50 protein-coding genes, 1 tRNA gene, 2 other RNA genes, 1 pseudogene and 1 other annotated feature (1 of these 55 running past the window's edge) are annotated in these 52305 nt (G+C 50.3%); of the genes and pseudogenes, 27 read left to right on the forward strand and 27 right to left on the reverse strand.

Going from position 1 to position 52305, the window contains the following annotated elements:
- Both DW47_RS0106225 and DW47_RS0106230 read left to right on the forward strand, forming a co-directional pair.
- Positions 1–2007, forward strand: the 3' portion of a protein-coding gene (locus DW47_RS0106225; RefSeq protein ID WP_029685533.1) for an FdhF/YdeP family oxidoreductase. 303 nt of this gene lie to the left of the window's left edge; only the last 2007 of its 2310 coding nucleotides appear in the window; its start codon lies beyond the left edge, outside the window; the stop codon is at positions 2005–2007.
- A 127-nt stretch (positions 2008–2134) separates the two neighbouring features.
- Positions 2135–4069 carry an exoribonuclease II gene (locus tag DW47_RS0106230; RefSeq protein ID WP_029685535.1) on the forward strand — a complete coding sequence of 645 codons (1935 nt, stop codon included), beginning with the start codon at positions 2135–2137 and terminating at the stop codon, positions 4067–4069.
- Between the two features lie 91 nt (positions 4070–4160).
- Here DW47_RS0106230 and DW47_RS0106235 read toward each other — a convergent pair whose 3' ends face one another.
- Positions 4161–4883: an SDR family oxidoreductase gene (locus DW47_RS0106235; protein ID WP_029685536.1), complete on the reverse strand. Its 723-nt coding sequence runs from the start codon at positions 4881–4883 to the stop codon at positions 4161–4163.
- A 114-nt stretch (positions 4884–4997) separates the two neighbouring features.
- Between DW47_RS0106235 and DW47_RS0106240 the strand changes: the two genes are divergently transcribed.
- On the forward strand, positions 4998–6017 hold the full coding sequence (locus DW47_RS0106240; RefSeq protein ID WP_071846613.1) for a LysR family transcriptional regulator: 1020 nt from the start codon (positions 4998–5000) through the stop codon (positions 6015–6017).
- A 271-nt stretch (positions 6018–6288) separates the two neighbouring features.
- Positions 6289–6501 (forward strand): osmotically-inducible lipoprotein OsmB, encoded by a 213-nt coding sequence (osmB, locus tag DW47_RS0106245; RefSeq protein WP_029685538.1) that lies wholly within the window; start codon positions 6289–6291, stop codon positions 6499–6501.
- 44 nt (positions 6502–6545) lie between these two features.
- On the opposite strand, the gene yciH is transcribed toward osmB, so the two are convergent.
- The 5 genes from yciH to DW47_RS0106270 form a co-directional block, all read right to left on the reverse strand.
- Positions 6546–6866 carry a stress response translation initiation inhibitor YciH gene (yciH, locus tag DW47_RS0106250; RefSeq protein WP_029685540.1) on the reverse strand — a complete coding sequence of 107 codons (321 nt, stop codon included), beginning with the start codon at positions 6864–6866 and terminating at the stop codon, positions 6546–6548.
- The gene (gene pyrF / locus DW47_RS0106255) at positions 6866–7588 is read right to left on the reverse strand and encodes an orotidine-5'-phosphate decarboxylase (protein ID WP_029685542.1); all 723 of its coding nucleotides are present in this window, start codon (positions 7586–7588) and stop codon (positions 6866–6868) included. Before pyrF ends, yciH begins: the two co-directional genes overlap by 1 nt.
- A 175-nt stretch (positions 7589–7763) precedes the next feature.
- Entirely contained in the window at positions 7764–8933 is a 1170-nt protein-coding gene (gene lapB / locus DW47_RS0106260) for a lipopolysaccharide assembly protein LapB (RefSeq protein ID WP_029685543.1), read from the reverse strand.
- A 6-nt stretch (positions 8934–8939) separates the two neighbouring features.
- Positions 8940–9230, reverse strand: a complete 291-nt coding sequence (locus DW47_RS0106265) for a LapA family protein (RefSeq protein WP_029685544.1) — start codon at positions 9228–9230, stop codon at positions 8940–8942.
- A gap of 156 nt (positions 9231–9386) precedes the next feature.
- Positions 9387–10109: a phosphatase PAP2 family protein gene (locus DW47_RS0106270; RefSeq protein WP_051150840.1), complete on the reverse strand. Its 723-nt coding sequence runs from the start codon at positions 10107–10109 to the stop codon at positions 9387–9389.
- Positions 10110–10320: 211 nt separating this feature from the next.
- On the opposite strand from DW47_RS0106270, the gene ribA reads away from it, so the two are divergent.
- The gene (gene ribA / locus DW47_RS0106275; RefSeq protein WP_029685546.1) at positions 10321–10923 is read left to right on the forward strand and encodes a GTP cyclohydrolase II; all 603 of its coding nucleotides are present in this window, start codon (positions 10321–10323) and stop codon (positions 10921–10923) included.
- A gap of 30 nt (positions 10924–10953) precedes the next feature.
- Here ribA and DW47_RS17330 read toward each other — a convergent pair whose 3' ends face one another.
- The 3 genes from DW47_RS17330 to topA all read right to left on the reverse strand — a co-directional run bounded on the left by DW47_RS17330 (position 10954) and on the right by topA (position 14992).
- Positions 10954–11136 (reverse strand): hypothetical protein, encoded by a 183-nt coding sequence (locus tag DW47_RS17330; RefSeq protein WP_152473138.1) that lies wholly within the window; start codon positions 11134–11136, stop codon positions 10954–10956.
- A gap of 84 nt (positions 11137–11220) precedes the next feature.
- Positions 11221–12195 (reverse strand): HTH-type transcriptional regulator CysB, encoded by a 975-nt coding sequence (gene cysB, locus DW47_RS0106285; RefSeq protein WP_029685548.1) that lies wholly within the window; start codon positions 12193–12195, stop codon positions 11221–11223.
- Between the two features lie 199 nt (positions 12196–12394).
- Positions 12395–14992, reverse strand: coding sequence for a type I DNA topoisomerase (gene topA, locus DW47_RS0106290; protein ID WP_029685549.1), 2598 nt, complete (start codon positions 14990–14992; stop codon positions 12395–12397).
- Positions 14993–15354: 362 nt separating this feature from the next.
- Between topA and DW47_RS0106295 the strand changes: the two genes are divergently transcribed.
- Entirely contained in the window at positions 15355–15603 is a 249-nt protein-coding gene (locus tag DW47_RS0106295; protein WP_029685550.1) for a DUF2498 family protein, read from the forward strand.
- Between the two features lie 48 nt (positions 15604–15651).
- Here DW47_RS0106295 and sohB read toward each other — a convergent pair whose 3' ends face one another.
- Positions 15652–16698: a protease SohB gene (sohB, locus tag DW47_RS0106300; RefSeq protein ID WP_029685551.1), complete on the reverse strand. Its 1047-nt coding sequence runs from the start codon at positions 16696–16698 to the stop codon at positions 15652–15654.
- Between the two features lie 145 nt (positions 16699–16843).
- Here sohB and DW47_RS0106305 point away from each other — a divergent pair, with 145 nt between their 5' ends.
- Positions 16844–17605 carry a YciK family oxidoreductase gene (locus DW47_RS0106305; RefSeq protein WP_029685552.1) on the forward strand — a complete coding sequence of 254 codons (762 nt, stop codon included), beginning with the start codon at positions 16844–16846 and terminating at the stop codon, positions 17603–17605.
- A 51-nt stretch (positions 17606–17656) separates the two neighbouring features.
- On the opposite strand, the gene rluB is transcribed toward DW47_RS0106305, so the two are convergent.
- The 3 genes from rluB to rnm form a co-directional block, all read right to left on the reverse strand.
- Positions 17657–18577, reverse strand: coding sequence for a 23S rRNA pseudouridine(2605) synthase RluB (gene rluB, locus DW47_RS0106310; RefSeq protein WP_029685553.1), 921 nt, complete (start codon positions 18575–18577; stop codon positions 17657–17659).
- A gap of 172 nt (positions 18578–18749) precedes the next feature.
- A complete protein-coding gene (locus tag DW47_RS0106315; RefSeq protein WP_029685554.1) occupies positions 18750–19370 on the reverse strand; it encodes an L-threonylcarbamoyladenylate synthase in 621 nt (206 codons plus the stop codon).
- On the reverse strand, positions 19367–20269 hold the full coding sequence (gene rnm / locus DW47_RS0106320; RefSeq protein ID WP_029685555.1) for an RNase RNM: 903 nt from the start codon (positions 20267–20269) through the stop codon (positions 19367–19369). Before rnm ends, DW47_RS0106315 begins: the two co-directional genes overlap by 4 nt.
- A 146-nt stretch (positions 20270–20415) precedes the next feature.
- Positions 20416–20518, forward strand: a sequence feature (Trp leader region).
- A 23-nt stretch (positions 20519–20541) separates the two neighbouring features.
- Between rnm and DW47_RS0106330 the strand changes: the two genes are divergently transcribed.
- From DW47_RS0106330 to DW47_RS0106360, 6 genes and pseudogenes are all read left to right on the forward strand, one after another.
- Positions 20542–22104, forward strand: coding sequence for an anthranilate synthase component 1 (locus DW47_RS0106330; protein ID WP_029685556.1), 1563 nt, complete (start codon positions 20542–20544; stop codon positions 22102–22104).
- A pseudogene (trpD, locus tag DW47_RS17650) lies at positions 22104–23695 on the forward strand (bifunctional anthranilate synthase glutamate amidotransferase component TrpG/anthranilate phosphoribosyltransferase TrpD). The gene DW47_RS0106330 and the pseudogene trpD overlap by 1 nt, the downstream one beginning before the upstream one ends.
- A 2-nt stretch (positions 23696–23697) precedes the next feature.
- Complete coding sequence (trpCF, locus tag DW47_RS0106345) at positions 23698–25059, forward strand: bifunctional indole-3-glycerol-phosphate synthase TrpC/phosphoribosylanthranilate isomerase TrpF (RefSeq protein WP_029685560.1); 1362 nt, start codon at positions 23698–23700, stop codon at positions 25057–25059.
- A 39-nt stretch (positions 25060–25098) separates the two neighbouring features.
- Positions 25099–26289, forward strand: a complete 1191-nt coding sequence (gene trpB / locus DW47_RS0106350; protein ID WP_029685561.1) for a tryptophan synthase subunit beta — start codon at positions 25099–25101, stop codon at positions 26287–26289.
- Positions 26289–27095: a tryptophan synthase subunit alpha gene (gene trpA / locus DW47_RS0106355; protein WP_029685562.1), complete on the forward strand. Its 807-nt coding sequence runs from the start codon at positions 26289–26291 to the stop codon at positions 27093–27095. The genes trpB and trpA overlap by 1 nt, the downstream gene beginning before the upstream one ends.
- Positions 27096–27220: 125 nt before the next feature.
- A complete protein-coding gene (locus tag DW47_RS0106360) occupies positions 27221–27535 on the forward strand; it encodes a BON domain-containing protein (RefSeq protein ID WP_029685563.1) in 315 nt (104 codons plus the stop codon).
- A 110-nt stretch (positions 27536–27645) separates the two neighbouring features.
- Here DW47_RS0106360 and ompW read toward each other — a convergent pair whose 3' ends face one another.
- On the reverse strand, positions 27646–28278 hold the full coding sequence (ompW, locus tag DW47_RS0106365) for an outer membrane protein OmpW (protein ID WP_029685564.1): 633 nt from the start codon (positions 28276–28278) through the stop codon (positions 27646–27648).
- A gap of 333 nt (positions 28279–28611) precedes the next feature.
- On the opposite strand from ompW, the gene DW47_RS0106370 reads away from it, so the two are divergent.
- The 3 genes from DW47_RS0106370 to yciA are packed head-to-tail and all read left to right on the forward strand — an operon-like array spanning position 28612 to position 30367.
- On the forward strand, positions 28612–29346 hold the full coding sequence (locus DW47_RS0106370; RefSeq protein ID WP_029685565.1) for a YciC family protein: 735 nt from the start codon (positions 28612–28614) through the stop codon (positions 29344–29346).
- A gap of 40 nt (positions 29347–29386) precedes the next feature.
- Positions 29387–29923: a septation protein A gene (locus DW47_RS0106375; protein WP_029685566.1), complete on the forward strand. Its 537-nt coding sequence runs from the start codon at positions 29387–29389 to the stop codon at positions 29921–29923.
- Positions 29924–29947: 24 nt separating this feature from the next.
- Positions 29948–30367, forward strand: a complete 420-nt coding sequence (yciA, locus tag DW47_RS0106380; RefSeq protein WP_029685567.1) for an acyl-CoA thioester hydrolase YciA — start codon at positions 29948–29950, stop codon at positions 30365–30367.
- A gap of 57 nt (positions 30368–30424) precedes the next feature.
- Here the strand turns inward: yciA and DW47_RS0106385 are convergent, their stop codons facing one another.
- Positions 30425–31240 (reverse strand): energy transducer TonB, encoded by an 816-nt coding sequence (locus DW47_RS0106385; RefSeq protein ID WP_029685568.1) that lies wholly within the window; start codon positions 31238–31240, stop codon positions 30425–30427.
- A 154-nt stretch (positions 31241–31394) separates the two neighbouring features.
- Here DW47_RS0106385 and DW47_RS0106390 point away from each other — a divergent pair, with 154 nt between their 5' ends.
- Together DW47_RS0106390 and DW47_RS17475 are read left to right on the forward strand one after the other, a co-directional pair.
- On the forward strand, positions 31395–31691 hold the full coding sequence (locus tag DW47_RS0106390; protein WP_029685569.1) for a YciI family protein: 297 nt from the start codon (positions 31395–31397) through the stop codon (positions 31689–31691).
- 582 nt (positions 31692–32273) lie between these two features.
- Positions 32274–32420 carry a hypothetical protein gene (locus DW47_RS17475; protein ID WP_161606692.1) on the forward strand — a complete coding sequence of 49 codons (147 nt, stop codon included), beginning with the start codon at positions 32274–32276 and terminating at the stop codon, positions 32418–32420.
- A 45-nt stretch (positions 32421–32465) separates the two neighbouring features.
- On the opposite strand, the gene DW47_RS0106400 is transcribed toward DW47_RS17475, so the two are convergent.
- The 3 genes from DW47_RS0106400 to DW47_RS0106410 form a co-directional block, all read right to left on the reverse strand.
- Positions 32466–33368, reverse strand: a complete 903-nt coding sequence (locus DW47_RS0106400; RefSeq protein ID WP_029685570.1) for a pyridoxal-phosphate dependent enzyme — start codon at positions 33366–33368, stop codon at positions 32466–32468.
- A 65-nt stretch (positions 33369–33433) separates the two neighbouring features.
- The gene (locus DW47_RS0106405) at positions 33434–34345 is read right to left on the reverse strand and encodes a GGDEF domain-containing protein (RefSeq protein ID WP_029685571.1); all 912 of its coding nucleotides are present in this window, start codon (positions 34343–34345) and stop codon (positions 33434–33436) included.
- 93 nt (positions 34346–34438) lie between these two features.
- A complete protein-coding gene (locus DW47_RS0106410; protein ID WP_029685572.1) occupies positions 34439–34636 on the reverse strand; it encodes a YciY family protein in 198 nt (65 codons plus the stop codon).
- A 137-nt stretch (positions 34637–34773) separates the two neighbouring features.
- On the opposite strand from DW47_RS0106410, the gene cls reads away from it, so the two are divergent.
- Both cls and DW47_RS0106420 read left to right on the forward strand, forming a co-directional pair.
- A complete protein-coding gene (gene cls / locus DW47_RS0106415; RefSeq protein ID WP_029685573.1) occupies positions 34774–36234 on the forward strand; it encodes a cardiolipin synthase in 1461 nt (486 codons plus the stop codon).
- A 33-nt stretch (positions 36235–36267) separates the two neighbouring features.
- A complete protein-coding gene (locus DW47_RS0106420) occupies positions 36268–36597 on the forward strand; it encodes an HI1450 family dsDNA-mimic protein (RefSeq protein WP_206537843.1) in 330 nt (109 codons plus the stop codon).
- Between the two features lie 58 nt (positions 36598–36655).
- Here DW47_RS0106420 and oppF read toward each other — a convergent pair whose 3' ends face one another.
- The 6 genes from oppF to DW47_RS0106450 form a co-directional block, all read right to left on the reverse strand.
- Positions 36656–37663 carry a murein tripeptide/oligopeptide ABC transporter ATP binding protein OppF gene (gene oppF / locus DW47_RS0106425; protein WP_029685575.1) on the reverse strand — a complete coding sequence of 336 codons (1008 nt, stop codon included), beginning with the start codon at positions 37661–37663 and terminating at the stop codon, positions 36656–36658.
- Positions 37660–38652: an oligopeptide ABC transporter ATP-binding protein OppD gene (oppD, locus tag DW47_RS0106430; RefSeq protein WP_029685576.1), complete on the reverse strand. Its 993-nt coding sequence runs from the start codon at positions 38650–38652 to the stop codon at positions 37660–37662. Before oppD ends, oppF begins: the two co-directional genes overlap by 4 nt.
- Before the next feature lie 10 nt (positions 38653–38662).
- Entirely contained in the window at positions 38663–39571 is a 909-nt protein-coding gene (gene oppC, locus DW47_RS0106435) for an oligopeptide ABC transporter permease OppC (RefSeq protein WP_029685577.1), read from the reverse strand.
- A 15-nt stretch (positions 39572–39586) separates the two neighbouring features.
- Positions 39587–40507 carry an oligopeptide ABC transporter permease OppB gene (oppB, locus tag DW47_RS0106440; RefSeq protein WP_029685578.1) on the reverse strand — a complete coding sequence of 307 codons (921 nt, stop codon included), beginning with the start codon at positions 40505–40507 and terminating at the stop codon, positions 39587–39589.
- 75 nt (positions 40508–40582) lie between these two features.
- A complete protein-coding gene (locus DW47_RS0106445) occupies positions 40583–42223 on the reverse strand; it encodes an ABC transporter substrate-binding protein (protein ID WP_029685579.1) in 1641 nt (546 codons plus the stop codon).
- A gap of 457 nt (positions 42224–42680) precedes the next feature.
- Positions 42681–43334 carry a YchE family NAAT transporter gene (locus DW47_RS0106450; protein WP_241430694.1) on the reverse strand — a complete coding sequence of 218 codons (654 nt, stop codon included), beginning with the start codon at positions 43332–43334 and terminating at the stop codon, positions 42681–42683.
- Positions 43335–43699: 365 nt separating this feature from the next.
- Here DW47_RS0106450 and adhE point away from each other — a divergent pair, with 365 nt between their 5' ends.
- Complete coding sequence (gene adhE / locus DW47_RS0106455; RefSeq protein ID WP_029685581.1) at positions 43700–46378, forward strand: bifunctional acetaldehyde-CoA/alcohol dehydrogenase; 2679 nt, start codon at positions 43700–43702, stop codon at positions 46376–46378.
- Positions 46379–46450: 72 nt separating this feature from the next.
- Here adhE and DW47_RS0106460 read toward each other — a convergent pair whose 3' ends face one another.
- Complete coding sequence (locus DW47_RS0106460) at positions 46451–47062, reverse strand: thymidine kinase (RefSeq protein WP_029685582.1); 612 nt, start codon at positions 47060–47062, stop codon at positions 46451–46453.
- Between the two features lie 244 nt (positions 47063–47306).
- On the opposite strand from DW47_RS0106460, the gene hns reads away from it, so the two are divergent.
- Positions 47307–47714: a histone-like nucleoid-structuring protein H-NS gene (hns, locus tag DW47_RS0106465; protein ID WP_029685583.1), complete on the forward strand. Its 408-nt coding sequence runs from the start codon at positions 47307–47309 to the stop codon at positions 47712–47714.
- A 415-nt stretch (positions 47715–48129) separates the two neighbouring features.
- Here hns and galU read toward each other — a convergent pair whose 3' ends face one another.
- Together galU and rssB are read right to left on the reverse strand one after the other, a co-directional pair.
- A complete protein-coding gene (galU, locus tag DW47_RS0106475; protein WP_029685584.1) occupies positions 48130–49029 on the reverse strand; it encodes a UTP--glucose-1-phosphate uridylyltransferase GalU in 900 nt (299 codons plus the stop codon).
- A gap of 168 nt (positions 49030–49197) precedes the next feature.
- Positions 49198–50214 (reverse strand): two-component system response regulator RssB, encoded by a 1017-nt coding sequence (gene rssB / locus DW47_RS0106480; protein ID WP_029685585.1) that lies wholly within the window; start codon positions 50212–50214, stop codon positions 49198–49200.
- A 215-nt stretch (positions 50215–50429) separates the two neighbouring features.
- On the opposite strand from rssB, the gene DW47_RS0106490 reads away from it, so the two are divergent.
- The 5 genes from DW47_RS0106490 to DW47_RS16910 form a co-directional block, all read left to right on the forward strand.
- Positions 50430–50891, forward strand: coding sequence for a YchJ family protein (locus tag DW47_RS0106490; protein ID WP_029685586.1), 462 nt, complete (start codon positions 50430–50432; stop codon positions 50889–50891).
- 45 nt (positions 50892–50936) lie between these two features.
- Positions 50937–51785 carry a formyltetrahydrofolate deformylase gene (gene purU, locus DW47_RS0106495; protein ID WP_029685588.1) on the forward strand — a complete coding sequence of 283 codons (849 nt, stop codon included), beginning with the start codon at positions 50937–50939 and terminating at the stop codon, positions 51783–51785.
- A 144-nt stretch (positions 51786–51929) separates the two neighbouring features.
- Positions 51930–52014, forward strand: a tRNA-Tyr gene (locus DW47_RS0106500).
- 40 nt (positions 52015–52054) lie between these two features.
- Positions 52055–52179, forward strand: a non-coding RNA gene (locus tag DW47_RS16905) — RtT sRNA.
- Positions 52180–52219: 40 nt separating this feature from the next.
- A non-coding RNA gene (locus DW47_RS16910) (RtT sRNA) lies at positions 52220–52305 on the forward strand; the annotation flags it as partial.

The raw sequence follows: 52305 nt of genomic DNA on the forward strand, positions 1-52305 counted from the left end.
TACTTTTTAGAATATCAAGGGCGCCTGACCCACCCGCTCTCTTATAACGCCGAAACCGACCATTATGAGCCAATAAGCTGGGAAGATGCGTTCTCAATCATTGCCCGTCATATTGACGCCATGGACAATCAGAACCAGATCGAACTCTATACTTCCGGGCGCGCCAGTAACGAGGCCTCTTGGCTTTATCAGTTATTTGGCCGCATGCTCGGCACCAATAACTTCCCAGACTGTTCGAATATGTGTCACGAGGCCAGTGGAACCGGCTTAAAACGCAGTATCGGTGTCGGTAAAGGTACTATCCGTCTTGATGACTTCGACAGTGCCGACGCGATATTCGTGTTTGGACAGAACCCCGGCACCAATCACCCACGTATGCTGCACAGCCTACGACATGCCGCCGATCACGGTGCGAAGATTGTCACCTTCAATACGCTACGGGAACGTGGTCTGGAGCGTTTCGCCGATCCGCAAAAACCATTGGAAATTGTGACGCCGATGGCAGGCACCATTAGCTCTGCCTATTACCAGCCACACCTCGGTGGCGATATGGCCGCAATACGTGGGATGGTGAAAGCTCTGCTGGAAGCGCATCGCCGTGATATCGAGAACGGCGGCGTGGGTATTTTCGATCAACCCTTTATTGATCATTATACCCAGGGTGTTGAGGGCTATCTAGCGGCGGTAGATGCCACCGACTGGCAGACCATTGTTCAGCAGTCAGGGCTTACAGAAGAGCAGGTCCGTCAAGCCGCCGCGATTTATCAAAGTGCTGAACGGGTAATCTGTACCTGGGCCATGGGCGTAACTCAACATAAACATTCGGTGGATACCGTTCGCGAAATTGTTAACCTGCAATTGCTGTTCGGTCAGTTAGGTAAAAAAGGCGCTGGCCTCTGTCCGGTTCGCGGTCATAGTAACGTTCAGGGCAACCGCACCATGGGGATTGATGAAAAACCGAATGCCCCTTTCCTAGATGCCCTGGCAAGCCACTTTGATTTTGAACCGCCGCGCCGTGCCGGACACAACACCGTAGAAGCCATCGAAGCGATGCTACGGGATGAGATCAAAGTACTAATCACCCTAGGTGGCAACCTAGCCGCCGCGGCTCCAGATTCGCCGCGCACTGAAGAAGCGTTACAGCGTTGTGGCCTAACAGTCCATATCAGTACCAAACTGAACCGTACCCATTTAGTGCCCGGCTATGAAAATAGTCTGATCCTACCGACCCTCGGCCGTACCGAACGCGACGTTCAGCGCAGCGGTCCACAGTTCATTACCGTTGAAGACTCTTTCAGCATGGTGCATGCCTCAGAAGGAGTCGGTATCCCATTGGCGGATACTCAGCGCTCTGAGACCGCTATCGTCGCCGGGATTGCCAATGCGGTATTGGGTAGCGATAAAGCCGACTGGCTGGCAATGGCGGACGATTACGCGGTGATCCGTGAGCATATCGCCGCGACCATTCCCGGTTTCGCCGATTTCAATCAGAAATGCGAACAACCTGGGGGATTTTATTTAGGGAATGCAGCCGCCAGACTGGAATTTAACACCCCATCAGGGAAAGCAGAGTTCAATGCCGCTATGCTGCCGCGCTCACTCTTCCCACAGCTCAATGACCGTCATGTGCCTTTTGTGATGCAGACGTTACGCTCCCATGACCAATACAACACCACGATTTATGGCCTGGATGACCGCTATCGTGGGGTTTACGGTCAACGCAAGGTGGTGTTTATTCATCCCCAGGATATGGCGGAGCAAGGCTTGCAGGAAGGTCAACAGGTGGATATTGAAACCCTGTGGAATGACGGTATCACCCGCCAAGTCTATGGATTTGTACTGGTGCCCTATAATATTCCCCGTGGCAATTTGGCTGCCTATTATCCGGAAACTAATCCACTGGTGCCACTTTCCAGCTATGGTGATGGCAGCGGAACCCCAACCTCAAAATCAATTCCGGTGAAACTATCCTTAAGCCCACAATTGCCGTCAATGCGTATTGCCTAAGGCCCAAACTGCCAAAAAGCCGGCTGCCACGCCGGCTTTTTTTATCTTTCTCCGTTTGGCTATTGCCCGACAGGGGTGATTCGCGTAAAACTGTCAGCCGCTGTTAGGCCACGAAACTAAAAAAATTATGTTCCAGGATAATCCGCTGCTGTCGCAGCTTAAAGAAACGCTTCATGCACAGACCCCCCGCGCTGAGGGTGTGGTAAAAGGTACCGATAAAGGTTTTGGCTTTTTAGAAGTCGATGCCCAGAAAAGCTACTTTATTCCACCTCCGCAGATGAAAAAAGTGATGCACGGTGACCGTATTGTTGCGGTGATCCAGAGCAATAACGGTAAGGAGAGCGCTGAGCCTGAAACGCTGGTTGAACCTTTCCTGACACGTTTTGTTGGCCGTGTTCAGAAAAAAGATGATCGTTTATCGATTATCCCTGACCACCCACTGCTCAAAGATGCTATCGCCTGTCGCCCTGCACGTCAGCTGGAACATAATTTCCAAGCTGGTGACTGGGCGGTGGCTGAAATGCGCCGCCATCCTCTGAAGGGTGACCGTAATTTCTATGCAGAGCTGACCGAATATATTACCTACGCGGATGACCATTTAGCTCCGTGGTGGGTGACACTGTCACGCCACAATCTGGAGCGTGAAGCCCCGGATGTCGGCTTTGGCGATATGCTCGACGAAAAGCTTGAGCGTGAGGATCTTACCGCGCTGCCATTTATCACTATCGACAGTGCCAGCACCGAAGATATGGATGATGCGCTCTTCACCGAAGAGTTACCCGACGGCAAACTGCGCCTGACGGTGGCGATCGCCGATCCTACCGCCTATGTGCCGCAAGGCAGTGAGCTGGATAAGCTGGCCTCACTGCGTGCGTTCACCAACTATTTGCCCGGATTCAATATTCCGATGCTGCCCCGTGAGCTGTCTGATGATGTTTGCTCACTGCGTCCGGGTGAACGTCGTCCGGTACTGGCCTGTCATATCGTGATCGATAAAGACGGTACTCCGCAAGCTGACCCTCATTTCTTTGCTGCCTGGATTGAGTCAAAAGCTAAACTGGCCTATGACAATGTCTCTGACTGGCTGGAAAATATCGGAGACTGGAAGCCTGAAAGCGAAACGATTGCCCAGCAGATCACCCTGCTGCACCGTTTTTGCCTGGCACGACACGAATGGCGTAAAACCCATGCGCTGGTGTTTAAAGACCGTCCTGACTACCGCTTTGTTCTCGGCGAAAAAGGCGAAGTGCTGGAGATCGTCGCAGAGCCGCGTCGCATCGCCAATCGGATGATCGAAGAAGCCATGATCACTGCCAACATCTGTGCCGCTAAAGTGCTGGCAGATCGTTTAGGTTTTGGGGTCTACAACCTGCACCCTGGCTTTGATGAAACCAATGCCGAGTTAGTCGCCGCGGTACTGGCTAACCATGACCTGACCGTAGATCCGAAAGAGATCGCCACACTGGAAGGGTTCAAAGTGATGCGCCGTCATCTGGACAGCTTGCCTACTCAGTATCTGGATAGCCGTATTCGTCGTTTCCAGTCATTCGCGGAAATAGGCACTCAGCCAGGACCACATTTCGGTCTGGGTCTAGAGGCTTATGCCACTTGGACGTCACCTATCCGTAAATACGGCGATATGGTGAACCACCGTCTGTTGAAAGCGATTATCCTCGGTGAACAGGCGCAACAGCCAGATGCGGAACTGACTACCATCATGGGTGAGCGCCGCCGTCTAAACCGCATGGCCGAACGTGATGTCGGTGACTGGTTATATGCTCGTTATCTTGCCCCTTATGCTGGGACGGAACAGAAATTTGCCGCCGAAGTGATTGATGTCTCCCGTGGCGGGATGCGCGTACGTCTGACTGAACTGGGGGCCGTCGCCTTTATCCCTGCTCCGTTCATCCACAGTGTCCGTGATGAACTGGTATGCAGTCAGGAAAACGGCACCGTGCAGATCAAAGGGGAAGTCCGTTATCGCGTCACTGACCTTATCGACGTCACCATCGCAGAGGTCCGTATGGAAAACCGTAATGTGGTAGCCCGTCCGGTAGCATGACCTTTCACTGCGTGTCGTCACTGACGACACGCAGTGTTATTCCTGTCTTCGATTATCACTCTCTTTCCCATTACACCCAGAGTCTCTCCGGTTACCAATCCACCGATTTTCCAAACCGATCACAATATATCAGGCCCGGTTTATCCCGTCGGTTTTCAATGGTATTAACGATGTCAGGGACAGTCTCTTCCAGGGTAAAGGCAGCATTGTCACCGCCCAATACAGTCCGGATCCAACCCGGTGCTAGCAGTAACAACGAACGCTCAGGATGCAATGATGACTCACGGGCAGCATAGCTGCGCATAAACTGGTTTAGCGCGGCTTTACTACCGCGGTAGAGCTCCTTGCCCCCTTGGCGATTACGACTGATACTGCCTTGCCCGGAGGACATAACCCCGATTAATCCGTCTGGTTTAACCCGCGTTTGCAAGCCATCTATCACCCGCATCGGGGATAAGGCATTGGTGACCATGACTTCAACAAATTCTTGATTGCTGAGGGTGGCGATAGGGGCATCCTGATGTTGATTTGCCGTGCCCGCATTGATAAACAGCACATCAAAGCGTCTCTCTGATAAGCGCTGATACAGTGCAGTGATCTGAAGTGTATCGGTAATATCCAATAACTCAGTCATTAAGTGCTGTGGATAACGCTGAGACAGCGCCGTCAACTCGTCATTGGCGAGGTTGCGGACGGTGGCCGTCACTTCCCAGCCTCGGCGAAGAAATTCATCAACCATTGCCAACCCAATACCCCTTGATGCACCGATCAATAATATCCGTGGCGTTTGCTTGCTTATACTGGCTTCAGACATCGTTTTCTCGCTGTATAGGTGGAGTAAGTGGTCAGCATAACCGGCATCTAAAGATTGCACCAGACGCACCCTATGCAATAATAGATTGCATCTTATGCAAGTGTGGCCTCTAAAATGACGATTAACTCCGTTGATATGAATTTGCTCAAGGCGCTGGATGTCTTGCTCACAGAGTGCAGTGTAACCCGGGCGGCCGGAAGCTTGGGTCTCAGCGTGTCCGCAATGAGCCGCACGTTGAGTCGGTTACGCAAAGTTACTGGCGATCCATTACTGGTTCAGGCTGGACGCGAACTTGTGCCAACCCCCTATGCATTGAGCATCCGTGAACGTGTCCATGATGTCAGGTTAACTGCTGACGAATTGCTGCAACCTGCGCAAAAAGAGGTCGACCCGACTACCTTGGAACGTACCTTTACGATAAGAGCGAATGAAGGGTTTATCGACCTGACGGCCAGCCAACTCGCTGCCCAGTTACAGCAACACGCACCACGGGTGTGTCTACGTTTTGTGCTAAAAGAAGACAAAGATGCCTTGCCTCTACGGGAAGGAAGTATCGACCTGGAGATCGGTGTCGCTGACACCCAAGCCCCGGAGATAAAAACTCGATCCTTATTCCGTGACCAATTCGTCGCAGTTTGCCGGAGCGACCACCCGCTGTTACAACAACCCATTACTGCTGAGCGTTATGTCGGTTATCCTCATGTTGTAGCATCCCGTAGGGGGCACAAACACGGGCCCGTGGATCCCGCCCTTGCTAAACTGGGTTTACAGCGACACGTCGCCATGGTCGTGCCGAGTTTTAGCAATGTCATGCGTACGACACGGCAATCCGACCTTATTGGCTTGGTCCCTTCATCGCTTATCAGTAGTACCGAAGTAGGCAATGTAAATGCGCTCGGTCTGACATCTTTCCCGCTACCGGTCAACACCCCTGAGATTACCATCTCTGCACTCTGGCACCCGCGACTGCATAACTGTCCGCAACACCGCTGGTTACGAGAAACCATTAGGGCACTCTGTCAGCAGCTCTGGCAGGATCAATCCCAGTCAGGGGCGGATAACGGGACTGGAAGCAAAATAGCAACTGAGGTTACTGATAACAGGTACTGCCCACAAAGCCTCCCGCCAGAATGACATTCATCACGCAGCAGCAAAAAACGAGGTAAAGTGTAGCAGTCACGATCAGGGTAGATTGGGGGCCATTCATCTTCTATGCTTATCAAAGATTCGGAGTAATCAATCTGTCTTTTAGGATCAACATCCCTAAAATAAGCGCCACGCTGCGAGTACCGTTGGAATTCTCAGCTTGAAAGAACTCTGTTTCCCTTGAATTTCATGCGGGTCGATTATTCTATTTCAGTCATTTTATCCGCCGTTTACCGGCAGATAAACAAAGGAGAAGACTGTGATAACCTTAAAAAAATCATTCATTTCAGTACTGGCGATGACGGTTATCGTCTGCAGCCTGAGCGGTTGCGGCAATATGTCAAAGCGTGATCGTCATACTGCTCTGGGAGCAGGTATTGGCGCCATTGGCGGCAATATCTTGACCGGTGGTAGTACCCTCGGCACCCTGGGAGGGGCTGCTGTGGGTGGCGTGATCGGTCACCAACATTGATAAGATAAAAAGGGCCATTACGGCCCTTTTTTACACTAAGCGGCTCAACCGCCTGCTAATTTGACTTTATGGCCTTTGGCTTCCAGTAACGTTTTAAGTAAATCCCGTTTATCACCCTGGATTTCAATATCGCCCTCTTTGACTGCTCCACCACAACCGCATTTCTTTTTCAGTTCCGCAGCTAATTTCCCTAATTCCGCATCGGCGAGGTCGAGGCCGGTAATGATACAGACGCCCTTGCCTTTACGTCCGCTGGTTTGCCGCTGGATGCGAACGATCCCATCACCTTTTGGACGCGCAACTGCTGGTTCATCTGCTTTGATGCGGCCGGTTTCGGTAGAGTAGACCAAATTGTCCCGAGCCATTATGCCCCCTGCAATGAGTGAAGAATATCCTGTAACGCCGCCGCTGGATCTGCCGCTTGGGTGATGGGGCGACCAATGACCATATAGTCGACACCGGCTTGTAACGCCTGTGGAGGGGTCATAATCCGGCGCTGATCCTGCGCCGCACTACCTACCGGGCGAATGCCTGGCGTCACCAGCCGGAAACCCTCACCAAGCGCCTGCTTAAAGCTGACAGCTTCATGGGCAGAACAGACTACCCCATCCAGCCCGCAAGACTGGGTCAGTTTTGCCAGATGTAAAGCATGTTCCGCTGGGCTACGTTCGATACCAATATCTCGCAGGTCACTGGCTTCCATACTGGTTAATACCGTCACAGCAATCAGTAGCGGTGCCTGGTCACCAAAAGGCAGCAGGGCCTCACGGGCTGCATTCATCATCCGTGCGCCACCACTAGCATGTACATTGACCATCCATACCCCAAGATCAGCCGCAGCAGCCACCGCGTGGGCAACGGTATTTGGAATATCATGGAATTTTAGATCAAGGAAAACCTCAAAACCCCGCGAATGAAGGGTTTTTACCCATGCGGGGCCAAAACGCGTAAACATCTCTTTACCGACTTTCAGACGGCAGCTTTGCGGGTCGATAAGATCGACCAGGGCAGTCGCCCGATTGATATCGTCAAAATCCAGTGCAACCAGCACCGGAGAGGTAACAGAAGATGGCGATAATACAGTCATGCAGGGTTCCTTAAACAAGCAGGCGATCAGGCTATCGGTAAACGGCGCTTATTTTACCTGCCTGACCCATGATGTCACCCTTTTTACATTCGGCACCCTTCATTGCCATAATCGAATAGTATGTTGTAACTAAAGTGGCTACCAAAAAAACAGAGCCTGTGGCTCTGCCTTGTGGTTATTGACCATCTAGACCACGGATCGGTTTGACAGAGGCCCACGTGCGGCAGGACGGGCAATGCCAATAAATCGCATGGGCGGTGAAACCGCATTTCTGACAGCGATAACGGGGTTTAGTGCGAATTTGTTCTCCAACCATGTTCCGCAGTACCGCTAAACTCTGTTTAGCACGACCGTCCTCAGCATCTTGGAGATAATAGTTGATCAGACGATGAAAGCCACGGGTAGTAGGATGGTTTTCTAACTGCTTGGTCAGAAACACCTGCGCCGACTCTGAACCTTCGTTAATATCAAGAATGTCCGCCAAATAAAGTTCAGCAGCGTTACCGGTTTCATCCGCTACACAGCGCTGCAAAAATTCCAGCCAAGGCTGCGGGGTGTTCAAGCGCTGATAACAAGCTTCCATCAATGGAAGAACTTCACTGATAAAATCAGGATCCTGTTGCAGTACCCGCTGCATGCTTTGCACCGCTTTCTGGTCTTCCCCTTTTTCGATATAGATCCGTCCCATCATAATAGAAATCCGGGCACAGTTTTTATCCGCAGACTCCCCTTTTTTCAGCAGGCTAAGTCCTTTATCTAAATCGTCACTGCTCATCGCCTGTAACGCCAGTTCACAGTAAAGATGAGCAATCACCGTCTTCTGTTTGCTCTGGCCCAGTTTTACTAATCGTTCAGCGGTATCAATCGCCTGGCTCCAATCACTGGTCAGTTGATAGATTTGCAGTAACTGCTGCAAAGCACTTTCACGAAAATCGGTTTCATCAGTCAATTGGGCAAACATATCTTCAGCGCGGTCATAGAGGCCGGCAGCCAGATAATCGCGCCCTAACTGCTGAACCGCCAGTAAGCGCTGGTCATAATCCAGTGATGTGCTTTCCATCAGAGACTGGTGAATGCGGATCGCGCGATCCACTTCGCCACGAGAGCGAAACAGGTTGCCTAAGGTAAGATGCGCTTCTATCGCCCCACTGTCTTCTTTAAGCATATCGAGAAACAGATCAACGGCTTTATCCTGCTGGTTAGACAGCAAGAAGTTAACCCCGGTGACATAGTCCCGTGACAGACGGTTAGCCTCCTGCTGTTTATCCTGATGCGCACTTCGCCGCCCCATATACCAGCCATAGGCGGCAGCAACAGGCAGAAGCAGAAACAACAGCTCGAGCATAGAGGGTTATTCCTTCACCACAGCTTTGCCGGTGCCGGTTGAGGTCGAAGTTTCAAGACGTTTGATTTTACGCTGAGCGTGGGACAACGCCAGGCGGACTCGCAGCCAGAACAGACCACAGATTACCCAGCCGAGGATAAAACCGGCACCAAACAAGGTGGCCAGCAATGTCGACACGCGATAATCGCCCTGAGCAAGCAGATAATTAAAAGTCACAACTTGGTCATTTTTCGATCCAAGGGTAATGGAGATAATAAAAATGAACAGTACGACTAAAAAAATCACTAAATATTTCACAATGCATCCTGTTATCGTGTTTTCCGTGGGGGTCCCGTGACCGGCAACCTACTGTTGCACTGTCTGCACGAAACCGTCTGCCTGCACCCTCCTATTATGGGGATGCAAACGCCTTTTACAATCATACTTTGCATTAAGCTAGACGAATAACGCCCTTCAGGGCCGTCTTACCGGCATTTTTAACAGCCAGCACAGTAAGCAAACCCATACCGCGGCCACTGATATTGACATTATAACATCCCGTGGCCAGTGCATGCCCATTGCCATCCGACTCCACATCACCATGATTGCCCAGCCAAACACCACACCGACGACCCAGCGATGACGGGTTGGCTTTACCAGCGCTAAGATAAGCAGTGCCCAGCAAGCGGCAAACATACTGTGCCCTGAAGGGAAAGCATAGCCGGTTTCCTCTTCCCAGTGCTGTTTCAGAAACCCTGGTAGTTGAGGGTAGCCTGCAGTGACTTGAATCACCCACTGACGGCGTTCCGCGGTTGGCTGCTGATAAAAATCTGTGGTCGGGGTTCCAGTGACCTGCTGCATCCATACGGCGTAGGGACGGGGCTCCTTGACCTGGTGCTTAATCAGGGTGTTGATCCCCTGACCGCCCCATACCACTGCAACAATAAGCAGTGCCGCTTTCAATAGTTCAGTGCGGCCTGCCCCCTGCCTGCGTAGATAACTCAACAGCGCTACACCAAGTACCAGGGTGCTGACAACTCCCCACGGTCGAGTGACCGTTTGCGTCATGGCATAGAGAAATGGCAGTGCCGGCTGCGATGAGTGCGGTTGCCATTGCCAGCCGGAGCACCAGACGGCTACCGGCAATATCAAGAGGACCAGCATGCCGCTGCCGACCGTTGTTATCAGTTGTCGCATTATCAACACCTTGTTTGCGCTGTCTTTGTCAAAATAAGTATTACCTTTCCCTGCAGATTACCCTTATCCTGCTGGGTGTCGGATTGTGCTACTCGTGCCGGGCATGGCAGAGATTAATACCGACACAGTGACAATTATGGCACAATAAACGATTGAACTCTGGCATTCAGAGTGCTGATAACCCTACAGTTTTATAGTCGCGGAGTTTGACATGCAACTTAAGCGGGTGGCACAGGCCACACTGCCCACACCATGGGGTGACTTCCTGATGGTGGGTTTTGAAGAAATAAAGACCGGTAAAGATCACGTTGCGCTGGTGTATGGGGATATTTCCGGGAGTGCACCAGTGCTGGCCCGGGTCCACTCTGAATGTTTGACCGGTGATGCCCTGTTCAGTTTACGTTGTGACTGTGGCTTCCAGCTTGAGGCAGCCTTGAGCGCTATTGCTGCCGAAGGGCGTGGCGTGCTGCTCTATCACCGTCAGGAAGGACGTAATATCGGCCTACTGAATAAGATCCGTGCCTATGCATTGCAGGATCAAGGGCTGGATACCGTCGAAGCCAACTTGAAATTGGGCTTCAAAGCCGATGAACGTGATTTCACATTATGTGCAGAGATGTTCAACTTGTTGGATGTTCAAGCGGTTCGTTTGCTGACCAATAATCCACGCAAGGTCGCTGTCCTTTCCGAAGCAGGCATCAATATCAGTGAGCGAGTGCCACTAGAAGTCGGCCGCAACCCAAAAAATACCGGTTATTTAGATACCAAGGCATTGAAAATGGGTCATTTCCTACACCACGACGATAACGACTGATCCTGAATGACTGACTGCTGTGGCGAGCCTTCACCACAGCAGTATTCCCCCTATTGCCAGCAGTAGCCAGAACGCGATACAACAGACGAGCGCGGCTATCCAGATCCCCAACCGCTGCCCCCATTCTGGCGGGGCGTATTTCCGCGCGGCAACTTTTTGCCGAGAATAGCCAAACAGTCCCATGATGATCATCAGCAATCCTTGCCTACGCATGATTTTACCGGCACACCACCGGCAGTCCTCGGCCATTTTGACAATGACTCAATACCGGCGGCCTGATCCTAATCAACAGAATGCTTATTTCACTGGTAAGCGGATATCCTTAAACATGGCTTCGATATCGTCATTGGAACGCAACGCAATGGCAGCATCAACCACATCACGGGTCAGATGCGGCGCGAAACGCTGGATAAAATCGTACATATAGGTACGTAGGAAGCTACTGCTACGGAAACCGATTTTAGTGGTGCTGTAGGTGAAGATATCCGAGACATCGATTTTCACCAAATCAGTTTCGGTGACAGGGTCAATTGCCATACTGGCAATGACGCCAATCCCTAACCCTAGCCGAACATAGGTTTTAATGACATCAGCATCGGTGGCAGTAAAGACAATTTTTGGCGTCAGGCCGGCCTGATTAAACGCGGAATCCAGTTCTGAGCGTCCGGTAAAACCAAAAGTATAGGTCACCAACGGGTACTCGGCTAAATCCTGGATGGTAACACGCGTTTTGTCCGCCAGCGGATGACCATGAGGCACCACTATTGCGCGGTTCCAATGATAGCAAGGCAGCATCACTAAATCGTCATACAGGTGCAAGGCTTCGGTCGCAATCGCAAAATCTGCATTCCCTTTAGAGACTGCTTCGGCAATCTGCGTCGGCGACCCCTGATGCATGTGCAGAGATACCCGCGGGTAGCGCTGAATAAAGCCTTTAATCACCGGAGGCAGCGCATAACGTGCCTGAGTATGAGTGGTGGCCACATACAATGAGCCCTGATCCGGCCAGGTATGTTCACCGGCAACGGATTTAATGGCATCAACTTTCGATAATACTTCACGAGCGATTCGGATAATTTCATCACCGGCGGGAGTGACCTGAGTCAGGTGTTTACCACTGCGCGCAAAAATTTGCACACCCAGTTCATCTTCCAGCATCCGTACCTGTTTACTGATCCCCGGCTGAGAAGTGTAAAGCCCTTCCGCCGTCGAGGATACGTTCAAATTATGATTAACGACTTCGACGATATAACGTAATTGTTGTAATTTCATGGTCCACCTTTTCGGGACAAAAGGTCTTTAACGCCTGTATTCTTGTAAAGACAGGTCTTATAGATAACGGATTGATCAACAGAATACACACCCGGTGTGACTATAACCATTGTATCATCACAAGCATATTAACAGAACTAATGGATATAGCCTCAGGACGCAAAAAGGCCAGCATACGCTGGCCTTAAGTACTCGGCAGTTACTTCTTCGCTTCCTGCCATTTCCCGTCAATATAGAACATTGACCAACCGGTGGCTTTCCCGTCTTTTTCAGAAGAGATATATTGCTGCTTAGTTTTGCGACTAAAACGGACCAGGGTTTTATTACCTGCCGGGTCCGCAGCGGGGGCCTCGGTCAGATAAGCAAACTTCTGCGGCAGTCGGTCGTTAAAACGTTGGAGTTCTTCCACCAACGGTGCTCGCGTTTCCCGAGATTTCGGGAACGTGTTGGCCGCTAGGAAAATCCCCGCAGCCCCGTCACGCAGTACAAAATAAGCGTCTGATTTTTCACAAGGCAACTCAGGTAATGGAACCGGATCTTCTTTCGGCGGTGCCACATCACCATTACGCAGGATCTTACGGGTATTTTTACAGTCATCGTTAGTACAGGCCATGTACTTGCCGAAACGCCCCATTTTCAGGTGCATTTCGCTGCCACATTTTTCGCATTCGACTACCGGACCGTCATACCCTTTAATACGGAACTCACCCTGCTCGATTTCGTAACCGTCGCAACTCGGGTTGTTACCACAGACATGCAGTTTACGTTTTTCGTCGATCAGATAGCTGTCCATCGCGGTGCCACATTTACGACAACGCGGACGGGCACGCAGGGCATTGGTTTCTGCATCGTCCCCTTCCAGAATATTCAAAACTTCATTTTCCGGAATCAGGTTAATGGTCTGCTTACAGCGCTCTTTCGGTGGCAGCGCATAACCTGAACAGCCCAGGAATACTCCCGTGGTGGCCGTACGGATCCCCATTTCGCGCTCGCAAGTTGGGCACGCAATCGAGGTTAGCACCATCTGGTTCGGCTTCATGCCGCCCTGTTCCGGATCTTTATCGGCCTGCTCGAGCTGTTGGCTAAAATCAGTAAAAAAGTTATCTAATACCGCACGCCATTCGGCTTTTTCATTGGCCACTTGGTCAAGGTTATCTTCCATACGGGCGGTAAAATCGTAGTTCATCAGTTCGCGGAAGTTATCTTCCAAGCGATCGGTGACGATTTCCCCCATCTTCTCGGCATAGAAACGACGGCTTTCGACACGCACGTAACCCCGGTCTTGGATGGTGGAGATAATTGAGGCATAGGTTGAAGGACGACCGATACCTCGTTTTTCCAGCTCACGGACCAGCGATGCTTCACTGAAACGGGCCGGTGGCTTAGTGAAATGCTGTGCCGGGATCACTTCCGTCAGGGTTGGCTGTTCACCCACCTCTATCGGAGGCAGCGTCAAGTCATCATCATTCTTACGCAGTGCCGGCATTACCCGCGTCCAACCATCAAAACGCAGGGTACGGCCTTTGGCTTTCAGGCGGTAATCCCCCGCCACCACCGTCAGGGTGGTAGAGTCGTATTTAGCCGCGACCATCTGACAGGCCACAAACTGTCGCCAGATCAATTGATAGAGTTTCTGCGCATCCGCTTCCATATCCTTCAACTGTTCAGATACCACATTGACGTCTGAAGGACGGATAGCTTCATGGGCTTCTTGAGAATTATCTTTGTTGGCATACACCGTCGCTTCTTTCGGCAGATACTTATCTCCGAAATTTTCCGAAACGTAACCACGGGCCATAGCGATGGCATCCTGACTCAAGTTCGTCGAGTCGGTACGCATATAAGTGATATGACCAGCTTCATAAAGGCGCTGGGCCAGCATCATGGTTTTCTTAACACCGTAACCGAGACGCGTACTGGCTGCCTGCTGCAGTGTCGACGTAATAAACGGTGCACTGGGTTTACTGCTGGTCGGCTTATCTTCACGCTCGATCACCTGATAGCGGGCGTTCTCCAACGCGCTCACCGCAGACATCGTGGTCTCTTTGCTCACTGGACGGAAGGCTTTGTCGCCTTGGTGGGTCACACGCATCAACAACTCAGCACCCTGTGGGGTATTAAGACGCGCATCCACTTCCCAGTATTCTTCTGGTACAAAGGCTTTGATTTCCCGCTCACGCTCGACCACAAGGCGCACGGCCACTGACTGGACGCGGCCTGCGGATAAGCCACGGGCCACTTTTTTCCACAATAGCGGAGAGACCATATAGCCCACCACTCGATCCATAAAGCGACGGGCCTGCTGGGCATTAACACGGTCAATATTCAGCTCGCCCGGTTCTTCAAATGCCTGACGAATCGCATTTTTGGTTATTTCGTTAAACACGACACGACTAAAACGGGTATCATCGCCGCCAATCACTTCCCGCAGATGCCAAGCAATAGCTTCCCCTTCTCGGTCCAAATCCGTTGCCAGATAGATGTGATCCGCATCGGCCGCCAGAGCCTGCAACTCAGAAACAACTTTCTCTTTACCTGGTAAAATTTGGTAATTAGCTTTCCAGCCATGCCAAGGATCGACACCCATACGGTGAACCAGCGCACTTTTCTCGTCTTTTTTAACGCCTTTGGCGGCTTTTGCTTTACCGGTTTCCGCCGTCTTTTTAGCCAGTGAACCACTGGTTGGCAGATCACGAATATGCCCGACGCTGGACTTCACAACAAAGCCACTGCCAAGGTATTTATTAATAGTTTTTGCCTTTGCCGGTGACTCAACAATAACGAGTGCTTTACCCATAGATAACTTTACCTAATAAAAACGTCCTGAAGAACGGGAGAGGATAACTCCCCTGATTTGCAACAACTCTGATTGTCGCCGATTTCCGCAGTTCACAATAAAAAACCAGTGATTACTGATAATAGCCTAGGAATAACAGGTTGATTGAAATAATCTTTTATCCCGATCCGCCCGCTGGCTGTGATGCAGACTCCCTGATTCGCAAATCGTCCACACTGTACCTGATAAAATCCTTTACGCAACTTTATTAGCACGCTGCCATCTTGGCGGCTGACTCTGCGGGCAAAATTTTTTGCGCCAAGCACACCTCCAAGGATATCCTTATACTGACAAAGGATATCTCTTTAAGGAAGACCACTGCCATGACAATTGCACAACCTAAGGACGCACAAACACTGCTGGATCTGGCCTGTCAATATAGCTGCCATCACCCTCAGTATTTTTCGGATTTTCGCGTGACCGCAGTCAGCCAGCACGATGATCTACTGATATTCAATGGACCATTATTCACCGCGCCGGATGGTGCCCCGACGCCACAGACCCTAGCGATGTTCAATATCCTCAAATTCCTCACTGTGGAACTGTCGCCACATTACTGTCTGAAACAATAACCCCGGGACAAGCCCGGGGTCTACATACAGAAGGCGTTAACCTCACCCTCAGAGTAGCGGTTTTTCGCTACGCTGCCACCATTTCAGTAACAAACGGTCAACTGCCTGTGCGCTGCTGCCGGTGAAACGCTCCAGCAGGCTTTTCTTTTTACCGTAAGTGACCGAGAGGATGCGGAAGTTATCCATCTTGCGGATGATCACTTCATCACTGGTGGCAATCTCATCTACCAGCCCGTTTTCTAATGCCTGACGACCGTACCAATGTTCACCGGTGGCCACGGACTCAATGTCCAGTGACGGGCGCATCTGATGAACAAAGGATTTGAATAACTGATGAGTTTCGTTGAGGTCTTCACGGAATTTTTCACGGCCTTGTTCGGTATTCTCCCCGAGTAATGTCAAGGTACGTTTGTACTGCCCTGCGGTATGAAGTTCAATGTCCACATCGTTGCGCTTCAGTAAACGGTTAAAGTTAGGCACTTGGGCGACAACACCGATAGAACCAATAATAGCAAAAGGTGCTGACACGATATGTGATGCCACACAGGCCATCATATAGCCGCCACTGGCAGCCACTTTATCCACTACCGCAGTCAGGGGTAAACCATGATCTTTAATACGCTGTAACTGTGATGCTGCCAGCCCATATCCATGCACTACACCGCCGGGACTTTCCAAGCGTAACAGCACCTCGTCGCCGGGGGTTGCCACTGACAACACCGCAGAGATCTCTTTACGCAATGAGCTGACTTCACTGGCATCCATGCTGCCTTTAAAATCCAGCAGGAATAGCGTGTGTTTAGCCGACGTCTCGCTGCCCTGTTTCGCTCTCGATTTCTCCTGTTTAGCCTCAAGTTTCTGTTTTTTCTTTTCAGCTTTCAGATAGGCTTTTTGTTCAGCCTCCGGTAGTTTGGCCAGTGCTAAGGTTTTCTTTAGCGCCTGATAATCTTCCCCAGGATGCCCCAGACGCAACTGCCCCTGACCTTCCTTTTTCTTTGATGAAAGGCTAAAAATCACCGCCACCAGGGCGATCACTGCAATCACAAAAGTGACGATTTTCGCCAGAAACAAGCCATATTCTGCAATGAAACTCACTCAGTCCACCTTAGTTACTTCGGTTAAATTCCCGTTTAGCCGGGCCCGGCCAGATATCACAGACCGGAACACTAACTGCATATTGTCCTAGTGTACCATATGATAAATTGGCTGCTAACTGCATGAAATAAGATAAGGAACGGCTATGAATGCTACTGTCACGCCCAAATTATTGGAAAATCGTACCCTGCTTATCACTGGCGCCAGCGAAGGCATCGGCCGTGAAGCAGCCCTGACTTTTGCCCGACAAGGGGCGCGGCTGGTCTTACACGGGCGGAACCTGCAAAAACTTGAACGCGTTCGTTCGGAAATTAGCCAACTGGGGCTGCAACCCGCAGAGATAGTGTTGCTCGATTTTGCCACTGCCAGCGCTGCTGACTGTGACGCTTTTGCCAACCAGGTCGCCGCGCTGACTCCACAGTTGGATGCAGTGCTGCATAATGCCAGCATCCTCGGCAGTATCTGTGCAATGGCAGATATCCCCGCCGAGGAATGGTTACAGGTCATGCAAGTCAATGTGAATACCACCTTTTTCCTCGCACGTGCCCTACTGCCACTGCTGTTAAAAGCGCCTCAGGCTACGCTGCTGCTAACCACCTCAAGTGTCGGCCGTCAGGGACGTGCCGGCTGGGGGAGCTATGCGGTATCAAAATTTGCCACGGAAGGAATGATGCAAGTGCTGGCGGAGGAGTATCGCGATCAGGGCTTGAAGGTGTATGCCATCAATCCGGGAGGGACTCGCACGGGGATGCGTGCTGCCGCTTTCCCTGAAGAGAACCCGCAATTGTTAAAAACGCCTGCTGACCTGATGCCCGTCTATCTTGAGTTGATCAGTGGTAACAGTGCTCTACCTTCAGGAAGCAGCATCGATGCCCAGCCGGGTCGAAAAGCGGGACCGGCCAGTTAAAGAGATAAAAAACCCGCCGAGTGGCGGGTCTTGTAGAGAACAACGACGGTATTAGCGTTGTCCTTGGGTACGTTTCGATGCTGGACGAGCAGTGGCACTACGGCTGCTGCCATTGCGGCGGCCATTACCATTGCTGCTAATCTGACTGTGACGTTTTACCGCACGACGTATCTGATTGGCTTTGGTACGGCGACGATCTTTCTCAACGGCCAGTTTGGTTTCAGTCTCTTCCGGCATATCCACTAATTGACGCAGGTAGTTCACCGACGTCAGATCCATTTCGGTATAACCTCCCCGTGGTAGACCTTTCGGCAACGGAAGATCACCATAACGGACACGGATCAGACGGCTGACTTGCACGCCAACGGCCTCCCACAGGCGACGAACTTCACGGTTACGCCCTTCGGTAAGGGTGACGTTGTACCACTGATTGAGGCCTTCGCCGCCAGCAAATTTCAGGGTTTTGAACGCCGCAGGACCGTCTTCCAATTGTACGCCGACGCTCAGTTGACGGATTTTATCGTCATCAATCTGACCAAACACGCGCACCGCGTATTCACGCTCCACTTCACGGCTAGGGTGCATCAAGCGGTTTGCCAGTTCACCATCGGTGGTAAACAGTAGAAGACCACAGGTGTTGACATCTAAACGGCCAACGGCAATCCAGCGGGCACCGTTTAAACGGGGCAGACGATCGAACACCGTTGGCCGCCCTTCAGGATCATTACGGGTACAAAGCTCACCTTCCGGCTTATAGTAGGCCAGTACGCGGCAAATTTGAGTTTCCCCTTCCTGGACACGAACCAGATGACCGTCGATACGGATCTTCAGGGAAGCATTGACCTCAACACGATCACCCAGGGTGGCGATTTTTCCGTCCACACTGACGCGCCCGGCAGAAATGATGGTTTCAATTTCACGGCGAGAACCATGTCCAGCACGTGCTAACACTTTTTGTAACTTTTCGCTCATTGAGCAGCCTCACTGTCGCCTTCCCAGGCCTCAGGTTTAAGGTGTATTTAATTTAAAATCAAACACTTATATTTAATATCACTGCCATTATACAGGATGAAAACCCGCTTGTAACCTGATTTATCGGCCCATAGGCCGCCCGCATTAGGCGGTGGCCTATGGGCCAGAGGCGTTACCGGAACGGAGTCGGATCACCGGCGCCTTCACGGATAATTTCTGGCGCATCTCCGGTTAAGTCGACGACGGTGGTAGGTTGCTGGCCTAAGGTACCGCCGTTAAGGATCAAATCAACCTGCTTACCAATGCTGTCTTGGATCTCTTCTGGATCCGATTCGGCGAAATCATTGCCCGGCAGCATCAGGGTGGTGGACATCATTGGCTCATTAAGGGCTTCCAGTAGAGCCTGGGCCACCGGATGTGAGGTCACTCGCAGACCAATGGTTTTGCGTTTTTCATTCATCAAACGACGCGGGACTTCTTTGGTGGCTTTCAGCAGAAAAGTGTAACACCCGGGGGTATTGTTCTTGATCAGACGAAAAGCACTGTTATCCACCTGTGCATAGACAGAGAGTTCAGACAGGTCACGGCACATCAGAGTGAAATGATGGTTTCCGTCCAACTGACGTAAACGGCAAATACGTTCCAATGCCGATTTGTCCGCCAGTCGGCAGCCAAGGGCATAGCCGGAATCGGTCGGATAGACAATCACCCCGCCTTTGTTCAGGTAATCCACCGCCTGGCTTATCAGGCGGGGCTGGGGATTTTCTGGGTGAATATAGAAAAACTGGCTCATAGTTCGCTCCCTGCGCCGGCCATTGCCGGGGCATTACTGTGAATGTCAGGAAAACGCTGCCACAGGGCATCTACCCCTGCCGGTAACCACAGGTTGCGGCCCAGCTCGATCCATGCACAGGGCATGTGAAAGTCCGAGCCTTGTGAGGCGGCAAGTCCGTATTCCTGAGCGTACTTCGCTAATTGCTGACGTTCGTCAGGCGGCTGCTGGCATTGAGCGACTTCCATAGCATCGCCCCCTGCCTCAGCAAAAAATTGCAGTAACCGCTTTAACCATTTTGCGGATAACTGATAACGTCCCGGATGAGCAACTACTGCTCGCCCGCCAGACTGGTGGATAGCATCAATCGCCTGATTAATTGTACACCATTGGGCTGGCACATATCCGGTTTTCCCACGGGCCAGATAATTTTTGAACACCTGAGCGACGGTAGCAGCTTTACCACACTGCACAATATAGCGGGCAAAGTGACCACGGGTAATGGCACCGTTACCGGCCAGTGCCCGCGCGCCCTCCAGCGCCCCACTGATCTGTGCTTTTTCTAAGCGACTAGCAATCTCCTCGGCCCGCGACAAGCGTTTGTCTGCCTGCTGAGCCAGTAACTGACATAATGCCGAGTGGTGGATATCCATTCCCAACCCGACAATATGGATCTCATGGTTCTGCCACAGGGTGGAGATTTCGACGCCGCTGATAAGTTTCAATGGCAACTGATGTGCATGGACAGCCTTGATGGCCTGCGAGATCCCGGCGGTGGTGTCATGGTCGGTGATAGCCAGCCAGTTAACACCACGCTCATGGGCCCTGAGCACCAGTTCTTCTGGGCTAAGTAAGCCGTCTGAGGCGGTGGTATGGCTGTGCAGGTCGTATAAATTAAAGGCAGTTCTGTCTGTCAAAATGGCTCCGTGTTGCGTTCGCTCTGTGGTCTGCCACTGATTTTAGCAATAACGCTAAAAGATGTATTGACAATCTGTCGGTGAACTAGTTAACTAGTACGCAACTTCAGACAAGGATACTTCTCATGTGTGTTACAGCAATTGACTCTCTCCGTTGGTGGCATATGACTCTCCCTTAAGGGCGATGTTTTCGTGCACCCAAGTGTAACCACAGTGCAGATTTCAGGGCCCGCAAATTGCGGGCTTTTTTTTGGAAAAAATTCAGAGACACAATCATGGCAAGCGCAAAACCCGATTTAAAACTGATTACCGGTGATGCCCCGTACCGCGATGACCCGGCAGCCTTATTTAACCAACTCTGTGCAGCTCGCCCGTCTACCCTGCTGCTGGAATCAGCAGACGTCGACAGTAAAGACAACTTGCAAAGCCTGCTGATCACAGACAGTGCCCTACGGATCACCGCTTTGGGTCGCCAAGTGACGGTCCAGGCACTGTCAGAGAATGGTGCCAGCCTGCTGCCCCTGCTAGATGCTGCCCTGCCTGCTGAAGTGACCATATTACCTCGTCCCGATGGCCGCGAACTGACCTTCCCGGAAATTGATCCACTGCAAGATGAGGATTCTCGTCTAAAATCTGTGTCAGTACTGGATGCTCTACGCCTGATCCCCACCCTGATCAACAGCGACCCCACAGAGCGCGAAGCTGTGATGATCGGTGGCCTGTTTGCTTATGATTTAGTTGCCGGTTTTGAAACCCTGCCGGACCTGAAAAATGAGCAACGTTGTCCAGATTACTGCTTCTATCTAGCAGAAACCCTGCTGGTGATCGACCATCAGTCTCGCACTTCCCGTATTCAAGCCAGCTTATTTTCCCCGGCTGCTGGGGAATTTGAACGTCTGCAACAACGAGTTCATCAGTTGAATCAGCAGATGATGCAACCGGCTCCGGCACCCGTCGCTCAACAGGTGCCGCAAATGACATTAAGCTACAGCCAAAGCGATGAAGTCTATTGTGACGTTGTCACAAAAATGCAGCATGCTATTCGTGTCGGTGAGATTTTCCAAGTGGTGCCTTCCCGTCGTTTTTCCCTGCCTTGCCCATCGCCATTGGCAGCCTATGAGACCCTAAAGAACAGTAACCCAAGTCCCTATATGTTCTTTATGCAGGATCAGGATTTTACTCTGTTTGGCGCATCGCCGGAAAGCTCGTTGAAATATTCTGCACAGACCCGCCAGATTGAGATCTACCCGATTGCTGGTACCCGTCCACGTGGCCGCAACGCCGCCGGTGAATTGGACCGCGATCTGGATAGCCGTATCGAACTGGAAATGCGTACCGATCAAAAAGAACTGGCTGAGCATCTTATGCTGGTGGATTTGGCCCGTAACGATCTGGCTCGTATTTGTGAGCCAGGCAGTCGCCATGTGGCTGACCTGACCAAGGTTGACCGCTATACCTTTGTAATGCATCTGGTGTCTCGGGTAGTAGGTAAACTGCGCCAAGACCTGGATGTGCTGCATGCCTATCGTGCGGTAATGAATATGGGCACCCTCAGCGGCGCACCTAAAGTGCGTGCGATGCAGCTGATTGCTGAATCGGAAGGTACCCGTCGCGGCTCTTACGGCGGCGCAGTCGGTTATTTCACCGCCACCGGTGATTTTGATACCTGTATCGTGATCCGCTCTGCCTATGTTGAAGATGGCGTTGCCACCGTGCAGGCAGGCGGCGGAGTGGTGTTAGACTCCATCCCACAAGCGGAAGCGGATGAAAGCCGCAACAAGGCCCGTGCAGTACTGCGCGCGATTGCCACAGCCCATCAATGTAAGGAGATTTTCTGATGGCTGATATCTTACTGCTCGATAACTTTGACTCCTTTACCTATAACCTGGTCGATCAGCTGCGGACCTTTGGTCACCGGGTGATGGTTTACCGTAATAACATTCCCGCGGAAACCCTGAAACAACGCCTAAGTGAAATGGAAAAGCCAGTGTTGATGCTGTCTCCTGGCCCAGGTGCACCGGCAGATGCTGGCAGCATGCCCGCCCTGCTGAAAGAGATGCGTGGCAAAGTCCCGGTGATCGGTATCTGTCTCGGCCATCAAGCGATAGTTGAAAGCTATGGAGGTGTGGTCGGTCAGGCCGGTGAGATCCTGCACGGTAAAGCGTCAGCAATCAGCCATGACGGTGAACAAATGTTTAGCGGCCTGCCTAATCCACTGCCGGTAGCCCGTTATCATTCACTGGTGGGCAGTAATGTCCCTGAAGGGGTGACGGTGAATGCCACCTTTAACGGTATGGTCATGGCGATCCGTCATGAGAAGGATAAAGTGTGTGGTTTCCAGTTCCACCCAGAATCCATCCTCACCACCCAAGGAGCCCGCTTACTGGAACAGACTTTGGTCTGGGCGCTCAGCGAATAAGGACATTACTCATGCAACAGATCCTTGAAAAACTTTACCAAGGACAGGTGATCACTCAGCAAGAGAGTGAGCAGCTGTTCAGTGCGGTGGTCACCGGTGAAATGGACCCCATCTCCTTGGGTGCCGCCTTGATTGCCATGAAAGTGCGTGGCGAAAGCCCAGCAGAGATTGCCGGAGCAGCCACTGCCTTGCTGGATAATGCCCGTGCTTTCCCGCGTCCAGACTATCCGTTTGCCGACATTGTGGGCACCGGTGGCGACGGTAGCAACAGTATTAATATCTCCACGGCCAGTGCCTTTGTGGCTGCTGCCTGCGGGCTGAAAGTGGCCAAACACGGTAATCGTAGCGTCTCCAGCAAATCCGGCTCCTCCGATCTGCTGGCTGCTTTTGGTATCAATTTAGATATGACGCCGGAAAATGCCCGCCAGGCACTTGATGAGCAAAATGTCTGTTTCTTGTTTGCTCCGCAGTATCACAGTGGCTTCCGCCACGCGATGCCAGTACGTAAACAGCTACAGACTCGTACCCTGTTTAATGTACTGGGCCCGCTGATTAATCCGGCCCGGCCGCCACTGGCACTGATCGGCGTCTATAGTCCAGCACTGTTACAGCCGATTGCTGAAACATTACGGGTGCTTGGCTATCATCGCGCTGCGGTGGTCCATGGTAGCGGTATGGATGAAATCGCCGTCCACGGGGTCACCCAGGTTGCCGAGCTACGTGACGGTGAAATCACCCGTTATGAACTCTCCCCCACTGATTTCGGCCTACAGAGCCATCCTATCGACGCCCTAGCGGGAGGCACCCCTGAGGAAAACCGTGACATTTTACGCAAGTTACTGCAGGGTAAAGGAGAAACCGCGCACGAGCACGCTATTGCGATGAATGTTGCCATGCTGATGAAATTATTTGGTCATGAAGATTTACGCCAGAATGCAAAACAGGCAATGACCACGATCCGCAGTGGGCATGCCTATAACTGTGTCACTGAACTGGCGGCAAGAGGATAATCATGAAGGGTACCGTATTAGAGAAAATTGTGGCCGATAAGGCACTGTGGGTGGCCGCTCGTAAAGTACAACAGCCACTGGAAAGCTTCCACGACCAGCTAGTCCCTGCCAGCCGCAGTTTCTACCAAGCTTTAGCCCGCGATAAGAGCGCTTTTATCCTGGAATGCAAAAAGGCATCCCCCTCTAAGGGATTAATTCGCGAGGATTTCGACCCTGCAGCTATTGCCGCGAACTACGATCACTATGCCTCAGCGGTGTCGGTATTGACCGACGAAAAGTATTTTCAGGGTAGCTTCGATTTTCTACCGGTAGTGAGCGCTGCTATCCACCAGCCGGTGCTGTGCAAAGATTTTATCATCGACCCGTACCAGATTTATCTGGCCCGTTATTATCAGGCCGATGCCATCCTGCTGATGCTGTCAGTACTGAATGATGCTGAGTACTTGGCATTGGCTGAGGTGGCACACTCTCTGAATATGGGAATCCTCACTGAGGTCAGTAATCAGGAGGAGCTGGAGCGGGCAAAACTGCTGAAACCACGGGTCGCCGGGATTAATAACCGTGATCTGCGTGACTTGTCGATTGATTTAGAGAAAACCCGCCAACTGGCACCGCAATTGCCGGATGATACAATCATTATCAGCGAGTCCGGCATTTATGATTATGCTCAAATTCGCGAACTTAGCCGCTACGCCGACGGTTTTCTGATCGGATCGTCCTTAATGGCCGAACCGGATCTGAATGCGGCCGTGCGTCGAGTGCTGATTGGCGATAATAAGGTCTGCGGACTGACGCGGGATGAAGATGTTAAAGCGGCCTATCAACAAGGTGCGGTATACGGTGGTTTGATCTTCGCCAAAGGTTCTCCGCGCCAAGTCAGTGAACAGCAGGCAGCAGAACTGATGCAGGCCGCGCCGTTGAAATTTGTCGGTGTATTCCGTAACGCAGCCTCTGCCGAGGTAGCAGCGGTTGCTGGCGGTCTTGGTCTCGCAGCAGTACAGCTTCACGGTGACGAAGATGCCGCCTATATCGAATCGTTACGTCACCTGTTACCTCAATCAGTCGCTATCTGGAAAGCCTGCAGTATCACCGATAGCTTGCCAGCACGTGATATTCCTTATGTTGACCGCTGGCTGTTTGATAACGGTCAGGGGGGGAGCGGGCAGACCTTTGACTGGTCACTGTTACAGGGGCAAGACCTGCACAATGTGATGCTGGCCGGTGGGGTTAATGCGGCCAACTGCACCGATGCGGCTGGATTAGGCTGTGCGGGCCTGGATATTAACTCCGGCGCGGAAAGCGCGCCTGGGATCAAAGATGGACAGAAACTGGCAGAGATTTTTGCTCAGTTACGGGCTTACTGAATTAAGACGCGTCATGCAGACGACACAGGAAATAGCGTTATGACTTTACTGAATCCTTATTTTGGCGAATTTGGTGGAATGTATGTTCCACAGATCCTGATGCCAGCACTGAGTCAGCTTGAAGAGGCTTTCGTCAGCGCACAGCGTGATCCAGAGTTTCAGGCTGAGTTTACCGACCTGCTGAAAAATTATGCCGGCCGTCCTACCGCCCTGACCCTCTGTCGTAACCTGACTGCCGGGACCAACACCCGCCTTTACCTAAAACGTGAAGATCTGCTCCACGGCGGCGCACACAAAACCAACCAAGTGCTGGGCCAGGCGCTGCTGGCAAAACGCATGGGCAAAAACGAGATCATCGCCGAAACCGGTGCGGGTCAACACGGCGTCGCTTCGGCATTGGCCTGTGCTCTGCTAGGCATGAAATGCCGCATCTATATGGGTGCTAAAGATGTCGAACGCCAGTCGCCGAACGTTTTCCGCATGCGCTTAATGGGGGCCGAAGTCATCCCGGTTCACAGTGGCTCTGCGACCCTGAAAGATGCCTGTAATGAAGCGTTGCGAGATTGGTCAGGCAGCTATGAGACTGCACACTATATGTTGGGTACCGCTGCTGGCCCGCACCCATTCCCGACTATTGTTCGCGAGTTTCAACGGATGATCGGCGAAGAGACCCGTGCTCAAATTCTCGAGCAGGAAGGCCGGTTGCCGGATGCCGTTATTGCCTGTGTCGGGGGCGGTTCTAACGCTATCGGTATGTTCGCTGACTTTATCGATGAGAGCGCTGTCGGCTTGATCGGTGTCGAACCCGCTGGCTTAGGTATTGATTCAGGCCACCATGGCGCGCCACTTAAACACGGCAATACCGGTATCTATTTCGGCATGAAGGCGCCGATGATGCAGACCGAGGATGGTCAGATTGAAGAGTCTTATTCGGTCTCTGCAGGATTGGATTTCCCCTCCGTCGGTCCGCAGCATGCGTGGTTAAACAGTACTGGTCGTGCTGAATATGTGTCGGTTACCGATGATGAAGCCATTGATGCGTTTAAAGCGCTGTCCCGTCATGAAGGGATTATCCCAGCATTGGAATCTTCTCATGCCTTGGCCCACGCCTTAAAAATGGCCCGTGAAAATCCAGATAAAGAGCAATTACTGGTGGTCAACCTGTCCGGCCGTGGGGATAAAGACATTTTTACCGTGCACGATATTCTGAAGCAGCGTGGAGAGTTTTGATGGAACGTTATTCTGACCTTTTTAAACGTCTAGCAGGGCAAAAAGAAGGCGCATTTGTGCCCTTCGTCACCCTAGGAGACCCATCCTTCGACCTGTCGCTGCAGATCATTGATGCGTTAGTTGAAGGTGGTGCCGATGCACTGGAACTGGGCTTTCCGTTTTCGGACCCGCTAGCCGATGGCCCGACCATCCAGAGCGCCAACTTGCGAGCCCTGAAAGGTGGCATGAATACTGATAAGTGTTTTGAGATCATCGCCCAAGTTCGTCAAAAATATCCGCAATTACCCATTGGCTTGCTGATCTACGCCAACTTGATATTTAGACCCGGTCTCGATGCGTTCTACGCACGCTGTGAACAAGCAGGCGTAGATTCTGTTCTGGTTGCGGATGTGCCTTTGGAAGAGTCTCTGCCCTTCCGTCAGGCGGCGATGCGGCATAACGTGGCCCCTATCTTTATCTGCCCGCCAAATGCCAGTGATGAGTTACTGCGGGAAATTGCTTCTCACGGTCGCGGCTATACCTATTTGTTGTCCCGGGCCGGTGTCACCGGTGCGGAAAATAGCCACTCTGCGCCACTGGAGCACCTGATTGCTAAACTCAGTGAGTACCATGCGGCGCCTCCAATCCAAGGCTTTGGTATTTCGCAGCCTGGTCAGGTGAAAGCGGTGATCGACGCAGGTGCTGCGGGGGCGATTTCCGGCTCTGCCGTGGTGAAGATTATTGAATCTCATCTTGATGATCCAACCCTGATGCTGACCACCCTGCGTGAATTCGCGGCATCATTGAAAGCGGCTACCCATCACTGATTCACCGTTCTTACAGGCACCTCAGGGTGCCTGCTTTTTTATAATTATCAGAGTAGGTGACAGTTGCGGATACGCTGAATGTGGCCAATAATTGTCACTGAAATCATCAGACAGGGAGGCAGTATATGAAATTTGTTAAAGCGTTATCCGGTGCAGTAATGGCTTCTGTTGTAGCGCTGGCACTCAGCGCCTGTGCCCCTGGCCCGGCCAAAGAAGGGACCGGCGGCTATATCGATGACACCGTGATCACCACTAAGGTGAAAGCGCAGTTACTCGGTACCAAAGAACTTAAATCGACTCAGATCAATGTTGAAACCTTCAAAGGCCGCGTACAGCTGAGCGGTTTTGTTTCTTCACCTCAGGTTGCCAGCCGTGCGGTCACTGTTGCCCGCCAGGTACCAGGTGTCACCTCTGTTGTGAACGATATGCAGATCCGATAATCCTTAGAGGATAACCGCCCGGCCTATGTGCCGGGTTTTTTTATGGCTTATGACTACGGTTTTCAAAGAAAAAAGGCCGCAGTAGCGGCCTTTTTTCAACAGGGATGTTATCAGAAGCTGTAGCCCGCACCGATAAAGAAGACAAATGGGTTAATATTGGTATTGATGCTCTCGCGCTGATCACCTGCATTAAAGCGAACTTTGGTTTTGATATTCATATACCACAGTGAGGCGTTCAGCATCCAGTGCTGGTCCAGTTGGTAATCCATACCTACCTGACCGGCAACGCCCCAGGAGTTTTTCAGACTGAGGTTACTCAGACCGGCAGCCTTACCAGTATCATTAAATTTGTTATCGAAGAAAGTGGTGTAGTTCAGGCCCACACCAGCATAAGGCTGGAATTTTGAGTTGTTGTCTAAGAAATAATACTGCGCCATCAGGGTCGGTGGCAACTGATGAACAGTTGCCAAAGTGCCGGTCGGCCCTAATGCGACTTTATGACGGAATGGCGTGGCCGCCAGCAGTTCAACACCGATATGATCGGTTGCCATATAGGTGAAGGTTAACCCCAGCTGAGTATTGTTTTTGACATCAAATTCACCCAAGCCCAATACGTTGTCACTGCCGCCGGTCGGACGAACAGTGGCGCTACCCGCACGGATAAAGAAATCCCCTGCCTGATGTGCGCTCGCAACCGCAGGTAAAAGTGCCGCAATTAATAGACCCATTTTTGCCAGTTTCATAATCCTTCCTCTCTTCGACGCGCGTAATTTTTTTCATTTTGATGACGGACAGTTTGAGCTGCTGTCTTCTGTGGCCCTATGTTTAACGCGAATCAAACAGAAAATCATGCGTTTCTGTCACATAAAATCCTTGATAAAACAAAGTCTTGATTTAGATCAATTTTAAGTCGCGATTAAAGCGACCTTTTCGGCAGAAAAATTGTCTAGGCGGGCAATAACCAAGGGATGTCCGTAAGGGTAAAAAATGCAAAGAGTTGTCAGCCGGGGTGCCGCGAAGCAGCCGAAGCATGTACAATCCTTCGGTTAATTCATTTGTTTCCTCAAGGAGTGTTCATGTCTCTCACGGCCAGTTCGCTATACCGTGATACTGCAAATTTTTTGCGTCATCAGTCGAAGACGATTGTACTGATCTCTCTGGTCAGTGCCTTTGTTACGGTGATCCTAGGCACTGTCTTCGCACCAGGCGCTGACCAACTCTCTCTGCTGAGCCAGAACAGTGATAATGCCGGCTCTTTGATTGAACTGATCCAAAGTATGTCGCCGGAGCAGCAAAGAGTATTACTGCACAGCTCAGCGGTCGGCACCCTGTCAGCCCTGATTGGCAATACCTTGCTGCTGGGTGGAATGCTGGTATTACTGCCTGCTGTCAGTGCCGGAAAACATTTGAGTGCCCTCTCCGCTATCGGCGGTGCTGTCGGTTTTCTACCCTCATTACTGATCCAAACCTTCCTGGTCACCTTGATTGCTCAACTGGGCTTTATGGTGCTGATTGTGCCTGGGGTGATCCTCACAATCCTTTTTTCACTCTCCCCGGTACTGCTCAGTCAAAAACAGGGCGGTATTATCGGTACCATGAAACAGAGTGTCAGCCTAGGATGGAAAAACATCCGAGTATTGGCACCGGCGGTGATCTGCTGGTTGCTGGGGAAAGTCGTGCTGATCATGGTACTCTCTTCACTAACTCGTCTACCGGTTGCCTTCTCCTCGCTGATTGTGACCACTCTGGGTAATCTGTTATCTGCCGTGCTGATCACCTACCTGTTCCGGGCATTTATGCTGTTACGTTAACTTTTACGGCTGAGATGTCAGCCGTGTCTGTGGATCTGTTATGAAACAATTACTGGATTTTTTACCATTAGTCGTCTTTTTCATTGTTTACAAAATGTATAACATTTATGCCGCGTCTGGTGCCCTGATCGCTGCCACTGCCGTAGCCTTAGTTATCAGTTGGGTGCTGTATCGTAAACTCGAAAAAATGACCATCATCACCTTCCTATTGGTGACGGTGTTCGGCTCCCTAACACTGATTTTCCATAACGACGAGTTTATTAAGTGGAAAGTCACCGTCATTTATACGCTGTTTGCTGCTGCGCTGATGTTCAGTCAATGGTGGATGGAAAAACCCTTTATTCAATCGATGCTGGGTAAAGAACTGACCTTACCTACAGCGGTATGGTGTAAACTGAATGTTGCCTGGGCACTGTTTTTCTTTATCTGCGGATTGGTGAATATTTACGTGGCATTCTGGCTACCAGAATCAGTGTGGGTTAACTTTAAAGTGTTTGGACTGACGGCCCTAACATTGCTGTTTACGCTATTCAGCGGGATCTATATCTGGCGCTACCTGCCCCGCGAAGAAAAATAAGACTGACCGATTAACGAGAATTTTATGAGCGATATACTACGACGCCCCCAAGGCGAGATGGTCCTGCGTACCCTGGCAATGCCAGCAGACACCAATCCGAACGGTGATATTTTCGGTGGCTGGTTAATGTCACAGATGGATATGGGTGGTGCGATCTTGGCCAAAGAGATTGCTAATGGACGCGTCGTCACCGTCAGGGTCGATGGCATGACCTTTATGAAGCCGGTGGCTATTGGTGATGTGGTCAGCTGCCATGCGCGCTGTATCCGCACCGGTAACAGTTCAATCACTATCAATGTGGAAATGTGGGTCAAGAAGGTTTCTTCAGAGCCAATCGGTAAGAGTTACTGTACCACTGAAGCTGTGTTTATCTATGTGGCTGTCGATGAGACAGGTAAATCACGGCCACTGGATGAGAATATTGCCAATAAAGACTATCCTTAACAAATGCAAGCTAGGGCTGACCAAGTATCAGCCCTTTTTTACCCCTAACAGCAGCTGTTACTCCACCGATGAACTACCATCAATTTTAAAGAGCACATTCATGGTCATACCGGTGGTGGGTTTGCCACTTTGAAAACGCCAGCGCTTCATTGCCTGCCGTACCTCTCGGTCAAAGATATTTTTCGGTTCTGCATCTATAATTCGTCCGTTAACCACCCTGCCATCACTGTCGACATCGAACTGGACCGTAACCCGCCCCTCAAGATGGAAAGCTAGTGCGCGGGCCGGATACGCCGGACGCATTAAGCTGAGTGCCTGAGGTTTACCCTGCGACAGGCTCTGTTGATGAGTATCTGCGCGCGCCGGAGCCGTTTGAGCACGGGTCTGGGTTGCCTCTTTGGTTTGCACAGCCGCCGCTGCAGGCTGATTATCAGTGTGCGGCTTTTCCAGCGGTCGGGCCTTCTCGGGCCGGGGTTTTGGTGGTACCTTCGGCTGCGGTTTAGGTTCAGCTTTCTTCACTTCATGACGAGGAGGTTTGACCACCGGCCGTGGAGAGGGCTTTTCTACTGCTACCGGTTTGTTTACCACTGGCTCCTTTGGAGTACTGACCTCCGGAGTCGCTGCGGGTTCAGGTGTAGGTGGCGGCGGTGTTTCTGCTGGCGTGGTCACCGGCTGAGGCTGACTTTTTGCTGCCATCGGCTGGACTTCCGGCGCCACTAGGCTGACATTAATCGCCGACTCCGGTGACGGCGCATTAAGGGTTTGGTGAAAGGAGGCAAATAATAATCCTGCAATCACCGCGCCATGAAGCGCCACAGAGACCAGCATAGATATGGGTAAACGTTTAGGGAGTTCTTCAGTCAAAATGCTCATAATATCGGCCAGTTCAGTGGAAACAACATTCTAAATGCAAATAGCAATCAGTTTCAATAACTATTCCCTACCATAGAGTGCCATTTTATTTGCACTGTAAGCGCAGTTAGCTTAACGTTGGGCTTACAATTTACTGTCGTAAGAGATCAACAACGTGCTATACGTCATTTACGCTGAAGATACCCCTGATTCACTGGAAAAAAGACTGTCTGTTAGACCTGCGCATCTGGCACGTCTGCAGTTACTGAAAGATGACGGTAAACTGATTATTGCAGGTCCCCTACCAGCAGTAGACAGTAACGATCCAGGCCCAGCCGGTTTTACCGGTTCGACCATTATCGCCGAATTTCCGTCACTGGAAGATGCTCAGTCCTGGGCTAACGACGATCCCTACGTGGCCGCCGGGGTTTATCAGCAAGTCAGCGTAAAACCTTTCAAACAGGTATTTTGATAACCCTATTCTCATGTAATGATGATGAATTAGTCGGTGAGTTTCGGGCAATTACCATAATAAGTACGCAAACAAGTACACAAAATGTTTTTGCCCGCCTTCAGAGTCTGTGTTAACGACACATCCCTGCCCAAAATACTCTATCTATTGGCCCCCTATTTCACCAGTAAGTGCATTATTCTGGGGAGTGTGTCTAGATGCCTGCTCTTTATCTGCCATTGAGACAAATCCGTTCAGCACTCCCAATACCAATGCAATACTCGCTCAGACTCCGTAATAATATCTGGATCGGGTAAAGGGTCGAGAGAGGAGGTCTGCTGTATAAGTGTGAGCAAGTCGTCATTTTGCCCAAGCCGGGCAGCCAGCTCAGGATCTTCCCGCAGCGCGCGTTCTATTTCTAACGCTTGCATATCAACAACAGCCCTATTTTCTTGATATCTGATAAACAGCGTCGCCAGTGAATAGCAGATTTTGGGCTCCCTTCATAGCACACACAGAATCTTCCTTTGACCGCTGTCATCTGTTGGCTTTTAGAGAAGAGTATTTTACTCTCTGACACTCAGTTGCTGTAATGGATATCAGATGTCCCGGAAACCTGACATAAAACGCCCGTTTGGCAGTGCTATGATCCAGAAAACCACCATGCTCATTGTCCGTGGCTGGGCCCCTGCGGTGATTAAACGGTTTGCCTTCCGTGTTGCCCTGTGGGATGCCTACCGAAGAAAGTGAGAACAAAGCAGCAGCCAATAGTGACTGCTGTGTTCGAAGGTTTTTTCAGCCTAACAGGCTTTGTAGGCTGACCGATGCACCACCACAGACAATAACCAGTACATTCTGCCGGTCTACAAGCTGAATTTTTTGATCGTAAATCAGCGACAGCGATACCCCACAAGCTGGTTCAACTAATACTCGGTGATCATCCAGAAAGCGTCGACAGGCAAATAAAGCCTCCTCGTCGGTGACACGAACCCCTTTTACGTTTAGTTGAGTGGCAACCATATAGGCATTCTCACAGACTTGGCTAGCTGCAAGGGTGGTGGCAATGCCACTGACCTTATCCAGACGGACCCGTTCACCGGCATCCAGCGACGCATTGAGAGAAGCTGTACCCTCGGTTTCCACCGCATAGATTGGGATATGACTCAGCCCGTGCCTTTCAAGCCCCAACGCCACGCCCGACAGCAAACTCCCGCCCCCTACTGACAGGATCACCGCATCCGGAATTACCCCTTCATCGATCACCTCATCCACCAGCGAACTGATCCCTTCCCATAGCAATGGGTCATCAAAAGGATGGATATAAATGATCTGGTCAGAAGTTAATGATAGGGCATAGTCGTTAGCTTCACTCCACTGCTTCCCCACCACAATCAGAGTGGCACCTTCTTGTTCGATCAGTTGACGGGCGCGCAGCGGCGTGGTTTCAGGCACCACAACTGTCACCGGTAGCCCAAGTTGACGACCGCTATGCGCCACAGCGATACCCGCATTTCCCCCAGAGGAAGTCACAAAACCTATGGCTCCCCGCTCTGCATAAAAACGGCAGGCATGTTCTGCACTTCGTAGCTTAAAAGAGCCAGTCGGTTGGGAAGATTCCATTTTCAGCCAGACAGGCGTCTGGCCAATAGCACTGAGAGGGAGTGACTGCAAAAGCGGTGTTCTGATACTGATACTCATCAATAACGGCTCCGTTAAAGGTAATACAGAATGATTAACCTATCAGAACGCCGGATAAATGCGTATTACTTATGACGTTTCAGGCGTCCGGACTCGGCGGACACCACTTGATTTCGCCCTTCACTCTTGGCGCGATACAGCGCTTCATCAGCAGCAATCATCGCCAAGGTAAAATTATCAGTGCGACGTTTTACTGCCACCCCTGCACTGACCGTAATACTGATGTCTTGGTTATAGTCCATGGTGAGCGCGTCGACTATCTCGCGCACCTTTCCCGCAACATCAACATTTTCCGACATAATGATGCAAAACTCTTCACCGCCGGAACGCGACACCAGCAACTCTTGATCAATAAAACGGTTAAGGGTGAGACCTATGGTGGTCAGCACTTTGTCACCGGTTTCATGGCCGAAGGTATCATTAATACGTTTAAAATAATCAATGTCGATAATGCAGACCGTCGCAGCCTTTTTCTCCATTTCACGGAGGATAAAATTCAGAGCTCGGCGGTTAGGCAACCCGGTTAACTCATCGGTCAACGACAGGTCTACAGCGGATTTGTAGTTGTAATTTATAAAGGAAATAAAGTCGTTGAACGCCAAGATCACCAGCGCCATCGCGGGGACAAACAGCACCGAGACAATCAATGCCACCAGATTGATCGCCAATAACTCTAACCCTGCCGCCAGTACTGCCAACTGACAGTTAAACAAAATAAATAATCCTACTCGGAAGAAGGTGACATACTTTTCATAGGGTTGGGTATGAAAAGATTTTGCCAAAAACCAAGCGATCATTATGGCCGTACAAAATACGATGTAAAAATAGGGTCTGAGATTGGAAAGATTATGGCTATTGATCGCCAGCCAAGCAGCAACACAGAGTGTCAGCAATGCATAGCCAATAAACGACCAGTAGAGTTTTCTGTCCGGTGTTCCCTGAAAGCCAATCAGCAGGTGATCTTGTTTAAATTTCATCAGTTACCTCATTCAGTGCGCGGTAACTTTAGCATAATTTCGAGCGTTCCGGGGAAGCGCCCAATTAACTCAGTGGTCCGTCAGACAGACAACTCAGAAGGTGTGGGTAACCCGGGCGGCATGTCCGGACAGTTTAAACAGCAGTGACCCGCGTTGTTTCTGCGCGAGGCGATGGCGGATAAGCAGGATACGGCTATAACGACGCGACTGCCCTTCCAGCCAGCGAACTTTACGGCGATTTTTCTGACGTGCCATTCTCCAGCGGGCAACTTCATTCCTGCTCTTTCTCATTCTCTGCTCCCGGTTGAGGTTTCACTGGCAGTATACGCCGATACCGTTCACTGCCAATGATTGATTAGAAAAGGTTTTACAAAAATCGAACAGCACGTACACTTCCGGAATGAAAGCGTGAACCGGATTTCCACTGAATGGCGACTTTTTATTCCCTGCTTAATGGGCTGATCTTATTCGGCTACTGGCTGCTAATTGCCGGTGTCACCTTGAGGATCCTGATGAAACGCCGAACCGTTTCCTCCTCAATGGTGTGGCTATTGATCATCTATATACTGCCGCTGGTGGGTATTATCGCCTATCTCAGCTTCGGTGAACTCTATCTTGGCAAACGCCGGGCTGAACGCGCGCGGACAATGTGGCCTTCTACCGCCCGCTGGTTAGCTGAACTCAGAAAGTCCTCTCATCTGTTTGCCACCCGCTCCAGTGAAGTTGCCAGGGCACTGTTCCAGTTATGTGAACACCGCCACGGTATTGCCGGGGTACGCGGTAATCAGCTTGAATTACTGACCTATCCCGAAGATGTAATGGCTGCGCTGGTTAACGATATTCACCAAGCTCGCAACAATATCGAGATGGTGTTCTACATCTGGCAGCCCGGCGGCCGAGCCGATGACGTCGCAGAAGCCTTCATCGCCGCGGCGCGGCGGGGCGTCCATTGTCGTCTAATGCTCGACTCTGCCGGTAGCCGTAAATTTTTCCGCAGTGCTTGGCCAAAACGTTTTCGTGAAGCGGGTATCGAGTTGGTGGAGTCCCTGCAAGTTAACCTACTGAGGGTATTTCTTCGCCGCATGGATCTGCGTCAACATCGCAAAATTGTGCTAATCGATAACTATATTGCTTACACCGGCAGTATGAATCTGGTAGACCCAAAGTATTTCAAGCAGGAGGCTGGGGTTGGTCAGTGGGTCGATCTGATGGCGCGTATGGAAGGCCCGGTGGCGATCACCCTCGGAATCGTCTACTCCTGCGACTGGGAAATTGAAACTGGGAAACGTCTGCTTCCTCCTCAACCGGAGCAGGCGGTGATGCCTTTTGAGCAAGCCGAGGGGCATATCATCCAGGTCATCGCCTCTGGACCAGGCTTCCCGGAGGATATGATCCATCAGGCATTGTTGACGGCAATTTACTCATCCCGTGAACAGCTAACCATGACCACCCCCTACTTTGTTCCCAGCGATGATCTGCTACATGCCATTTGTACTGCTGCTCTACGCGGTGTCGATGTTCGTCTGATTGTTCCTGAGAAAAATGATTCGATGCTGGTGGATTGGGCTAGCCGCGCGTTCTTTACTGAATTACTCGATGCTGGGGTCAAGATTTATCAGTTCTCCGACGGTTTGCTGCATACCAAAAGCGTACTGGTCGATGGCGAGCTGTGCCTGGTCGGTACGGTTAACCTCGATATGCGCAGCCTGTGGCTGAATTTTGAAGTAACCTTAGTGATTGATGACGGAGATTTCGGTAATGATATGGGCTGTGTTCAGCAGGACTATATTGAGCGCTCAACCCGCATGAAAGCCTCGGAATGGGCGAAGCGCCCTTACTGGCGGCGGATTGTCGAACGACTGTTTTACTTCTTCAGCCCTTTGCTGTAAAAAGGCCGCATATTGACACTTTATGAGTACGGAATCGACATGGATCTTAACAACCGTCTGACCGAAGATGAAACCCTGGAGCAGGCCTACGATATCTTCCTCGAACTGGCCGGCGATAACCTCGATCCCGCAGATATTATTCTATTTAATCTACAGTTCGAGGAACGTGGTGGCGCGGAATTATTCGACCCAGCGGAAGATTGGCAGGAACATGTGGATTTTGATTTAAACCCAGATTTCTTTGCCGAGGTCGTGATTGGACTGGGTGAGGCTGATGGTGAACCTGTCACGGATATCTTTGCACGGGTTTTGTTGTGCCGTGAAAAAGACCATAAGCTGTGCCATATTCTGTGGCGTGAATAGCCCACTCAACCTTAATACCATTCGTTAAAAAAACCGGGAAATTCCCGGCTTTTTACTATCAAACTGTTGCGGTTTTCAGACAGGCGACACTGTGGCTGTCTGGTCCCTCTGTGAGCGGACGTTGCTGGCGACAAGCTTCATCTGCTAGCGGACAGCGCGTTGAAAACACACAGCCTTTTGGTGGGTTAATCGGCGACGGCAGTTCCCCCTCCAATAACTGAATCGTTTTGTTACGCTCCAGTACCGGGTCCGGCAAAGGCACCGCCGTCATTAACGCTCGGGTATAGGGGTGTGCTGGCTGGCTATAGACTCGCTGATACTCTCCGGTTTCTACCGCATGCCCCAGATACATCACCATCACTTTATCAGAGATATGCTTTACCACCGCCAGGTCGTGGGCAATAAAAATCAGTGCTAACCCCATCTCCCGCTGTAACTGGCGAAGAAGATTGACCACCTGAGCCTGAATGGACACATCTAGGGCCGACACCGGCTCATCACAGATCACCAGTTTCGGTTCCAAAATCAGGGCTCGGGCGATACCAATTCTCTGGCACTGTCCACCAGAAAACTCGTGGGGATAGCGGTTGATCATATTGGGCAGCAGCCCGACTTTCTCCATCATCGCCCGGACACGTTGCCGAATATGCTCCCGCGAAAGACGCGGTCGCTGGCTACGTAGAGGCTCGGCAATAATATCACCAATGGTCATACGCGGATCCAAGGAGGCTAACGGATCTTGGAAAATCATCTGGATGTCGTTACGGGCTATCTGCCACTCCGCCTGACTTTTACCCGCCAGTTCTTTCCCCATCCAGCAGATACTGCCTTCACTGGCTTCCACTAGACCAATAATAGCGCGTGCCAAGGTCGATTTTCCACAACCGGACTCACCGACCACACCCAATGTTTCTCCTTGGCGTAATTGAAAACTGACCCCATCTACCGCTTTCAGGCTCTGGGTAGGCTGCCAAAACCACTGCTTCTTCTGACGGATATCAAACCACACCTTGAGGTTTGTGACATCCAGTAGTAAAGGCCCCTTAGGCTGAGTGGGATTAATCATTGTAGCTCCTCCACCGGTCTATGGCAGGCACGGATACGGCCTCCGGTGCTTATCAAAGGCTGTGGTGAGGTTTCACACAGCGGTATAGCGTACTGACATCTCGGCCGGAACGGGCATCCAGCGGGTAAATTCAGCAAGTTTGGCGGGTTACCGGGTATCGTCCGCAGTTCGTCGTCTTTGCTATCAAGGCGCGGTACGGCTTTTAACAGGCCACGAGTATAAGGATGGGTAGGATCAGTGAATAATTGATCTGCGGTCGCATACTCCATAGTCCGTCCACCGTACATCACCAGCACTTTGTCACAGCCTCCGGCCACCACCCCAAGGTCATGGGTGATCAGAATAATGGAGGTTGAGAACTCACATTTAAGTTCATTTAACAGCTTCATAATCTGTGCCTGAACGGTGACATCCAGGGCGGTGGTCGGCTCGTCGGCAATCAATAACCGTGGCTGACACAGCAATGCCATCGCAATCATCACTCGCTGGCGCATACCCCCAGAAAACTCATGGGGGTACATTTTCATTCGCTGACGGGGGGCTGGGATTTTAACCGCGTCTAACATCCTGACACACTCTTCAATGGCTTCGTTGCGACTCATGCCTTTATGCAGGCGTAGGACTTCGGTTAACTGATCACCCACTTTCATATAAGGGTTAAGCGAGGTCATTGGGTCTTGGAAAATCATGCCAATTTGCCCAGCACGCAGCGCGTTAAGCCGTTTCTCTGGCAGATTAAGCAGTTCCTGCCCTTTAAAGTTGGCAGAGCCACTCACTTTCCCGTTGCGGGCCAGTAAGCCCATCAGTGCAAATGCTGTCTGTGATTTACCCGATCCCGATTCGCCGACGATCCCCAGCGTTTCCCCTTCATTGAGGGTAAAATTGAGGTTATTCACTGCGGTCACTTCACCATCATGGGTAGAAAAGGTGACCCGCAGGTCTTTCACGGTCAGTAATGGCTGTTCAATACCGGCTTGTTTAACTGTCATTGCCTGCTCCTTAGCGATCTTTCGGGTCGAGGGCATCACGTAAGCCATCGCCGATAAAGTTAAAACAGAACAGTGTCACCACCAGGAAACTTGCAGGAAACAACAGTAACCAAGGGGAAACTTCCATTGAGTTGGCGCCGTCACTAAGCAATGCCCCCCAACTGCTTAACGGTTCTTGGGTCCCAAGGCCAAGGAAACTGAGGAAAGATTCAAACAAAATCATCCCAGGCACCAGTAGTGAGGCATAGACTACTACCACTCCCAGCACGTTGGGAATGATATGACGAGTGACGATCCCAGTGGAAGAAACTCCGGCCACGCGGGCAGCTTCGATATACTCTTTCCCTTTCAGGGCCAGGGTTTGACCGCGCACAATACGCGCCATGTCCAGCCAAGAGACCATCCCAATAGCAACAAAAATCAGCAGGATATTACGGCCAAAAAAGGTCACCAATAAGATGACGAAAAACATAAAGGGGAAAGAGTTAAGGATCTCCAACAGACGCATCATAAAAGCATCGGTTTTACCGCCCACATAGCCCGCTACTGACCCATAAAGGGTGCCAACCACAACTGCAATCGCGGCGGAGGCAATCCCCACCATCAGCGAGATACGCCCACCAATGGCCACACGTACTAATAGATCGCGGCCTGAGGAATCTGTGCCGAACCAATGCCCAGAAGCCAAGTCCGGTGCCGCCGACATCATATTCCAGTCGGTATCATCGTAGGCAAACGGCGATAACAGAGGTGCAAAGGCGACAAAAAGGATAATCAGTGATAACAATAGCAAGCTGACCAATGCCGCACGGTTATGGATAAACCGACGACCAGCATCCTGCCACAGACTGCGTCCAGCTATCACATTGTCAGCCACTAATGTCTGGCTATATTGCTTATTTCTTTTAAATAAAATCATGGTAAGTTCCCGCCATCAGTAACGAATTTTCGGGTCGATAACCGCATACAGAATATCGACGATGGCGTTAAAGACGATAGTTAACACGCCGACCAGTATTGTCAAACTCAGTACCAGCGAATAATCACGGTTCAGTGCGCCGTTAACGAATAACTGGCCAATCCCTGGTAATCCGAAGATCGATTCAATCACCATAGAACCGGTAATAATGCCGACGAAGGCAGGGCCCATATAAGAAATCACTGGCAGCAATGCCGGACGTAGTGCATGACGAAATACGATGCGGCTCATTGGCATCCCTTTCGCTCGTGCAGTGCGGATATAGTCCGAATGCATAACCTCGATCATTGAACTGCGCATGATACGCGCAATACTGGCGATATAAGCTAAGGCCAGCGCCACCATTGGCAGCAGCACATATTGCCACTGACCGCCATTCCAACCGCCCCCCGGCAGCCACTTAAGGGTGATGGCAAATATCAATACCAGTAACGGTGCGACCACGAATGAAGGTATGACTACCCCGGTCATCGCCACCCCCATCACAGCGTAATCCCAGAAACTATTCTGCCTGAGGGCCGCAATAATCCCTGCCCCGATACCTAAAACCAGCGCAAAGATAAATGCCGCCAGTCCCAGAGAGGCCGAAACAGGGAAAGCCTGGCCGATCAGATAGTTGACGGTAAAATCTTTGTATTTAAATGACGGACCAAAATTACCGTGAGCCAGCTGGATTAAGTAATCGATATACTGTTTACCGATGGGATCATTCAGGTGATAGCGAGCTTCGATATTTGCCATCACTTCCGGTGGCAAATTACGCTCACCGGTGAACGGGCTGCCGGGTGCCAGCCGCATCATAAAGAAGGAAATGGTGATAAGGATTAATAGCGTGGGGATCGCCTCTGCCAGACGACGTAAGATAAATTTCAACATGGCGTTATCCTGATTGCTTCACTGCCGTTGCCGTGAAACCGGTCAGCACTCCTGGCTGACCGGCTGCGGTTAAAATTAATGCTTAATGATGTATAAGTTTTTATCGTAGATATGGTCGAGAGGATCGTTACCGGTGAAGCCTCCCACATACGGTTTCACTAAGCGGGTACTGGCGTAGTAGAACACCGGAACAATGGCAGAGTCCTTATCCAGGATCTGTTCCGCTTTCTGATAATCGCTAGCACGCTGGCCACTGTCGGTGGCGTTGGAGGCATCTTTCAGGGCCTGATCAAAGGCCGCACTGCTATAGAAAGCAGTATTATTGCTGTCGCCGGTCTGCATGGTGTTCAAGAAAGCACTGGGTTCGTTGTAATCTCCGCACCAACCAGCACGAGCCATCTGATAGGTACCCTGATGGCGAGAATCGAGGTAGGTTTTCCATTCCTGATTAACCAGCTGAACATTTACCCCAAGGTTCTTCTTCCAGATAGAGGCCGCAGCAATCGCCAGTTTTTTATGGAGGTCAGAGGTGTTGTACAACAATTCAATGGTCAGCGGATGATCAGGACCATAGCCAGCTTCCTGCAGCAGCTTTTTCGCTTCCGCATTCCGCTGTGTCTGAGTGAGTTTATACCAATCAGGCTTCGCCACATCGATTCCATGGGTCGCCGGGTCAGTCAAGCTGTAGGCCGGCGTTTGGCCCTGGGCCAACACTTTGTTGACGATAATATCGCGATCCAGACCCAGTTTGAATGCGGTGCGGATCCGCGCATCATTAAACGGCGGCTTTTTATTGTTTAGCTCGTAAAAATAGGTACACAGATAAGGCGTAACCCGTAAATCCTGTGGGTTGTCTTTTTTCAACTTGCGAAACAGCTCAATCGGCAGGTTGTTATAAGACATATCGCTGCCACCGTCTGAATAGAAACGGTTAACGTCCGTCACTTCAGAATCGATTGGCAGGAAAGTCACTTTATTGATAACCGTCGCTGCGTTATTCCAGTATTTCGGGTTACGCACCACCACAATACGTTCGTTGACGATATGATCCTGCAAGGTGTAGGCACCGTTACCGACCCAGTTCTTTGGCAATGTCCATTGGTCACCGTATTTCTCTACCACCGGTGGGTAGACTGGCGACAGTGCTGGATAGACCAGTAATTGGTCAAAGAATGGTACGGGTTTGCTGAGTGTCACTTGCAGGGTATGATCATCCAGGGCTTTAACCCCTAATTGATCAGGGCTTTTCTTGCCGGCGACAATGTCATCCACGTTTACAACATGACCATAGGCAAGATAACTGGCATAAGGCGATGCGGTTTTAGGATTAACCAGACGACGCCAGCTATAGACGAAATCCTGGGCAGTAACCGGCTGGCCATTAGACCATAAGGCATTTTTACGCAGATGGAAGGTCCAGACTGTAGCGTCTTTATTTTCCCAGCTCTGTGCAACCCCGGGTACCACTTTACCTTGCGGATCAACGATAGCCAGCCCCTCAAGGAGGTCATAGCTGACATAGGATTCTGGGGAGCCTTCAATTTTGTGCGGATCCAGTGACTGTACCTCACCGCCATTGCCTCGAATGATCTCTTGTTTAGCGGCTAATACCGTTCCCTGAGGAACATCTGCTGCCTGGGCTGTCGCTACCGCCATCTGACTGAGGGCAAGTAGAATACCTGCAGTAAGGATGTTTTTGTTTGGAGAATTTCGCATCTTAACTGGCTCCATTATTGTTGTGATGTGTGTGTGCGGCGTGTAAGGGTCGCCAAGCTATGAAAACCGCTACCTACAGCTGCCCTCTTTTAGTAGTTTATTTTTTATACAAACTTAGTTTATTGCACAAATAAAAGTCGGTAACTGATGGTAGATTTACCTATGACTTCACAAATTGAAACATAATTAGTGAAGAAACATTATTTCCACAATAAAAAACTATCCTATGCATGAACTATGCCAATAAATGTTACTAAGTATGTTTCACATACCGTAGGGGAACTCAGATAGCGATGTTATTCCTAAATCTATTTAGCGAGCAGACGCTATTGTTCAGAAAACACACTTATGAAAGGTAGGCAATTATTACTAAAAGGAATGAAGGTGAGCCATAGTGGTGCAACATCACCATAATGGCGCTCCATTATGGTGATGGCGTAAATCGTTACGAATTAAGTTAATGCAGAACCGACAAGCCAGGGAATAACGCGCGAATACCGGTAACAACAAATTCAATACCTAAGGCCATTAACAATAAGCCCATAATACGGGTTATTACGTTAATGCCTGTTTGGCCGAGTACGCGGGCCATCACAGGGGCCGCACGAAACAGTAACCAGCAACAGGCCGCAAACAGTGCGATAGTCACGGAAAAACAGAAAATATTGAGCAGCGAATGGTAACGGGTGCCCCAAACAATTGTTGAGCTAATAGCTCCTGGGCCTGCCATCAATGGCAGCGCCAAAGGCACCACCCCGAGGTTTTCATGGGAACCCGCTTCCGCTTTCTCCTGCTTATTCTGCTTATCTTCCCCGATTTTACCGCTGATCATCGACATGGCGATGGTGACGACTAAGATCCCACCCGCAATGCGGAAAGAATCAATCGAAATCCCGAACAGCGCCAAAATGCTGTCTCCCAACAAAAGAGAGACCCACAAAATAATCGCCACCGATAAGTTAGCGGTTAAGTTGGTCTTATGACGCTCTGCCGGCCCCTGACTACTGGTCAGACTAATAAAGACCGGAATGATCCCCACTGGGTTAACCAGTGCAAAAAGTCCGATAAAGAATTTAATATATGTCGGAAAATCAGACAAAAAAGATGACAATGACGACCTCATGTTCCGAGAGTAAGGAAAAACGATAAGTATAGACATCTGCCTCTACCAGTAAAAGAGCTATAACCTAAACTATCAGCCCTCTCTACGTTTTTTGTTCTGATACAGCCACAGCATCGCCCCAACACAGATACCACTTATTGCTTCTTATAGCCACTCTGCGATGCAGCTCACACTTATCTCTGCTGAATGGTGTCAGCTTCACCACCGGTTGATCTGCATCAGTGAACCGCTTGTCACCGGTCGCTACGATGACCTCAAGCCGCAGACTCCCTGATGTGAAATCCTTTCAGTAAACATACCTGCCTGGCAGCAGGCCGGTTTACTAAAAGTTTCATTTTCCTCAGGAGCACACCATGACCGTCACTAATTCCGAACAACTGAATGCTCTCGTTGAGCAGGTAAAACAGGCACAACAGCAATATGCCGGTTTCAGCCAGCAGCAGGTTGATAAGATTTTTCGTGCTGCAGCACTGGCTGCTGCAGATGCACGAATACCGCTGGCAAAAATGGCTGTTGCCGAGTCTGGAATGGGTATTGTCGAAGATAAAGTCATCAAAAACCACTTTGCCTCGGAATATATTTACAACGCCTACAAAGATGAAAAGACCTGCGGTATTTTGGAAACCGATGATACTTGGGGCACACTTACCATTGCAGAGCCCATCGGCATTATCTGTGGAATAGTCCCGACCACCAACCCCACGTCTACCGCTATATTTAAAGCATTAATCAGCCTCAAGACACGCAACGGTATTATTTTCTCCCCTCACCCTCGGGCCTGCCAAGCGACCAATCGGGCAGCCGAGATCGTCCTACAGGCTGCCGTTGCCGCCGGTGCACCGGATGGGATCATTGGTTGGATCGATAAACCCTCGGTGGAACTTTCCCACCAGTTGATGCATCACCCGCAGATTAACTTGATCCTCGCCACCGGGGGGCCTGGTATGGTCAAGGCTGCCTACAGTTCCGGTAAACCCGCCATTGGCGTCGGTGCCGGCAATACACCGGTAGTGATTGATGAAACGGCTGATATCAAACGAGCGGTCGCCTCCATTCTAATGTCTAAAACTTTTGATAATGGAGTCATCTGTGCATCGGAGCAGTCAGTGATTGTTGACCGTAAGGTATACCCTCTGGTCAGAGAACGCTTTGCCAGCCACGGTGGATATCTGCTGCAGGGCAAAGAATTACAGGCCGTACGCAACGTTATCCTGAAAGACGGTGAGTTGAACGCCGCTATCGTGGGCCAACCTGCCACCCGTATCGCTGAACTGGCTGGCATTACCGTCCCAAGCTCCACAAAAATTCTCATCGGGGAAGTCACACTGGCTGATGAATCAGAAGCCTTTGCCCATGAAAAACTCTCACCGACGCTTGCGATGTACCGCGCAGAGAATTTCGATGATGCCCTGCTTAAAGCAGAGAAATTGGTTGAGTTGGGTGGCATTGGTCACACCTCCTGCCTGTATACCGACCAAGATAATCAGCCGCAGCGTATCCGAGAGTTTGGTGAGAAGATGAAAACTGCGCGGGTGCTGATCAACACGCCAGCCTCACAGGGAGGTATCGGGGATTTATATAACTTTAAGCTGGCCCCATCATTGACACTGGGGTGTGGTTCCTGGGGCGGCAATTCAATCTCGGAAAATGTCGGACCTAAGCACCTCATTAATAAAAAAATAGTCGCTAAACGGGCGGAAAATATGTTGTGGCATAAACTTCCAAAATCTATCTATTTCCGCCGAGGTTGCCTGCCGGTAGCATTGGAGGAAATCGCCTCTGACGGCGCACGGCGTGCGTTCATCGTCACTGACCGTTACCTATTTAACCATGGCTATGCGGACCAAGTGACACGAGTTTTAAAAGCTCAAGGGGTCGAGGTCGAGGTATTTTCGGAAGTCGAAGCTGATCCTACCCTGAGTGTTGTTCGCAAAGGAGCTGAACAAATGAGCGGCTTCAAACCGGATGTGATTATTGCCCTTGGTGGCGGATCACCGATGGATGCCGCCAAAATCATGTGGGTAATGTACGAACACCCAGAAACCCATTTTGAAGAGCTAGCGCTGCGATTTATGGATATCCGTAAACGCATCTACCGTTTCCCAAGAATGGGGATCAAAGCGCGCCTGGTGGCTATCACCACCACCTCAGGTACCGGTTCGGAAGTCACCCCTTTTGCGGTGGTAACCGATGACCTCACCGGTATGAAATACCCGTTAGCCGATTATGCCCTGACACCAGATATGGCTATTGTTGATGCTAACTTGGTCATGGAAATGCCACAGTCATTGTGTGCATTTGGCGGATTAGATGCCGTTACTCACGCCCTAGAGGCCTATGTGTCGGTGCTAGCCAATGAATATTCTGACGGCCAGGCTTTGCAGGCATTGACGTTACTGAAGGCACACCTACCCGACAGTTACCACCAAGGGGCTCGTAACCCGTTAGCCCGTGAAAGAGTGCACAACGCCTCAACATTGGCCGGTATTGCCTTTGCCAATGCTTTTCTTGGGGTCTGCCACTCTATGGCCCATAAACTGGGCTCTGAGTTCCATATTCCCCACGGACTGGCTAATGCTTTATTAATCTGCAACGTTATCCGTTATAACGCTACGGATAACCCCACAAAACAGACCGCATTCAGCCAATATGATCGTCCACAGGCAAGACGTCGTTATGGGCAAATCGCCAAACATTTGGGACTGGGCACAGCAGAAGATCGAACCGGGGCACGGATAATCGCACTGTTAGAGTGGCTGGAAGCTTTGAAAAAGGATCTGGGGGTGCCCGCGTCGATTCGCGATGCCGGCGTGGCAGAGACGGACTTCTTAGCTCGTCTTGATAAACTGGCAGAAGATGCATTTGACGATCAGTGTACTGGCGCCAATCCCCGTTACCCTCTAATTTCCGAGCTCCGCCAGATATTACTGGACAGCTATTACGGTCGAGCCTATCAAGAAGTCTCTGACATTACTGTGCCTGCACAGCAGAACTCGACGCCAACCAAGACCAAGAAAACCGCGAAAAAATGATAACCGCCACCGCCTTAGGCGGTGGCGTCAATTATTTGAAATCAAGCCGGTGTACTCACCGGCCTGTTATTTTCAGGGATGGTGACCAAATACGGCGCTGCTGCTGCCCTGTTCTATTGCCTGCCAGTAGTGTTTACGGCACACCGAAATATAACGCTCGTTACCGCCGATCACGACCTGTTCTCCTTCCTTAAATGGCTTTCCTTGACTGTCCAGTCGCAGTACCATTCCAGCTTTACGCCCGCAGTGGCAAATGGTTTTTAGTTCCACTAATTTGTCCGCCCAAGCTAAAAGGTATTGGCTACCTTCAAATAATTCACCGCGAAAGTCAGTTCGAAGGCCATAACACAACACTGGAATATCAAGATTATCTGTCACATCTGTTAGCTGACGCACTTGAAGACGAGTCAGAAATTGACTTTCATCAACGAGAATACAGTGTAGATGTTCCTGCCGATGTAACTCGGTGATCTGTTCCAAGATATCGGTTTGCGGAGTATAGGATCGGGCTTCCGATGACAGACCAATCCGTGAGCTGACTTTCCCATGACCAAAACGGTTATCAACTTCCGCAGTGTAAATCACTGTTTTCATGCCGCGCTCTTGATAGTTATAAGAAGACTGCAGCAGTGAAGTGGATTTACCGGCATTCATTGCCGAATAATAAAAATAGAGTTGTGCCATAGATAGGTCTCAGCTCAGTATCAGTAATGGCGGCTATATTAACATAACCTTTGACCGCAAGGGTGCTCAGACAAGCAAGGTTAGAGGTTATTTATCCCATTTTTATTTGTTGTCATCGGCAGATTTCTGTAAATAAGTAATATAAGCTACCGATCCCTCTTAACGAATGAGTTGCAGTAAAATTTAGCTGAGACTATGATTATATTTTCCAGCATAACATCATTTAAATTGTGAGAACCGGACAATGAGCGATGTCATTAAATCGTTAAATAATATTCGTACACTTCGTGCCCAAGCCAAAGAATACAGCATTGAAACTCTTGAAGAGATGCTGGAAAAATTCGAAGTAATTGTTAATGAACGACGTGAAGAAGAATCTCAAACAGCCGCCCAGAATGCAGAGAAACAACGTAAGCTGGAACAATATCGCGAAATGTTAATCGCCGATGGTATTGACCCTAGTGATCTGTTGCAGGCGGTAGAAGAGGCGAAACCCGCCATCAAAGCACGTCGTGCTGCTCGTCCACCAAAATATCAATACACTGATGAACAGGGTGAAGTCCGTACATGGACTGGTCAAGGACGTACCCCCGCAGTGATCCGTAAGGCGATGGAATCCGAAGGTAAAACGCTGGAAGATTTTGCACTCTAAGCTGTGATGTCCGGTGGTTAAAGATGCACACTCAGTAAGCAGGGTTACGCCTGCTTTTTTATTACTCCGAACCACCTGCCCCGCTATACTTCTGGTTAATCATTTCCCTGTTCATCGCTCTGACTCACCACATTCGCAATCCCTCGGCTAACTCCGCGGTGACGACAATAATATCGAAAAGCGATCACCTTATCATGAAAGTGGATTATTTAAGGGTCTTTCAGACAGCAGCGATGATGAAAGATACTTTTCTGGCTACCCCAGTGCAACGACCCAGGAACATTATAATAGAAATCGATGGGATGAATGAACGCATTGGAAACGTGTTTTCCCTTGGTTGATAAGGGATCGGAGAGTAGCCATTAAAAAAGGCGATAATAACATCGCCTTTGATCACCTGTTAGATACCGCTCAATCAGTCAACGGTTTTATGTAACCAAGCTTTAAAGTCTTCACCTAAAACTGGATGACGCACGCCATATTCGACGAATGCCTGCATGTATCCCAGTTTGTTACCACAGTCATGACTGCGACCCTTAAGGTGATAAGCTTCAACGGTTTCTTTTTCCATCAGCATAGCGATAGAGTCCGTCAGCTGGATTTCACCACCAGCACCCGGAGGTGTTTTTGCCAGTAATGGCCAGATGTCCTGAGACAGCACATAACGCCCTACTACCGCCAGATTTGACGGTGCTTCAGCCGCTTTAGGTTTTTCAACCACACCGACCATAGGTGCGCTATCGCCAGCTTTCAGTTCTGCGCCTTGGCAATCAACAACGCCGTAAGCCGTCACGTCAGCCACTGGTTCAACCATGATCTGACTGTTTCCGGTTTCATCAAAGCGTTTTAACATCTCAGCCAAGTTATCCTGGTTAGGGTTAGCGTCATATTCATCAATAATAACGTCCGGCAGAATAACAGCGAACGGTTCATCACCGACTAATGGATGTGCACACATCACCGCATGACCCAGACCTTTAGCAACGCCCTGACGTACCTGCATAATGGTAACATGAGGAGGACAGATACCTTGAATCTCATCCAGCAGCTGACGCTTAACGCGTTTCTCCAGCATGGCTTCCAATTCAAAGCTGGTATCAAAATGGTTTTCGATAGAGTTTTTAGAAGAATGGGTGACCAGAATAATTTCATTAATTCCAGCAGCAATACATTCATTGACTACGTACTGAATTAGTGGTTTATCCACCAGCGGCAGCATTTCTTTAGGAATGGCTTTTGTAGCTGGTAACATTCGGGTACCTAATCCCGCAACAGGAATTACCGCTTTTTTAATGTTCGATTTATGAGCAGACATCAACATACCTCAAATAGGGGTCAGGTAAACCCGGAATTTAGTGTTCAGGACACAGACAGTATAACAGTTCCCGGCAAAGGAAAATCCCCGCCGGTTAATTTGTTATAAATTTAGGACTTATACTAATCATTGATGCGCAAAAATAATTGATTGTTCACTCATCTGCCGTTAGTGCTCTGTAGCAAGCATAATATTCAACCGCCCACCGGCACCAGAAACTACGCACTCGCAAGCACTTAGGTGAAAACTATGCTGGCTCGCGTGGATCTTCTCAAATGTTCCCGCCGGAGGTCCGGATTCTAATACTCGGGTTTTCCCGTCAAAAGTGAGGGCTGCGTGCAATCCTGCAGGGATGACTAACAGATTATGCTGCTGCTTATTATAATAGCCGATCAGCAACGGAAATTGCCCAGACATTCCGGCATCTTTAATTAGCTGATTAATATCATGCAAAATACTATTAACAGCTGGCAGCGACTGGTTGTTATCGGAGACTTTGTGTCGCAACAACTCACTGAACATGACCCGCAACAATAAGGCGGCCATAACGCCATTGTTGCCAGCGCGTGTGACATCAAGAATATAGAAACCCAATTGATGCTCTGACAAGGCGGCAATATCAAACACCAAGCCGGGTTGCTGGGTACTGGTCAATTGACGGTAATTGATCCGCATATCTGCCAAAGTCTGACGGATCGGCGGCTGAAGTTGTTTTAATAACTGCACTGCTTTTTCTGGCTGACGGATCAGAGTATCCCAGCCCTCGAACAGCTGTTCATCTTCGCGACTCGGCGATGAAAACATCATCGGGTATAAACTTTCCAATAACACATCTTGCAGACGCTGGATATCATCCAAAGGTTTTAGGATCACATCCTGAACCCCAAGTCTTAGCATGCCGGCAATTTCAGAGACCTTCTGACTGGCTGTGGCAATAATGATGGGCAGCTCACACCCCTCACGGCGGACCTGTCGGACAAATTCGGCACCATCCATGACTGGCATCTCTACATCGCAGATGATCAGGTCGACGGGTCGTTGTACCAACATCTCTAGTGCCCGTTGACCATCTGTCGCCAGCAATGTCTGTGCGCCCATACTTTCCAAAATAGCCTTCAGTGACGATGAAAACACCGCTTCATCATCCACTATCAGGATCAGTTTTCCGGATAATGTATTGCTCATACTAAACCTTGTTGTTATTACCTGTGAACTGCTTCCCCCTGATCAGGACTCCCTTCCCGACAACCTCAAGATGGTCCTGCAAATACTCGCCTTTGCCAACGTGACAATTGGCCATTCAACTGTAGTATAGTTCAACCTTGAACATTTCACTGTCAGCGCTGTGCTTTACCCTGCTGAATTGAAGCCTGAACCCGTAGTCATTTCTCGGAGATAATGTGTCAACTCAAACCTGTCCTTGCGGCACCCTTAAACCTTATACCAGTTGCTGTGGTCGATACATCAGCGGAGAACAGGTCCCGCCGGATGCAGAAGCACTGATGCGCTCACGCTACACGGCCTATACGCAACAAAACAACGACTGGTTACTGGCTACCTGGGACCAAAGTCAGAGAACACCGCAATTGAGTGCCGCCTTGCAGGCTGATAGCAGCCAGACACAGTGGTTGGGGCTGAATGTTATCTCACATAATCATCAAAAAGATAGTAATGAGGCCTTTGTCACCTTCTTTGCCCGTTACCGCGATAATGAACACACATCAGCAATTTATGAACGTTCTCGCTTTCTCCTCAGGGAACAAGACTGGTACTATATTGACGGTGTTCACCTGCAGGCAGGCCGTAATGAGACCTGTCCCTGTGGCTCAGGAAAAAAATATAAAAAATGTTGTGCTTCCTGAAAGCGCACCCAAGACTGATATTTGATTCGACAGGATACTCTGCAAATGCAAGCCCAGACATTACAAAAAAAAGTTCTCAGAACAATCTGCCCTGATGCCAAGGGTCTGATCGCTAAAATCACCAACATTTGTTACAAGCATGAGCTGAATATCGTGCAGAACAATGAGTTTGTTGATCATCGCACTGGGCGCTTTTTTATGCGTACCGAGCTTGAAGGGATTTTCAACGACACCACCCTTCTGGCGGACCTCGACAGTGCGTTACCTACCGGTTCGCTCCGTGAGCTGACCCCTTCTGGACGCCGCCGTGTGGTGATTATGGTGACCAAAGAAGCCCATTGCTTGGGTGATCTACTGATGAAAAGCGCATTCGGTGGCTTGGATATGGAGATTGCTGCAGTTATCGGTAACCACGAAACGCTACGCTCACTGGTCGAACGCTTTGATATCCCATTTGTTCTGATAAGTCATGAGGGTTACACCCGTGAAGAGCATGATATGCGAATGGCAGATGAGATTGAGCGCTACCAACCAGATTATGTGGTATTGGCTAAATATATGCGGGTACTGACGCCGGAGTTTGTTAAACGTTTCCCAAATCAGATCATCAATATTCACCACTCCTTCTTGCCCGCTTTTATCGGTGCCCGTCCTTATCATCAAGCTTACGAGCGTGGTGTTAAAATTATCGGTGCTACCGCGCACTACGTGAATGATAATCTGGATGAAGGGCCGATCATTATGCAGGATGTGATCCATGTTGATCATAGTTTCACTGCTGAGGATATGATGCGTGCCGGACGTGACGTCGAGAAAAATGCCCTAAGTCGTGCCTTAGACAAAGTGTTAGCTCAACGCGTATTTGTTTACGGTAACCGGACAATTATTCTTTAATATCGGGCAGATAATAACCACCCTCTTTCTTTTGCGTGTAAAAAACAGGCAAACGGTGCGTAAAGGCCGTTTTGCCTGTTTACAGGATAAAAGGTTCTGTTATTATGCACCCCGCTTCGCCGCACAGCGCAGCGTTCAAAATTAGGTGGGATTCCCGAGCGGCCAAAGGGAGCAGACTGTAAATCTGCCGTCACAGACTTCGAAGGTTCGAATCCTTCTCCCACCACCATTTCAAATGACACTTCATCCGAAAATTCATTCTCAATAAAGTATATTCTCCACGGAGAAGGACGAGAACCTTCGACTAAGGTTCGAGCCGAACACTGTGAGGCAACGTGCGTCAGCACGGCCCGTAGGGTGAGCCGCCAGGCGAATCATCCTTCTCCCACCACCATTTCAAATGACACTTCATCCGAAAATTCATTCCCAATAAAGTATATTCTCCACGGAGAAGGACGAGAACCTTCGACTAAGGTTCGAGCCGAACACCGTGAGGCAACGTGCGTCAGCACGGCCCGTA

The organism is Tatumella saanichensis, assembly GCF_000439375.1.
Classification (GTDB): Bacteria; Pseudomonadota; Gammaproteobacteria; order Enterobacterales; family Enterobacteriaceae; genus Tatumella; species Tatumella saanichensis.

Coding starts and splice junctions, on each gene's coding strand:
- DW47_RS0106230 (WP_029685535.1), top strand. CDS start 2,135: ATGTTCCAGGATAATCCGCTGCTGTCGCAGCTTAAAGAAACGCTTCAT.
- DW47_RS0106235 (WP_029685536.1), bottom strand. CDS start 4,883: ATGTCTGAAGCCAGTATAAGCAAGCAAACGCCACGGATATTATTGATC.
- DW47_RS0106240 (WP_071846613.1), top strand. CDS start 4,998: ATGACGATTAACTCCGTTGATATGAATTTGCTCAAGGCGCTGGATGTC.
- yciH (WP_029685540.1), bottom strand. CDS start 6,866: ATGGCTCGGGACAATTTGGTCTACTCTACCGAAACCGGCCGCATCAAA.
- pyrF (WP_029685542.1), bottom strand. CDS start 7,588: ATGACTGTATTATCGCCATCTTCTGTTACCTCTCCGGTGCTGGTTGCA.
- lapB (WP_029685543.1), bottom strand. CDS start 8,933: ATGCTCGAGCTGTTGTTTCTGCTTCTGCCTGTTGCTGCCGCCTATGGC.
- DW47_RS0106270 (WP_051150840.1), bottom strand. CDS start 10,109: ATGCGACAACTGATAACAACGGTCGGCAGCGGCATGCTGGTCCTCTTG.
- ribA (WP_029685546.1), top strand. CDS start 10,321: ATGCAACTTAAGCGGGTGGCACAGGCCACACTGCCCACACCATGGGGT.
- DW47_RS17330 (WP_152473138.1), bottom strand. CDS start 11,136: ATGCGTAGGCAAGGATTGCTGATGATCATCATGGGACTGTTTGGCTAT.
- cysB (WP_029685548.1), bottom strand. CDS start 12,195: ATGAAATTACAACAATTACGTTATATCGTCGAAGTCGTTAATCATAAT.
- topA (WP_029685549.1), bottom strand. CDS start 14,992: ATGGGTAAAGCACTCGTTATTGTTGAGTCACCGGCAAAGGCAAAAACT.
- DW47_RS0106295 (WP_029685550.1), top strand. CDS start 15,355: ATGACAATTGCACAACCTAAGGACGCACAAACACTGCTGGATCTGGCC.
- DW47_RS0106305 (WP_029685552.1), top strand. CDS start 16,844: ATGAATGCTACTGTCACGCCCAAATTATTGGAAAATCGTACCCTGCTT.
- rluB (WP_029685553.1), bottom strand. CDS start 18,577: ATGAGCGAAAAGTTACAAAAAGTGTTAGCACGTGCTGGACATGGTTCT.
- DW47_RS0106315 (WP_029685554.1), bottom strand. CDS start 19,370: ATGAGCCAGTTTTTCTATATTCACCCAGAAAATCCCCAGCCCCGCCTG.
- DW47_RS0106330 (WP_029685556.1), top strand. CDS start 20,542: ATGGCAAGCGCAAAACCCGATTTAAAACTGATTACCGGTGATGCCCCG.
- trpCF (WP_029685560.1), top strand. CDS start 23,698: ATGAAGGGTACCGTATTAGAGAAAATTGTGGCCGATAAGGCACTGTGG.
- trpB (WP_029685561.1), top strand. CDS start 25,099: ATGACTTTACTGAATCCTTATTTTGGCGAATTTGGTGGAATGTATGTT.
- trpA (WP_029685562.1), top strand. CDS start 26,289: ATGGAACGTTATTCTGACCTTTTTAAACGTCTAGCAGGGCAAAAAGAA.
- DW47_RS0106360 (WP_029685563.1), top strand. CDS start 27,221: ATGAAATTTGTTAAAGCGTTATCCGGTGCAGTAATGGCTTCTGTTGTA.
- ompW (WP_029685564.1), bottom strand. CDS start 28,278: ATGAAACTGGCAAAAATGGGTCTATTAATTGCGGCACTTTTACCTGCG.
- DW47_RS0106370 (WP_029685565.1), top strand. CDS start 28,612: ATGTCTCTCACGGCCAGTTCGCTATACCGTGATACTGCAAATTTTTTG.
- DW47_RS0106375 (WP_029685566.1), top strand. CDS start 29,387: ATGAAACAATTACTGGATTTTTTACCATTAGTCGTCTTTTTCATTGTT.
- yciA (WP_029685567.1), top strand. CDS start 29,948: ATGAGCGATATACTACGACGCCCCCAAGGCGAGATGGTCCTGCGTACC.
- DW47_RS0106385 (WP_029685568.1), bottom strand. CDS start 31,240: ATGAGCATTTTGACTGAAGAACTCCCTAAACGTTTACCCATATCTATG.
- DW47_RS17475 (WP_161606692.1), top strand. CDS start 32,274: ATGTCCCGGAAACCTGACATAAAACGCCCGTTTGGCAGTGCTATGATC.
- DW47_RS0106400 (WP_029685570.1), bottom strand. CDS start 33,368: ATGAGTATCAGTATCAGAACACCGCTTTTGCAGTCACTCCCTCTCAGT.
- DW47_RS0106405 (WP_029685571.1), bottom strand. CDS start 34,345: ATGAAATTTAAACAAGATCACCTGCTGATTGGCTTTCAGGGAACACCG.
- DW47_RS0106410 (WP_029685572.1), bottom strand. CDS start 34,636: ATGAGAAAGAGCAGGAATGAAGTTGCCCGCTGGAGAATGGCACGTCAG.
- cls (WP_029685573.1), top strand. CDS start 34,774: ATGGCGACTTTTTATTCCCTGCTTAATGGGCTGATCTTATTCGGCTAC.
- oppF (WP_029685575.1), bottom strand. CDS start 37,663: ATGATTAATCCCACTCAGCCTAAGGGGCCTTTACTACTGGATGTCACA.
- oppD (WP_029685576.1), bottom strand. CDS start 38,652: ATGACAGTTAAACAAGCCGGTATTGAACAGCCATTACTGACCGTGAAA.
- oppC (WP_029685577.1), bottom strand. CDS start 39,571: ATGATTTTATTTAAAAGAAATAAGCAATATAGCCAGACATTAGTGGCT.
- oppB (WP_029685578.1), bottom strand. CDS start 40,507: ATGTTGAAATTTATCTTACGTCGTCTGGCAGAGGCGATCCCCACGCTA.
- DW47_RS0106445 (WP_029685579.1), bottom strand. CDS start 42,223: ATGCGAAATTCTCCAAACAAAAACATCCTTACTGCAGGTATTCTACTT.
- adhE (WP_029685581.1), top strand. CDS start 43,700: ATGACCGTCACTAATTCCGAACAACTGAATGCTCTCGTTGAGCAGGTA.
- DW47_RS0106460 (WP_029685582.1), bottom strand. CDS start 47,062: ATGGCACAACTCTATTTTTATTATTCGGCAATGAATGCCGGTAAATCC.
- hns (WP_029685583.1), top strand. CDS start 47,307: ATGAGCGATGTCATTAAATCGTTAAATAATATTCGTACACTTCGTGCC.
- galU (WP_029685584.1), bottom strand. CDS start 49,029: ATGTCTGCTCATAAATCGAACATTAAAAAAGCGGTAATTCCTGTTGCG.
- rssB (WP_029685585.1), bottom strand. CDS start 50,214: ATGAGCAATACATTATCCGGAAAACTGATCCTGATAGTGGATGATGAA.
- purU (WP_029685588.1), top strand. CDS start 50,937: ATGCAAGCCCAGACATTACAAAAAAAAGTTCTCAGAACAATCTGCCCT.